Below are 57671 nucleotides of genomic sequence, written 5' to 3'. Positions count from 1 at the left end.
ATTCGTTAGGAAATGGCGCTATGCCTGCATAGCAGGCAAACTTTTTTGGAGAAGTAATATCCTTATATTCATTGGTACAAATGATGATGTTAACGGCTGTGATGAATCCGATAAAAGGAACTGATGTGATGACTTCCAATAACCTTTGTAAATAGGGATCCAGGCTGATCAGTAATTTCATCTGCTCTTCGATAGCTAAAAAATCCTTTGTGATAGCCGCTATACTGTCTTTGCAAATATTTGCAAGTTTCTTGTGCGCCGTCTTGCTGATAAAAGCCATTTTCTCCTTTTGCGGGGTTTTCAGCATTTGAGAGATCGTGGATAGCCGGTTTCTGGATGCCATTAGATCAGCAAGCTCAATGATAATTGGTCTTTTCGGAGTCCATAGTTTTAACTCTGTCCTGTTTTTCCAGGCGTAATCAGCGATCCGCATGGCATCCAGTTTATCGTCTTTCCCGTGAGATACTCCCATGGATCTCTTAATTCTTAAAGGATGCTCCTGGATAATGTTTGCTTTTAGCTTTGCGAGGGTATTTAACAAATGATTCCCATAAATGCCCGTGTTTTCCATGCAAAAGACCGCTTTAGACATTTTAAATGACGGGGCCTCTTTAAGGCGGCCGACGAATTCTAGAATTGCCGCTTTTTCGTTTGCAGTCACCGTATGGGATATAAACTTCTTTTCCAGATATACTGCGTAGTCAAGCTTGTTCTTAGAAATATCTATTCCAATAAAATAGGTAAAATGTTTTGTCTTTTTTGGAGCTGGGGGTATCTTGATTACCATCTATATCATTTGTTAAATAAGTCATTTCAAAAGGCTTCTTCCGGGTTCGCAGCGTTTGGTGCCGGTCGGATTTACAGGTCTGCCGGAACTATATTCCGAATGTCCGGGCGACGCCTTACGCCGCTATGCCGGGGTCTGGACGATAAGCAGGTACGGACATACGTTCGTTCATGGGAAGTTTTGCTGTTAAGCTGTTCCTTATTGAGCAGCAGGACAAAAGTAGAAGTCAAAAAGGTGCTAAACTATTCTGTAACGTTCTATCGGAGACTATAAGATGCCTATTTAATCCGATCGATAGTTCTATATAAGACAAATCGGGTATTTAATATATGATCGATCTTAAACGCATTAATTGTATTTACTTATGATATGTGTGTTAGACAGAAAAATTATCAGGCAGGCAATATTAAGCTTTCTTGAAATGCAGGAGGGTTCCGGGTATCGTGCATGATGGGCGCTTGGAATCAGAAAAAGCATCTCCATGCTTGAACAAAAGGGGGGATCGAAGATGATACTTTAAACCAGGTCGCGGAGTGTTAAAAGTATTCATGGAAGCGATTAAGAATTTCGTTGAGGGGCCTGTAGTAATTTCATCGAATATACATGCCATGATTCAAGCGCTGTTCAATATCAATACACCGTTAATCGACAGGCAGGATTGTTTGAGGAGATTAAAAAGTTATATCAGGAATTGTTTCAATTGAGCGGGAGGGGAAAAGATCCTGGAAGCTGCCAATCCGGGTAGGCAGGTTTGACTTACGTTCATATCCTGGATAATGGATGATGCAGAGATTGATAACATGACCGGCGCCGGAAACCTTGAAATGATGAAACGCTCCGGGCCGCCGACTATATCGGAACATGTGGTTTGAATCCCCAAAGAATGGGAATTGCAGCAGGTGTCTAATAAACCTGTAAAGTTTCGGAACTGCTATTGAAAAGAAACGCTGCTGTTTTTATACGTTGTTAATGTCAACTCAATGTCGCGAGTTATGAATGTTAAATGAACCGGTATCCCGTAAAGAAGTTTCAATGTGCTATTTAAATTTTAACGGAGATAATCATTGATATAGCTTCTTCCGACGCTTTAATCCAGGCCTTGACATGAATGTTATTTAGCCTCCCACAAAATATAGTCATTACTAAGCATCGTCATTTTAAAGCCGCTATAGCCAGGAAAGCATTTGCGCATGATAGTTGATTTTGGACCGATGTAATCTGCGGGCAAAACTATAAACAGCGGCCCGGCGTGGCCTTTGTATACATAATCATCGTAATCAATAGACACTTCAGCGCCAATGGTCTCAACGGTTATAGTACGGTTGCGTTCAATTTCCAGGCTCAGATCAGGGCTGTTAAATACAAAAATGGCATTGGTATTTTGCTTATCCAGGTTACGGATATAGTTTAACGATTGCTGATCGATAAATAACTGTGCTATCCCCGAATATCCCCTTGCGCTTATATTTTTATTTTGAAAGTAACTTGGCACAAAGTATTTGTAGCTTGAGTAGGCTATTACAAAACATATAAAATAAAAGAGGTATTTATAACCAGTTTGCAGTCTGCTTACCAGGTAAATGATGCCGGGAGCGGCGATGAGCCCGATAAGCCTCAAATGCCTTGCTTCATAAGAAATGTTGGCCTGCCTTAAAAATGATTGCCCGAAAAACAGCACCGATACCACATAAAAAACCACCAGTAGCAGCGCATAATTTTTATGAGGTACCTTTTTTACAATAAACCAAATCAGTAAAATACTTAATACAGCACAGATCAGCACAATTATCACCCCCCCCAAATAAGTAAACATGGGAGGGTCATCATGAAATAAAAGGCCGTTTGTAAGGTCATCTATCGAAAAAGCGGTTAATATTGGCGAGGCCAAAGGAAAGCCAAAAGTTTCCCAAGCCAGCTTTATGCTTCCGGTTATCGATGACGGGTTAGCGCCTTTTGAGAGATAAAAATGATAGATCATAAATAAGGATAATACCGCAGGGATCCCTATCCATATGCCATTTTTTATCCAGCCAATGATGTCTTTTGTCCCCATTGAAAACCTAAGCCATAAAAAACAGCAGGTGGCGGCATACATCCATAAAAATGACGATTTGCAAATGAAGCCTAATATTCCACCTATAAAGAGAAATACGGCCAGTTTCCAGTTAGTTTTTTCAATGGCTATGCATCCGTATAAAAACCAGCCGGTGTATCCAAAAAGCAGCACCTCGCCGCCATTGTAAAATACATAAGGCGTAAAAAAGGACAACTGAATTACGATGAACAGTACGCTTAAAGCCGAGATCATTGGTGTAAACCCTGCTCTTTTAAAGAAATAGTAAAAGCCGAAAATGCCTGATAACGAAAATAGCAGGGTTGCTATTGAAGAAGCGCGACCGGTGTTAACGCCGAAGATAAGCTTAAAAAAATAAGGTACCAGGTATTGCCCCGGTGACCACCAGGCCAGAAATTCTGACGTGTTTTTGCTGATATCATTTTGATCTGGTTTAACCATGACATTAAATGCCGAACCCACTTCCATTGAGCGCATTACCTGGAAGCCCTTGCTGGGGTCGGGGTAAATGGCGGCTGGGGCTATGATCAGCATAATGCCCATAATGAAAACAATCCCGCTGATAACCAATAAAATGATTTGGTGGGTTTGTAGTTTCTGTTTCAGCATAGATTTATTTTAAGCAAATGATGTATAAGTATTAACCGATTTCCCGTTCCCGGATCTTTACCGCGGGGTTTCCCTGGTAAATGCCGTAGGCTTCCAGGTTTTTTGTGGCGATGGAGCCGCTGGTTAATACAGCGTGCGAGGCGGCCGTTATGCCCGGGGTTACCATAGCCCCGGCACAGATCCACACGCCATCTTCCAAAATTATGCCTTTGGTTATCAAATCAAAGGATGTTTTTTTGTAATCGTGATTTCCGGTTAACAACACAGCTCCCTGCGACAGGCACACATGGGCACCAATATGGATAAGCACCAAACTATCTACCCATACATTTTCGCCTATCCAGCTTTCATCGCCTATATGTAGGTTCCAGGGATATTTGATATTTACACAGGGTTTGATAGTTACGTTTTTACCTATCCTGGCACCAAATAGCTTCAGGAAAAATACTTTGAACCCACTTGACGGTATAATGCTTGTTTTAAAGAATACAGTATTAAAGTAGTACCATAAAATACGTTTTAAAGCACTGCCGCCAGGATGATAAGGATGATTATTATAAGTTGAAAGATCAGTTCTGGACATCAGTGCCGGTAAGCTTATCATTACGTTTAATCCAAATATACAGGCTAACCGCTATAATAATGTAAAGAAGTATATTAAAAATGGTATGATGATCAACTATCCTGTTTGCCTTTTTCGACCAGAAGATGGCCAGCAAAACAAAACGCATCACATTTAAAAATTCGATAACTAAAATGCCAGAGATCAGGAATACCAATTTTGACCGCAACGGGGACGGGTAGGCCAGCACAAAAGCCGAAAAGAAGCTGATCAATCCCAAACCAAGGCAACTATATACAATAGCCAGTGTTCCTTTACCTGCAACCAATAACTCAAAATTATTATCGATGGCAGCATAGCCAAGCCACTTCAGGATCATGACACTGCAATCCAATAAAACTTGTCTCAAAGCCGCAATATAATTTAGGTGTTCGGCTAAAAAAGCGTTATAATTTCCGCCGGGACTGGTAATGCCAAAAAAGAAGATATTAAAGCTGTAAAAAATAGCAAACAGCGGTACAAACAGCAGCATGAACCGTATTGCCGGGTTATTTAAAAAAGCAGGCTGTTTCATTATTTTTTGCTCTCCTTTCGTAACTCATAAATTTTAGCATCAATCAGAAACCTGAACCAAAAACCTTGTAAAAAATGGAATACCAGCCCGGTTTTTCCATCTAAAAATCCCAATTTTATAAAGTATCTTATGATAAAGTAAATTACGGGCCTTACGAATAAAGGAAACGACTCGTATCGCTTTTTCATATACCGGCGGCGTTCCATCGGGTTACCAAATAATCGCGGATGTACCAGCTTGCTGTTATTATCAACAATCGGAGCATTTTGCTGCTCAACCAGGTATTGCGCTTCCAGGGTTGCCCAGTGGTTATGCCGGGCAATGAAGCTGGTAAGCGAATCGGTTATCACATCAATAATGTCGGTTTTAAGCACCTGTGTTTTGCCGGTAACCTTAAAATGTTGATCGTAGAGCTTTTCCTCGCAGCGCCCGAAACCCTGCCTAAACAAGTTGGCGTGATAGGCAGGATAGTGACCGCCATGCTTAATCCATTCACCCATAAATATAGTACGCCTGCTGATCAGGAAGCCGTTAGTTTCGGTATTGACCGGTGTGCTGAAAATATCATTGAGCTGCGCTGCAAGCTCTGGTGTTACCCGGTGATCGGCGTCAAGGTTAAGTACCCAGGTACCTGTTAAAGGCAGGTTATCCAAAGCCCAGTTACGCTGGGCTGCATAATTTTCAAACGGATGACTGAAGATGTTTTGCGTGTACCTTTGGCAAATGTCCAGGGTGTTATCTGTTGAACCTGAATCAACAATATAGATATTGCCCTTAAGCGCCGCCGCGTTTTGCAGACAGTCGCCGATGTTCTTTTCCTCGTTAAAAGTTAAGATAATAATATCCAGGCTTTCGCTCACTTGAGTTTTGCTTTAATGATCATGGTCATCCAAAAATAAGAAAACCTGCCACAGCCCCTGAATGCGGTTACCTCAAACCCGTGTTCGTTGAGGATTTGCGTAAGCGTTTTAACCGACCAGAATTTGATATGCCCGCCCTGCCATAAAGGGCTGATATGGTTATCCCATTTATTTAAAATACTCAAAAACAGATTTTTTAAATAACCATGATATGGCGTTGAGATGATGAGCTCTCCTTTTGATTCACTTAAAACATCGCGGCAAAGGCGTATAAACGCGTAGGGGTCGTACAAGTGCTCAATAACCTCAGTTGATATAATGGTATTAAACTGCATAGCTCTTAATGGCTCCGGTAACCCTTCAATCGAAAGATCATGAACGAAAAACCTGCCGGGATTTATTTTATCGGCAATGGCAATGCCTGGTTTGGATGCATCGATACCGTAAGCGTTAAATCCCCTGGCCAATAAATAATTTACCAGGTGACCGTTGCCGCAGCCAAGATCAAGGATACTGCTGTTGATATCTTTATTTAATAACGACATAAGCGGTTTCTCGAGCTCCTTAAATACATGGCAGGGACTTGCATCAGGATAATCGTAATCTTTATAAGCGCTCATGTGGTGGTCATTTGCAGGTACATATTTTATGTTTTTTCATTAACGCAACTCTCTCATAATCGGATTAATCAGTTGCGGAATTTCAAACCTCTTTTAAAATTTTGGAGCTTATCAATACCTTATGAATAACCAGCATACTGATATAGCTCCAGAAAACGGTGTTGAACAAAAACTCAAAGCTGATGCCCCGCCACATGATCTGGAACAGGCCCGAAAATATAAGTGCGGTGCCTAAGATATATCCTCCAAAAAGTTTTTCGGCTTTGACGGCTATGAGCTGCGCGAGGGCGCCGTAAGCAAAAAGGAAGATGAAAATCCCGAAATCGCCTCCTGAAAGATAGGCATCCACAATATAAGCGGGTTTGGCTGATACGGTTGAATTGCGGTTAACCACCCCGGCATCATAAACGCGTTGCATGACCAGGTCTTCGGTAATCGGTTTAGAAGGCCATATTGCTCTTGGTACCAAAGCGATAGCCGATTGTTTAACAAGATCCAGACCATAAAAACCAACATTTTTAGGTGTCGACTGCACAAAGCGGGTAAACATATCGATCTCGCTTAAGCGGTATACCAGGAAATCCCAGTTGGTATCCTGAACATCACTGTTATCGCCATTCAGCGCTGCATCGAGTGCCAGTTGCGAAGCTTCGTCGCTGTTGGTCTCTCCATTCCAGGCGTTGGCCCTAAAAATATGGTTATAGGTTGGCAACACAGTAAACAACAAGAGGATAATAGGAACGAAGGTAAGGGTTACCAGTGTTTTATAAGTAGGATACAGAAAGATGCCCAAAACCAGTACGCTGATAATGATCGGTTCTTTAAACCCTGACGTAAGGGCCTGGTAGAAGTTAAAGGCATACAGTAAAAAACAGATGAGTGTATTGCCTGCTTTTTTTAAAGGTATGGCAAACGCCAGGGCCAAAGTGCCGGCAATAAAGCTTAGCGAGCTAAACTGGTAATAAAATTGCGACAGGCCCGGAATTGTGATAAACAGCAGCGATAACGGAAAGCTGATAATTGCTGCCATCATGAGCAGATTGGCCAGCTTTTCGGTTTCTATATAATATTTTTTTGCCACCGGATAGTTCATGAAAATGAGTAAGCCCGCGACAAAGGAAGCATGTGCCAGGCAGTAATAACGCTGACACCGAGCAATCAGGCTTAAGGTGTCCTTGTCATTCAGTGTATGAATAAATACGTGCCTGAAATTTTCATAGCCGATGGTATTCATAAAATAAAAGATCGATGTGCAGCACATGTATCCCGCAAAAATGATCTGGATGATAAATAAAGGCCTCATCAGTTGCTCGGCCATGGGACGATCATTGGGGATCGGGCGCACCCAGCCGGTAAGCGTAATCAGGAATATAAAAAATGAACCGCCCCACGCCACAAAATAGGATAATATGTTATCACTTTTACAGGTCAGTGCCAACAACCATGGTATAAACAATACAATATACCGCTCTATCGATTTGCTTTGCTGCATTTAGTAGTTAATATCAAGCTATTAATCAATTGCCTTTGTTTTTAGTTATAAGTTCCAAGTAAAAAGGTCAGAAACCTGACTTTTGACCTCGGGCTATTGACTCAGCACCAGTTGTTCTATCGCTTCAACCTGCTTGCCAAAGCTCCACCCTTTGATAATTTCCCCGGACTGCTGTCCCATTGTAAATAAAGCGGTTTTATTATACAGAAGCAATGTTTTTAGCTTGCTTTTTAGATCGGTAAGGTCGCCGGCATTAAAGATCAGGCCGTTTTTGTAATCCTTTACCAGATCGGTGCCCGCGCCGACCTTATTTGATATCAGTATGGTTTTGCTGCAGGCCATAGCTTCATTTACAGCCAGCCCCCAGGTTTCACCCGGGCCTTTTGAGGGCAGGCAAAAAATATCGCATGCCTGGTAAACTACTGGCATATGATGCTGGTTTTGGAAATCAATAAAGTGCACGCTTTTGTGCCGGCTGGCCTTGGTTTTTAGTTCTGTCTCTAAAATACCATTTCCTGCAAGCAGCAGGTGAGTACCAGGCTGCTTTACATCAATAAATGCCTCAAGCAGTAACAATGGGTCTTTTTTACTTTCAAACTTGCCTGCGAAAAGGAGGAGCTTTTCATCTTCAGCTACGCCTAATTGATAGCGCAGAGCAGCGGCTTCGTTGGTCCTGTCAGCAGCGAAGCGGTCATTATCTATGGCATGCGGTGCAAAAAATAATTGCGTTTCGTTTAAGCCGCATTTTTTAAAATAGGCCTTATTGTTTGAACCGGTGTACAGCGCATAATCAATATTTGCGTAAACCCGCCTTAAAAACAGGCTTCGCAATAATGATTTAACCCCGCCGGTATCGTCAAGTAACGTTGAATCGCCCCGGAAAATGACGGATACTTTGCCTTTAAAATATTTAAGGATTTTGAGGTGGCTTTTATAAAACCAGCCATACACCAATATAGTGTCAGGCTGCCAGGTATTTATCCGGCTGATAAGATCAGGGTTATCAATCCCTTTTGAATGATGCGAGCCCGGATCGGCCGAAATATTTTTCACCCATTCATATGGATAGCCCTCAAGCAAGGGAATATCCCAGCGGATGTTTTTGCCAAAACCGGGATCAAACTTTTCTGCTCCCCCCTCGCCCCAGGTGTAAAATACCCGGACAGCAATTTGCCGCCGTTCATGCAGCAGCTTAAATACCGGGGCATAGTACTGTATGGGGTGGGTGATTACAACGGCCAGTTTCTTCATTTAAATACTTTCGCCCATAATTTTGAAAGCTCCTGCGTTTTCAACCCGGTCCCTGACAAAAGAAAGATCGCGGCAATAAATCGTATTGTGCGTGCCATAGGAAGGGGCGCTTTTTAGTTGCCTTTTAAACGGATCGTAATAGTATGCATTAAAGCTTTTGGATAGCAGTAGGTTATGGATGTCAATATCTTTGAATCCATAACGTGCACCGCTGCCATTTAACTCGATAATGATGGCTTTCAATGCCGGCGAATCCAATATGGTGGTCATGCCCTTCAATACTTCAGTTTCGAAGCCTTCAACGTCTATTTTGATAAGCATGGGTTGGTATTCGTCCGGTAACGAATCAATGGTGATCAGGGGCACCTCAACAGTTTTTTTGCCTGTTTCATCCTCAGAAACGACATGGTTCCCGGTATCTTCATCTGCCGAAAATTTGATCATGCCTGCTGCCGCACCTGCGCCTGCGTTAATGAGTTTTACTTTATCCTGCAAGTTATTAAGCATGATATTACGGCTTAAAATATCGAAAGTTGCTTTGACGGGCTCCAATGTAACACTGTTGGCTTTGGTGATACCGGAGGCCAGTAAGGTGTATGAACCAACATTTGCGCCGATATCAAAAAAGGTATCGCCCGGCTTTAAAAAATGAAGCAGAAAGGCCATGTCATGAAATTCATGCAAACCGGTGTATATATTACCGGTAATGCCGCTTAGTCTCTTTGCTGCATAAAATCTGACATCTCCAATAAAAGGCTTTACAATAAATTTAGATTTTGAAAGCCTGGACTGGACCTGCCACCATACAAACCGCCATATTGCTTTTACAGGGTGTTTTTTTCCTAAAGGATGGCTCAAAATAAAACCGAGTGTTCGTTTAATGGCATTCATAAATAACTCTATCAAATAAGTGGCACTGCGCCAGCGTCATTTCCCGTGCTGAGTAGTTTTTTAGGGCATCAGGATTATATTCAACCGGTTTTAGACCGCCTTGTGTCAATTGCTCAAAAAATGTAAATACGTTTTCAGAAGTAATATTATCGTAGCTATAAACGTGGTGTACACCATATTGCTGCATAATGGGTATTGCAGAGCTGGCAGCATTAAATATGGCCAACACCGGTTTTTTTGCGAGCAGGTAGGGAAATATTTTTGATGCCGTATATTTTGGATCGTCAGATCCCGGGATAAATAGTGCATCGGCTTGTTGCAGTGTGAGCAATGTTTGGTAGTAGCTGATCCTGTCGGTTATTTCAACGACATGGTCCGCAATGCCATATTGTTCGGCCAAAGGCAGTATCGTTGCTTTTCCCTGCCCGGCAGGGGCGTAGCTGGTACCGATGAAGCAGAGTTTTATTTTAGTGCATTGCCCGCTGTTTTTCTTTAACCCGGTTTGCAATGCTTCAAACACCGGGCTGATGGCCTTGTGCATATCCTTACCACCCCGGCCGATATATACGACATTGATTGAGTGCTCGTCAAGCAAACTGGGAAAAAGCTTTTGATTGTTGTTCGCTATTTGCAAATCCGGCTCGAAAGCACCGAAAGTTATGGTTGCTGCCGGGATATGCTGAATTACAGGATATCGGGATTTGAGATCATCGATATAGGCAGATGATACACTGATCAGTCCGTCTGCATTTTTTATGGCGATGGGTTCCAGGTATTTGTTTAAGCGATAGGCGAACCAATATTTCGGGGGCTGTTCGCTTTTGGGCTTGTTGATGTAATAATCGGAATGCCAGGGGTCCTGCATATCGATAACATAGGGAACCCCGAAACGTTTTTTCCAGTAGGCGCCCAAGGTACAAACCGGGAACTGGGTCGTTGAAAAATAGATGAGATCGAATTTGTTGTTCGTCAGCAAGCGGTTAACTGTTTTGCGGTAATACCATAGCGAGCGGATAGCGATACTACCCAACCCGATTTTTGAAGTGAGCGTTTTGCTCAATGCTTTTACTTTATGAACTTTAAGATCCGGAGATATGCTTTGCAGCAATAATTTATCCTTCGCCAGGTCGGCATGTTGCTCATCAATGGTAACTACCTCGGCATCCCAGCCACAAGATGCAAAATAGGGGAGGCTCATCCTCACGCGCTGCATATCCGCCGCATTTACCGGTGGGAAGTAGGGCGAAATGACAAGCAGCTTTTTATTCAATGCTTAGAGGTTTTCAACAAGATTTAAAAACTGATGGCGTTCTGTTTCCCAGTTTAATTCAACTTGGCCTAACTGGTGATTTTGCAATCGGGTTCGGTATAAAGCATCGGGGTTTTGGAGGTAAAAGCCGATGCAATCCATTAATGACTGCAGGTTGTTTTTCTGATACAATTTTCCGGTGTTCGGATATTGTTCCATAAACAAAGTTTGCGCTTGCGTATCGCTCACTATCATAGCCAAACCGCATTGTATGTAAGTAAAGATCTTATTGGTAAGGCAGATGTCCCTGTTTAAAGGTACGCCGGTTTCGGTAGCCATCCCTATATCAAACCGGCTTGCGAAGGCAAAAATCTCACCAGCACCGATAGGCTCATGAAACCAAAGTTGATCCGGGTTCAAATTAAGTGTACCGGCAAGGTTTAATAATGCTGCTTTGTGACCTTCATGGCAACTGCCTAACAGGTGTAGCTGTATATTGCCTTTAACTGCGGACATTGCTTTGATCACATCTTCCAATCCTCTTTCGGGGCCTATAGTCTGCGAAAACCAAAACAGTTTTAACGGGTCATTGGCTTTATAATTTTGCCTGACGTTTAGCGCCGTTTTAGGAAACACGTTATTTATCACAACAGGTTTCAGATAGCTGTACTCGCCTTTGTAAAACTTGGCTATGAGCGGGCTTGCAGCGGTAAAGTAATTGACCCGGCTAAAATATTTTTCTTCGATGTATTTATTAAGTCGATAATTTTCATCATCGGTGGAAGTAAACTGGCCCGAATGCATATCCTCTGCATCGTAACCAACTTTGGCGCCATTGTGTTTTGCCGCTAATACTGCAGCTGGCAGCGCGCCGAGATTATGGGCTATGTAGAGATCGGTTTTTATTTTTCTTGCAATAGTCAGGGCTTCCGTATGGCTGCGGCTAATGGCGTTTTCCGGTATTCCGAAATTCCTGATATATTTAAATAATAGCGCACTTAGCTTTTGGCGGAGGCGGGTTTTAAGGTAAGCTCCTCTTTGTACTATAGGGTCACCTCCGCAATAAATATACATGCCAGGATACCTGTCGATTAAAACCACATCAGCTTTTTGGGCCCATTGCTGGTAAAAGCAGCAGATCACTTTAACGTTGTATCCAAGTTTTTGCAGGGTTTCAGCCTCTTTAACCAGGCGCGGGTTGGTAGTCGGCTGGCCGGTAGTTATAAAAGTAACGTTCTTCAATTTTTGCCTGTTGCCAGTCTGTATAATTCCTCGTATTGTTTGGCCAACACCCCGGCACTGAATTTTTGTTCGGCAACCTGCCGGCACGTTGCCCTGCTGATGCCATCAATGTTATTGATTGCTGTTTGCATGTCAGCTTCGGTAGCGCAGACAAAACCGTTTGATCCATTGGTTACCACTTCCGGCACGGCGCCGCGATTAAAACCGATAACGGGTGTACCGCAGGCCAGGGCTTCGGCCATTACAATGCCGAAGGGCTCATCCCAGGTTACCGGCATCAGGAAAGCTTTGGAGTTACGGAGCAAGTGATTTTTCTGGCTGTTATTAACCGGGCCTATGTACTTGATCTGCTCTCCGTCGATGTATGGTTTTACCTGCTCGTTAAAGTATTGCTGGTGTTTTGGCTCATTAGGCACATTGCCAGCTATCACCAGCTTTTGGTTTGTTTTTTTTGCTGCATTTATGGCAATAGCTGTCCCTTTTTCCTGTTGAATGCGTCCTAGAAAAGTAAGAGGGGCGCCCTCTGCAACATCGGCATTGAAATCATAGTCTTTAATGTCAACCCCGTTGTAAATGGTAGTTACATCAGCAAAAGCAGTGATCTGGTTAGCGATGTACTTGCTGCATGCCGTAAATCTCAATGAATTTTCATGAGCGATACTGACCGCCTTTTTTACCTGCGATATGGTTGGCGGTAATTGATAGGATACAATCTTGGGGATTCGGCTGAACATCAGCAATGCGATATTGCTCATTCGGCCGAAGGTATGTACAAGATCAAAATGCTGAAAAGCAATTTTTGACGTGAGCCGGTTGATCTTTACCAGATCTTTAGCGCCGTAATGAGCCGATTCCCGGTAACCGATGAGTTTACAGCCGGGTTGCGAATATTCATTGGCGTATAAGGTGACATCATGTCCGCTTTTTTTAAGCTCCCGGATCAGCATAAAAACAATGCGCTCAATACCACCGTATTGCTCAGGTGGTACAGCGATCAGCGGGTTTACGATAAGGGCTATTTTCAATTTCGTGTGTTTTGTTCAGCCTCCCGGTATCGCAGCCCGGTTTGTTTAAGAAGGAAGCGGTAGGTATCTGATTGCGATGCGATATATCGTTTAATGTAATTTAATTGACGGCCATTGCCAAGCAACCATTTGCCAAAATGTAACCAGTCGGTAATCGTAAAGCATTTATACAGCCCCTTGTTCTTCAGGATAAGCATATTGGCAAGAAAAAAGGAGGCTGTGGGGACGGGTCTTTGTGCCCGATGGTATGCAAGGCTTTCCTTCATGGTTTTCTTTTTGTCAGGCGATGCCGCCATGAAGCTTGCTACCAGCATGGTCTGCGTAGCAATCCAGCTATAAGGATCGCTGTTGCGGGCTGTAGCCAGTGTAATGGCAAAATTAGCCAGTGGTTTCCCATGCAGATAAATAGGATGCTCAAACGAACGCTCCCTGATTAGCTCGACGGCGTTGAATAATATACCAGGTGGCACGAGGTACTTTGATGCATGCTGCCCGCGGTATAACATAGCTCCGTTCGAGTGCAAAGCACCCAAGGTTTGCCTGACTTGCGGCCATTCAAAAAGTTGCGATTGCTTATCCGGCCAGATAGTCTGACGCGTATCTGTCCAAAGGTTGCCCTGTTCTTCGCGCCATAGCGCCATGTTGCTCCAGGAAACTTTTATCTTTGGGTCGTTATCCATAACTGCTGTCATCTCTTTCAAAAAGTGCGGCTCCCACCAGTTGTCGTCTTCTAAGATACTGGCGTATGGCTCATTGCAACCGGCAAACGCGAGGTTAAAGCTGGCGACAGCACCAAGGTTTTCGGTGTGGGTTTTCATGATAAAACGCTGGTCGTTTAAGGACGATATAAACTCCCCCGGAAATGGATCGTCGGGACAATCATTATGTACTTCGCAAATCCAGCTGGTGAATGTTTGGTCAAGCAAGCTTTTTACAGCGCGTTGGAAAAGTTCGTTTCTTTTATAAGTAAACAGGTAAACACGGCAATGCGCCATTATTTTAAATCTCCTGGTAGCAACAGTTTTATTTTTTTTACGTTTTTCCAGCCGATAATTTTTTGAAGTAACCGGGTATAACCGCCCGACGGAAATGCTGATGTTGTGCCGCCGAGTTCTTTTATTTTATGTTCTGCTAATTTGATAAGCGTTTTATGAAAGGGATAAAAAGAGTATACAAAATTTTGAAAGCAGGCAGCACATACCTTTTTTACGCGGTCGCTGGGTTCAAAGTCCAGCATGTACGAAGTACCCATATTGATGGAATCAAAGGCAGATTGAGCGCCTTTTTGTGATTTTAAGGAGGACAAGGAATTTTGGAGGCCGCTTCTGTAGTATAGCACTGAATTTTCGGCAAAACGTATTTCGCGGGCATTCAATACTACTCTGATGATAAATTCAAAATCATTAATGAGACTCAAACGCTCGTTCCATAGTCCCGATTTTTGAAGTATTGCCCTCGGGATAAGCCAAATGGCGCACTGCATCATCGCTTGTTTGCCGTCCATCGAGGATACCAGCCAGTCGATGGGTTGGCAATCCTCTCTGATGACCTCTTCATTCAGTTTAAAGGTGTTGATATCGTCGTTATAAAAACGGCCCCAGGCAGCTGAAGCTACTGTATCTTCACGATCACCAATGCAGTTTACCTGCGCTGCAAGATAACCGGGTGAGATCATATCATCAGCGTCCATAAATTTAACGAGCCTGCCTTTTGAAAGGCTAAAGGCCTTGTTTGCAGCAGCGCATTGTCCGCAGTTTTCCTGCTGATGAACGCTGATGCGCGGGTCGGTAAATTGTTTAAGTATGAGGGACGTATCATCGGTAGAGCCGTCATTAACAATAATGAGCTCCCAGTAAGAATAGGTTTGCTTGAGTATTGAACGAACGGCGTCGGCAATATATTTACCTGCGTCATAGGCAGGCATGCAAACAGAAACTAAAGGACCGCTTTTTTCCATTCCGTTGTAAAATAAGGCAGCTTGGCCTTGAAAATATAATGTCTTACAATCTGCAGACTGCCCGGATCAGGTTTGTCGTCGTAAAAGATGGTATATGTTTTTTCATCGAGCGCCATTGCCGTTTGTCGGTAAAGCACATAGCTCATCAATGTTTGTTCCACCTGTGCCGGGCCGGCGAGAGGATAATGCTGCAACAGCAGTTTGGCTTTCTCTTCAAGATCGGCATAATCAATTCTGTCGTTATCGTAAGCTATGATACCACCGTTAACGCTTTTTATACAATTGATATCATATTTATCCCTCAATACGTCCTCGCTATCAACAAAGTAGGAGTTTTCCAGTTGTTCTTTCATGTAAACAGCTGTTTTGTGTTGATACGCCTCCAGAATTTGGCGGGGTTGACCGAAAAAGATCATGTCGCTATCCAAATGAATGGTCCATGAAGGGGCGGTATGAATATCTATCAACCGGCGAAAAAACGGGTGCCAGTTACGCAAATGCCTTAATGTTGGAAATTGATGTTGTGGTAAAACACTATCAAGGTGCTTTAGCACCTGCTTTTCGGATATAGCTTTAATACCCGGCAATACCTTGTTTATAAACCCAATATGTTCATCGGTCAGTGTTCCGTCCGAATATAGTTTAATTCCCAACCGGCCATCCAGGCAGCGGGACAGCGTATATGCGCAAAAGATGGTTTGATGCCAGTATTTTGCCCCCGTCAGGAAGCTAACTTCCAGTATTTTATCTGTGGGTAAATTAACAGGGGGCAATTTTGAGGCCGCTTTTTTCATTTGCTCCTCACCCCGCTGCATGCGCAGCCAGCCCGTCAGCCCGAAGTGACGGATATGGTATCTCACCGAAAAAGTAGGTTTGAAAAAATACTTGTATGCCACTTTACCTAATGCCATGGACTATAAAAAGTGTTTCCATGCTTGTTTAAAGTAGCCTTCTTTGGAGAGGTCGACATAGTGATGAAGAATGCCTGTTTTATCTTTGATCTGGTACTGACTGGGATTTACAATATAATCTTCTGCTTTCAAAACAAGGGAATCAGTATTCTCTATCAGCATGGCCGAGAGCGCCTGCTCTAAATAATAAGAAGTACCTTCCTGCTCTTCAAGTGTTTTAACCCAGTTTTCAAGTTTGTCCCAAACGATAGCTTCGCTTTTTAAGCCGATAGCTCCAACATTAAGCAATGCTTTTACTGGTGAACCCGCCAATTGTTCCATCAATTGCCGCGAATAGCCGTAAGCTTCTGTGCAATCAATCATGTGGAGGGGCTGTTGCGGGTCGTTAAGCCAGTTGATCATCTTCGCAGGCTCATGCCAAAAAAGCATGTCTGAATCCAGTACCAGTTTCCAGGCATGACTGGGAATGGTGTGCACGTCAGTCAGTTTTTTGATGTGAGGATAAACCGCTCTTTTTTTATGCAAATACGGATATCGGGCCTCGGGCAACGCATTTTGCAGGTTTTTGCTGATCTGCTCGGCCGTAATTACCTGCGCGCCGGGCAACTGTTTTGCTACCCTTTCCATCAGCATGGTATTAAAGCTGCCGTCATCAACTAATATAAATTTAAACTGTACAGCGGATATTTTAATTAATGATTGGATGCAATAAAGTGTTTGGTACAGGTAGTTTTTGCCTGTTAAAAAGTAAAGCGGTAACCCGTTGGCATGTGAAACTACCGGAGGCAAGTCAACCGAGCGCTTTTCCATTTCCTTGCGCCCGTTCATCATGCTCCGGTAGTTAAGATACCCACCAAAATGCCTGAACTTTTGCAGTTGTGAACGCGGGTTGCGATATAAAAAATTGATGAGCGATTGCATCTGGTTATTTATGGGGCAAGGATGCCAGGCCGTCAAACGTGCCGCACGCTCCCTGCCATTTGATATAATCTGGTTTGCTTTTCCACGCCTTGTAGCGAAACCAGGCTTTTGCTTTCCGCAATAAAGCGCCTGCTTTTGTCACCTGTTGCCTGGGATTTATACCATGGCTTTGTAATAACTGTACCCATGATTTATTGGTATTATTAAGCAGGCGGGCAAGATAATCTGCCTTCATCCGTTGAGCGGTAATAATATGCTGTAACGTAAGCTCCGGAAAATAGCCAACCTGCCAGCCGCTTTTGAGGATTTCGATTATCATGTCATTGTCGCCGCCCGAACTTAGGGAATTACCAGTCCGGTCGCTGATATTACTGTTGCCCGATGTTATTTTTTCGATATAGGATGTGAGGGCTTTGCGTTGTATGGCCATCCCTGCACCGATGGGAGCACAGGCAGGATATTGATTATTCCATGTGGCCAGTAAGGGCTCATCGCCCAGATCGCGCAGGGCCAGACTGCCATAAAATTCGCCCAGCCATTCGGGCGGAGTAGTTTCAAACAGCGGGATTGATTTACCACCTATAGCTCCTATTTGAGGATTTTGACGAAATATATTCAATGCTTTTTCAAGATAACCCGCATTAAGGATATTATCGTCATCAACCAAGACAATGATATCGCTTGTTAATTCATTAAAACCTTTAAGCCGTGCAAAAGTGAGGCCTTGTTTTGTTTCCTTTACAATTTTGGAAGCAGGGTGCCAGCCTAGGTTAAGCTGCTGCCAGAAATTATTAGATGAGTTATTGTCGATGACAATTAATTCCCACTGATTAACCGGCAGCGATTGGCTCTTTAAACCCGTAAGCGTTTGTTCCAGCCTTGTGACGTCGGGATTGTAAGTCGGGATAATTACCGAAAGCTGCATTAGTTGAAATCAGTAATGATCTTGTTGTAATATGTTAATGAGTTATCAGCTAACTGATCACTGTTAAATTTTTCTTCAATTGTTTTGCGGGCATTTAGGCCCATTTGCTTTCTTAAATCACCATTGTCGGCCAGTCGAAGAATCTTATCTGCGAGGCTTTGCACATCGCCGGTTTCGGCAAAGAAGCCGTTGTAATTGTCGGTGATAATTTCGGGTACGCCACCAACGTTGCAGCTAATAACGGGTTTGCCATAGCTCATAGCCTCGATAAATATCAGCCCGAACGATTCATATCTTGATGGTGCAACAAAAATATCGCATGCCTGGTAGGCCCGGCATAAGGTTTCATGATCAACTTTCCCGCTGAAAATCACCCTTTGCAAAACCTCTTCGGGATTATCGGTCTTGAACCTGTTCTGATAATCATTACTGGTGTCATTACCAATCAATTCAAACAAAATATCGGGCTTTTGCTGTAATACCAGCGGGATTGCCTCAAGCAAAACATCGGTGCCTTTGCGGTATTCCAACCTACCAGTGTATAATACTTTAATGACCAGGCCTGTAGTTGGATACTCAGTCATAACAGGCAGGTTAATGCCGTGCGGAATAATTTCGAACCTTTCAGTTGCAATGTCATAAAGGCGTTCCAGTTCCAGGGCGTGGCTGTGCGCATGGGTAATAACGTACTCACTCCTTTTAACAAAGGCTATCTCCATTTTGGCTATCATATCCATTACCCTCGATTTAAAAGGATAGTGCTCGTTCATGATCTGCGAAAAGGTAGTACTCACCCTCACAGCTACGGGAGCCTTGTTTTTTTTGTAAAGCGAAAAATAGCACAGCGAAAAATAACTGCTTGTTTCGATTACCTCAATGCCATATTGTTGTATGATTTTATTCAAAACCTGCGATGTAACACGCATGGATCTGATCTTCAACACAAAATCAATGATTGCCCATTGATGTTTAAAAAACTTGTCGATAATAACAGGTGCTTTAACCTTATAGGTAAGTACGGTAATGCCTTCTGCAAGGATCTGTTTACTAAAGATACCATGCTCATCATTACGGAGCGGCCGGACGTGGACCACGACAACCTTATTCCCTTTGGCTCCTAAACTTTGTGCCAGCAGCAGATAGTGATTAGCTATACCACTGTCGATAGTGTGCTCATCAGGGAAGTAAGGTGTTATCAGCCCTATCGTCATGGTTTGGGTTTCAGGCTCCAGTATACCATCCTTAAAAAAGTTTTAAACCTGAATGAGATGCCGAGCGCTTCCGCTCCGGTTATGTAATAGAAGATGTTCGCCCAGGCAAAAGTCATGTTTTGCTTTTCTTTTACCAACCACAGGCAGCAGTATATGGATTGCTGCAAGAGGGTTGTTCTGTCCGCAATTTTATCTAAAGCTTTATTTACAGATAAGAATTTATAATGATAGCTGTAAAAACGGTAGTCGTAGACTGTAGAACTTAAACCTGCCTCCCCAAAGCGTGCAATATCCAAGTCGATATACCGGGTTTTAAAAGCCCGGTTGCAAAATATTTTGAGTGTTAAATGATAGTCGGCAGCAACCCTGAACTTCAGGTTGTACTTGCCGGTGTAGTTAAACACTTCTCGTTTATAGAAAATACTTTGGTGATGGATGCCGTGCGATAATGCTTTGTTAATAGTATCATAGGCGTATTTTGTATTTGATATAGCCCCTGTTACATTGCCATATATGAGATGGACAGGCTCGTTTTGAATGGCGTTATAAATCTGATCTAATATTGCAGGACTGCTTAAAATGTCATCGCCTCCCATAAAATAAAGCCATTGCCCGGTTGCCATGTCAATGCCCTTGTTCATGGCGTCGTAAATGCCCCCATCTGGTTCAGAGCTGAACTGGATATGGCAATTGCCGGTTTTTTTAAAGTTGCTGATAATAAACTGTGTATTATCGTTTGAGCCGCCATCAATCAAAATTAATTCATAGGTTTTAAAAGCCTGGTTGTTAATGCTGTCTAATGCCCGCTGTAAGGTACCTTCACAGTTATACAACGGCATAATGATGGAAAAAAAAGTATTCACTTAACGCTTGATGTTAACGTTTTATTAACCTCATTGACCCAGATGTCCAGTCCCTGCGGATTCCAATGCGAATCGCTGCGGTAGAATAGATTGCGCTTGTCGGCTTTGAAAATATGATATAATGACACTACTGTGAGATCGGTGTTTTGTTCCACTCTTTCCAGCAGGTGATTATAAGGCATCCTTTTGTCATCGTAAACAGAAACCGGATTGGGGATCACCGAAAGGAAAACTTTTTTAAAGCCGATACTCAGATAGTATCTTTTTGCGATGTCCAGATTGTTCACGATAGAATCTATGCCAGATTCTGTCTTTGGCCTGAAGGCCGATTGTGCACTGGCAGTATCGACAGTAATATTAAAAAGCAGTCTTTTTTTATCAGAGCTTACAACCACCTCGTTAGCTACGCGATCGAAAAGTTTATAGTTCAGCGAAGCTTTTACCTCTTTGAAAGGGCTTACCAGTCTGTTATCAAAAAGAATCAATTCGAGGTTCCTGCTTAGATCCTTATTAAAAATGATCTTATTCAGACGTTCAAAAAGCGATAGGGGACTTGGTTGACTTGTTTGCGGGGTAGAGGAATTGCTGATTTTGATCCCGCTTTTGATCTCACCTGTTGCCCAGCGAATTTCATCGGTTTTGACAATGTCATAACCATTAAGGTTACGTTCGGCAAATTCCATCATCAGGTAATTCTGTCGCGTAGTGTCCAGTTTAATCGGGCCGAAGGCGAACCGGCGATCAAGGAAAATTACATGATCAAAGGCCTCAAAAGCACCGGAAAGCGTTTTGTCGGCTAAAAAGCTATCGCCTATGATGTATAATACTTTGTTGGTGTTTAGCCTTCCGGGCTTGTACGGGTATTGTTTAAAAGGTTCGAGTTCAAATTTGTACTGGGGAAGAAAGCAGACACCATACAAGTCGCCGTAACGCCACCTGTCCGAATGTACGAATGCTGCTTTGTAGAGGATGTTTTCCTGTATGATATATGGATTCAGGTGGTCGAAATATTTTTCAAATTTTATTTTATTAACAAACGACCTGTTCATGGCACTGCCTAGCAACATAATACATATAGCCAATAGGAACAGACCGGCGATCTTACGCATCAAAACTGGAAATAAATGAACTGTGCTTCATTAAAGATCCCTAAAAAGTAGCAGGCAAGCATTAAGCCGCCTATCAGGAACAACTTGCCTGTGTTTGAACAATCTTTCGCTTTTCGTACATAGCGTTCGCCTAGGAACAGGGCTGTAATAATGAAGGCGCAATACGAAAGCTCAGGTACCGACATGAGGCTGCCTGCTGTATAGGTTAAATTATTGCCCCTGCATATTTTATTTAAGATGAAAAATGCATCGGCCACCGTACCGGCTCTGAAAAATACCCAAGCAAGGCAAACCAGGTTAAAGGTGATGAACCATTTAAAAAAGGTAAAGCCTTTAATGCGGATGTTGAGCTTATGTAATAACTGGTAAGCAACAAGTAACAGGCCGTGGATTAATCCCCAAATCAGGTATTTCCAGTTGGCGCCATGCCATAAGCCGCTTATCATAAACACGATGAGCAGGTTTGCGCCGGTTTTTAAAAAATTAACCCGGCTGCCCCCCAGGGGGATATACAGATAGTCACGAAACCAGGTGGAAAGGGAAATATGCCAGCGCTTCCAAAAATCAGAAACATTGGATGCCAGGTATGGGAAGTTAAAGTTCTGCATCAGTTCGATACCCAACACCAGGGCCGCGCCAATGGCAATATCTGAGTAACCGCTAAAATCACAATAGATCTGGAAAGCAAAAAAATAGGTGGCAATCAGGAGTTCAAGTGCTGAATGGCCATGCGGGTTTGTAAAAACCGGATCGACATACAAACCCAGCCTGTCGGCAATCACGACTTTTTTAAAAATGCCCATCGCCATGAAAAGTAACCCTGTTATGAAAGTATTGCTTTGGAAATAATTAACCCGGTGCAACTGGGGCAAAATATGCTGTGGCCGTTCAATTGGACCTGCCACCATTTGCGGGTAAAACATTACATATAAAGCATACAGGCCAAAATGCCGCTCGGCAGGCTGGTTGCCCCGGTAAACCTCGATGGTATAACTCATGGCCTGGAAGGTATGGAATGACAGGCCGATAGGCAAGATAAAATCAAGCAGTGGCATTTGCGGACCATGAAATATGCCGGATAACAAATTCAGGTTAACTCCAAAAAAATTAAAATATTTATAAAACGCAAGTACGCCAATATTGGTAACCAAGCTTAAAACGAGATAAAACCTGCGGGTTTTGCCTGCTGCTTTTTCTATCAGAATGCCGGCACAGTAATCAACAATAATGGTAAAAAGAATGATAAGGATATATACCGGCTTAAAGTACATGTAAAAATAGCTGCTTGCGGCTAAAAGCCATATCCACCTTAATTTATGCGGCAGCAGGTAATAGGTAATGGTAACTATTACAAAAAATATAAGGAACAGCAGGGAGTTAAAAAGCATTTATGGGCTTGATATTATTTTTTTTTGGCAGAGCGTTGATAATTGTAGTTTTTTATTTGCGCGGTACATTCATACCATGCCCAAAATGCAGAAAGGAACAGGCCCGTAAAACCATCTTTATATCCTTGCCTGGATTTATAACTGTATTTAAAAGAGCGGTAAGGTTCGGTTATGATCCCCTTAATGGTTGCCCGCCTTCCTGTTTTATAACGCGCCTCGCCCTCGTTCCTTAAATATCTCAGGTGCTTTTCGAATAACTTTTTATAGCCCGACATCCAATAATGATGAATGAAATTTTTGCCGGTATATTCAATATGAAAAGTCGAATAACCCGGCAGAACTTTGCGGCCAACATGTATCAGCGTTTTGAATTCAAAACGTTTATGATGTACCAGTAAAGTCCTCCGGCTAATGCCTCCCCAATGGGTGCCGGTCAGCTTTCTGTTTTTAAAGTAAAATATCCAGGGGGCGGTAATTTCACCCACTTCCTTAAGCTGATCAGGCTCGTTAAACAACATCGAGATCTCATCAATCAATTCCTGACTTAATAGCTCGTCCGGATCAGTAATCAGCAGCCATTCATGTTGGATACTGTTGGCAAACTTTGCGTGAATCCACTCACAGCTGTCCACCTTTTCGTGAAGGATAACGCTTGCGCCAAAACTTGCTGCAACTTCTCTTGAATCGTCTTCAGAGCCTAGGTCAAAGTAAAGGATCTCGCTGCAAAAGGCCAGCATAGGCAACGAGTTCTTTAACAGCCGGGCTTCATTATAACCAACAACAATAGCTGATACGGGGAGTTTCAAATGGCTAGTGGCTTACAGTGTTAAATTTGGAACCGAGTTTAGTGAATTTTATCCTGCACCTGATTATAAATGCGCTTAAGTAACCATAATATCTGGGGTGCAGATAAATTTCATCGGTTGATAAATAGGCCACCCTGAAATAGCCTTTGCTGCTCATGAAGTGAAAAATGTCGGGGGTAGAATAATTGTTTTCTACCACAACCGCCTTGATTTTAAACGCGTCAAAGTCGATTGCATGCAAAATATTTAATTCACCGCCTTCGGTATCAATACTTACAAAATCAATTTTTTTGATACCGTTTTCTTCCAATATATCATTAACATCAAAACATTGCACTTTCGTTTCGGTAATATGGCCACCGTATTCCTTAATGGTTTTGTTAATTCTTTCTATATGTCTTTCATCATATTTAGATTTTAAGCCGCTTAACATTTCACCATAACCGTGTACATTGTAAAATATATCCAGGTGATTTCTATCAGAAGCACAACCATTGATATTAACTGAACTTCGGTTTTTTTCAAGTTTATTAAATGCTTCGATAAGCGGTTCAAAGCAGATCCCGGTCCAGTATAAGTTTTTTTCAAAAAAGTAAGAATTACTTATTGTAACCCCATCGTTTGCGCCGATATCTACAAATACGCCGTTTTTTTTACTTCTAAATAGTACCTCATTCAAAAACTTATCTTGCTGGTACTGGCTGTAATATTTATTCATCCCATGGTTTAGGTGATCAGTGGAACCAGCTATAAAGCTTTATCCTGATCCGGTTTAAAAAAAATATTTTTTTCCATTCATGCACGGTGCCGTGTGCATCGGCTGCCCATATTTTTTGATGATCGGCCTCCCACAATGCCTTCGTTTTGGGCGAATGGGTTTTGGCCTGGTCGTGCACGTGGGCCACGGAAAGCGGTTCTTTGATCAAGGCCCTGCTGTGGCCTTTTACCAGCCGGAGCCACAATTCAAAATCAAGGGAACAATGAAGCTCTTCCCAGACCGGTTCATGGATAGCCGCACTCCAAAAAGTAGAAGGTTGAACAAGGCTGGGGATCTTGATAAAATAGTCAATGAAAGGCAATACCACGGTTGTGTTTGTTTTGCCGGACAGCACATTATGGTCGTTGCCATAGCCATATATAAAATCGACTTTGGTATGCATAAATTTACTTATCACTTTATGGAAAACGTCTTTGAGGTAATAATCGTCGCTGTTGATCCATGCATGGTACCTGCCGGATGAAAGGCTGAACCCCATATTGATGGCCTGGCTTTGCCCCTTATCTTTTTCGCTTTGGTAATAGCTGAGCCAGGAAGCATATTTTTTAATGAGCTGTTCGGATTGATCATTGCTGCCGCCATCGATGATGATATACTCCAGGTTGGGATAATTTTGTAAAAGCACCGCCCTTATGGTCTCTTCTAAAAAACCGGCCTGGTTATAAGAGGGGGTTACGATGGTAAGCTTTGGCCAGTTTACTTTCGGGTCATAAATTGCAGGATCGGTTTCCTGGTCCCAGGGCCATCCCGTTTTGCCGGCAGCAGGGGCGGGGAGTTCCCTGAGCAAACCTGTAACATCGGCCGGCACGGCTCTAAGAGGTAGCTTTACACCTCGGTCAAGAAAGTTATTCCGGTATTGGTTCAGATCGGGCAGGTCCATTTTCTGTATCTTTCGTAAAGCAGTGACGGATATATTTTTTCAGGCTTATACGGTCAATTAATCGAAGTAATTGAGGATGTGCTGTTTTTAATAGTTTATATTCAAACGGCTTAAGTAAACGGTTACCGGTAACATGATAAAGCAGCCGGATGTTACCAATATGTTTTTTCAGATAATTATCAAGCCACGCAAATTTATCGGGGTTCAACGACCGTTCAATGTTTATCAGTTCAATAAACCGGGACACGTTGTTGTCATTGGATTTTTGGTCGCCATGTAGCCTGTATACCGAGTAATATTTTGCCGAAGGGATAAAGTTTACGCCTTTTGCAAGGGCGCGGGCATACCATTCCCAGTCGAAACCAAAATGCAGGTCTTCTCTTAAGGGACCTATGCACTCAAAAGCTTGTTTTGTCCAAAAACTGCTGGGCTGTATAATATAATCGCCGTGGGTAATGTCCCAGTTTTTTAACGGATCAAAGGGGCTGCCGTATGCCTGGTTGTCCTTTTCATTTAAATGGATGCAGTTCCCGTACAGCAGGTCCGTCCGGTTAACCGAAATTTTACTGCTGATATCGAGCAACGCGCCCGGGAGGTAGTAATCATCGGAGTTCAGCCAGCACAGGATATCTCCGGTGGCTAATGCAAAGCCTTTGTTGATGGCCTGGCTTTGTCCGCTGTCTGGCTCACTAACCCAATATGTTATGTGATCCTCATGTTTTTTAATCACCTCCAGGGTACTGTCGGTACTACCGCCATCGATAATGATATATTCCAGGTTAGGGTATTGCTGTCCTATTACCGATAATATCGTTTGTTCGATAAAAGCGCCCTGGTTGTATGACGGGGTTATAACAGATATTTTAGGAAAAGACATTTGTTGGGTTTAATTGCCGGAATAATCCTCGGATCAGTTTTTTTATCTTCCTGATCAAAATATTCAAAGGTTTTTTATCTGCATAAAATGCCCTGACGGCCTTCCAGTCATCGCCTGCAGGTTTTTCGTCAGTATCAATTCTTTCGCCTACAAACCGGTACCCTTTCCGTTTTTGGGGAAAGGGCAGGCCGGAGAAAAATTCGTCATGGATGGTTGCCGAATCCCTGAACAGGTCGTAGATCTGGTTCAGAAATACCTGGTCGCTGCCGTAACTGAGCTCTTTTTTTGCAGCATAATGATCAATGAGCGTTGTCATATTAACAAGGCCGCCTTTGATCCCCCACATGCCTCCCAAAATATAATGGGGGCTGTGATCTACAGGGTCAAGATGATAGGGATGATCGCGCATGATATGAATCGCATGATCGTTTGCTATCCATTCGTTCACCGCCAAGCGCTCTCGCTCGGATAACCGCGAATCACTGTCACGAAAGATAACACGGTTGCAATGGGGCAGATCGGTGGCCAAAAAACGCCAGAACATGCCGTAAATGCCTCCGGTCATATCAATGGGATGGGCTCCTGCCGCTCGGATTTGTTCCAGAGACTGACTGGGAACAGTATTGTCATAATAAACTACAACCTGCCAGCCGGGATAGATCGTATTGGCCTGTGCTATGTTGCGCAACATACCGGTATTGTAAATGGCTTTGTCTCCCCAAAGACTGTAAGCGATATAATTTTTTTTTTGGGCGTCCTCCATTACCGGTTAAGATTATTTCTGCTTTTTCTTTAATGCAAACAGCACCGGAAAAGCAATAGATATCATCCTGAACAGAAGGCTGATAAGATCGCTGCTGAAACCTGTTTTGAGGATCCTTTTTGAAATAAAGGGGATTTTTTCCAACAGTTCTGTTTGATGATAAAGACGGTCGGAAGGGCTTAATAAGACCTTTTTATAATTTTTACAGATCACATAGCAGCCTGCCGTTATCATTGTGGCTCGTTTGGCCGACATAGCGCTGTTGTGAACCCGGTATTTGAACAGCCTTTGCTTTAACCCTAAAAACCTGCCTCCTGCCCGGCTTGCCCTCAGCCAGTAGTCCCAATCTTCATTGCCATAAACGATTGGTTCGGTATCCTGCCAGCCTATCTGCCTCAAAAATGTTCGCCTTATCATTACCGAAAGCACGGGAATATAATTATGTTTCATTAACACAGGATACAGCTCTTGTCCGGTATAAAACCCGCTTAAACTATCGTAAGGTTTTAATTCGGCACCACGCCCGGTTAGATAGTACCCTGCTGTAAAAATTATGTCAACGGGTATATGATGGCTGGTTGCTGCCTCCATTTGGATTTCCAGCTTATCGCACATCCACAGATCGTCAGCATCTAAAAATGCTATCCATGTGCCGGCGGCGAGCCTAAAACCGGTATTCCTGGCGGGCCCCAGCCTCCGGTTTTCCTGGCGGTGATAAATTATCCTGTCGTCCCGATCACGGAGTTCCCTGACTATTGTTGGCGTATCATCCGTAGAGCCATCGTCAATAACAATGAGTTCCCAGTTGCGGTAGGTTTGCTGAAGTACAGTTTCAATTGAATCCTTAATAAATGCCGAAGCGTTGTAAGCCGGCATAATAATACTGATCTGGTCCTGTTGCTTGGTCAAATTTTTATCCAGTTGTTGGGCACTATATTTTCCGCCTGATTGATGGCGCTGCTATCCGCAAACCACTTTTTGGGTGCGATAACAATTTTTTCGCAGGAAGGGTTTAGCCACGCCGCCCACCAGCTGAAGGAACTATTGGCTATAACCTGGTGACTGCAGCTGCTCATGAGCGCCATATCTATCCAATCCTGTTCGCCGGCATCTGTAAAAGTTACGCTATCCTTTAAAAAGGCAAAGCATCCCCGGCACCATGGCATATTATCGGAGAAAATGAAATAATGTGCATCAGTTGTAAGCTTGCCCATGTATGCGATGGCGTTGGTATAATATGAAAGCGGCAAAACGCCGTGATAACTAACTATCCCCGGTTTCAAATAGTCGCCTTGCCTTACGTGAATTGCTACCGATGTTTTATGTGCTTTTATGTTGTTCATCATCAGTGCAAGTTTTTCAGGCAATTCAGGAAAGCTAAACTCATGCAGCAGCAATGGCCTGATGTGGTTAAAGTAAGCCTCGTTTTGAAAATATCCGTCCAGGTAAATAGCACTTTTACCTTTTAAATTAAGATGAACAGCAGGCGATGTGTTATGGTCGCCGATGGTTTTAAGGCCGTTCCACATCAGTTTTTTTAAAAGCCGGTACCCCAAGCCGCTGTCCGTGATTATTTTTCGCCGAAAGGGCTTAAGCACATTAACGCTTATATGCTCAAAAACATCGAGCCTGTATTTTCGGCTGGTAAAAGCATCTGTTGAGGTTGTATTATTTTCTAAGAAAGAAAGATCAACGGTAATAATTTCATTAGGCGAGCAGCCACGCGCCGTTGCGTATTGAAACATCTGGTTGCCTAAGCCGCCCTGCAGTTTGGTAATGGTCATTAAAAGGGGGGAGTTTCCCAGGCGTCTTTCCTCACAAAAATTGTATTGATATAGGTATCGGCGTAAATGATATAGCCACATGCGACGATAAAATCAATAAGCACTTTATTCTTAACACCCTTACGCGAGGTTGAGAATGAAATGGTTTCAACGCACATTACTATCGGGTATTTTTTTGAGTAGTTTATCGATTTAATAATCAACTCGTCAATCCCTTCGGCATCTAAATTTAAAAACTGGGGAAACATGCCATGATTTATTTCTTCAATGATATGATGAAGCGAGTTTATTTTAGTTTTAATTACCGCTGTAATCCTGTAATCGCCCTCATGTATATAATTTTCGGCCTCCTGCTTTGAAAAAGTATTTAATGTTGGTGATGAAATAAGATAAAAATCGGCTTCGCCTTCAGTTTCACCAACGCCGATATTTAAATTGATGTCTTTTTTTCGGTATTTGGTGAATTTTTTAAAAAGGAGGGGATCAGGTTCGATATTGATACCCGTGCTGCCCGATTGATAAAACAATGCGGTGTTGCTCAGGTAACATGGATGGTGTGCGCCGATATCGATATATGAAGGATTTTTGATTTGTAATTCATCAAAGATGAATCTCACGATCAAATCTTCCCCTGATTGCGAAAACGAGGATTTTTTCCACTGTTTTATTTTAGAAAACAACATTTTTAAATTTAAAGCCTATTGCGTTTATACTTGGTTAAGCCTAAAAAAGCGTGTTCGGTAAAGTAATGTGTATTCATATAAAGCTGATCGCCCACACCGTTTTCAAGCTGTGTTTTTAATAGTTTAAATGAATGTGCACTCATGAAATCCTCGATATCCTTTCGCAAGGGTTGGTTCCTATAAAGCGAGGTTTCGGCAACTTCAAGCCATATCAGTTTTATATTTTGAATGCAGTCTCCGGCCCCGATAAGAACGTCAAGCTCAGCACCCTGTACATCCATATGAACAAAGTCAATTGTATTTACTTGGTTGCCGGTTATTATATTTTGCAAAGTATTGGTGTAAACCTCAATTTTGTTATCAAATTTTAGCCACTTAACAGCATCTAAAACTTCTTGTGGTGCAAGCAGCGAACTTGATTTATTTCCAAAATCCCAGTTATCAGGTGGATTTGTATCAGATGGATGGCCCGATGATACATGAAAATCCTGCATCCCTTCGGTTTTGGAAAGTGCCATTTCAAAAAGCCGGACATTGGAAGCATGGTATTGACTGATGTTATCAAGGATGAGTTGCTGGTTTTTAGGCAGGGGTTCGAACGCAAAAATCCGGGCGTTAGGGAAAAGCCTCGAGTATCTGATTGCATCTTCGCCCTCACAACTGCCGATATCAAATATCAGCAGCTTTTCCTGTTTTCTAAAAAAACGGAGCAGGTCTTTTTTTATGGGCAGATCAATATCGAGTATTTTATGACGGTCAAACATAGCGCATCAGTCAGTTTTAGTTAATTGAACAGACATTTGATTCAGTATGATACCTGCATCGTTTGTGCGTATTATTTTTTTATCGAGACTTTTGTGGGCCACCTGCGTGATGGTAAATGAGGCTGCGTTATCAATATACTGAAAGGTTTTTTCATAGGCCGATAACCCCAGGATAAGGGAATAAGTGCCGGCAGCAAATGTCAGGGTATCTTCTGTAAAAACTGCCTCATAAATTCCCGGTTGTATCGTAGCCGCCTCGCTCCAGGTTGATCTTAGGTTTACATCCATCGAGTTTGTTAATCCTAAACCGATAATAAAATGATCGATCTCTTTGTTTATTTTGAAAAAAACACGTAGCTGCCATTGTTGTCCTACAGTTATTTCGTTTATGATATTTGATTCGGTATCTTCTATTTGGAGCCTGTATGCGTAGCCCGGCAAATCGGCGGTTTCTTCATGACCGGATAGTTCAAAAACCGATTTATTAAATGATGAACTGGTTAAGTATGAACTGATAATATCGGCGCTACGGCCTATTGAATTAATGGTGCCATTATGGAGCAATATTGCATTGTTGCATAGCTTTTGAACTGCGGCCATGTTATGGCTAACGAACAAAACCGTACGGCCTTCGCCGCTGCTTACCTCGCCTATTTTGCCCAGGCATTTTTTTTGAAATTCGGCATCTCCAACGGCCAACACCTCATCAACTATCAGGATCTCACTTTCGAGGTGGGCTGCCACAGCAAAGGCCAGGCGTACGTACATACCCGATGAGTAGCGTTTAACTGGTGTGTCGATATATCTTTCAACGCCCGAAAAATTGACGATCTCGTCAAATTTTCGTTTGATCTCGGCTTTGCGCATACCCAGGATGGCTCCATTGAGGTAAATATTTTCCCGGCCGCTCAGCTCCGGGTGAAAACCGGTGCCTACCTCAAGTAAACTGGCTATTCTGCCCCGTAATTTTACCGAGCCGGTAGTGGGGGAGGTCACACGGCTTAATATTTTGAGCAGGGTGCTTTTGCCTGCGCCATTGCGGCCAATAATGCCAACCGCATCGCCTTGTTCAATCTCAAAATTAATATCGTTTAAACTCCATACCACATCACTTTCGCCTTTAGTAGTACGGTCATTGATTTCGCCTATTTTTAAAAAAGGGTCCTCCTTGCCACGCAGACGCGCCCAGAAGCGTTCAAGGTCACGGGAGATGGTGCCTGTGCCAAAATCCCCTAACTGGTAGGCTTTTGAGAGGTTTTCAACTTTGATCGCCTTGCCCATTATACGGTATCAACAAAAGTTTTTTCAACCTTATTAAATATCACTATACCCGCCAGCAGTATTAAAACGGTGCTGACAATACTGTAGCTCAATAGCTCCCAACTAAAACTACCCTTACCCAATAAGCCGTATCTGAAAGTTTCAATAACAGCGGTAATTGGATTAAATTTAATGAGCCAGCTATATTGAGGGTATTTGGTTTGTGCTACCGATAAGGGGTATATTACCGTTGTTGCATACATTAAAAGCGGTACGCCAAAAGTTACTATAAAGGCAAGGTCCCGGTATTTGGTAGTAACTGCTGATATGATCATGCCCAGCCCCAAGCCCAAAGATGCTATCATAATTATAAGCAGCGGCAACAGCAGGGCTGCCAAATTAGGAACAATATATTGGCCTTTTAAAACAAATATGATATACAAGATAATAAAGAGCAGGAATTGAACACCAAACCGGATCAGGTTGGACAGTACGATACTTAAGGGCATAATAAGCCTTGGAAAATATACTTTGCCCAGCATGCCGGCATTGTCTTTAAAAACAGTTGAAGTTTTGTTCAGGCAATCGGCAAAATAGTTCCAAATGATAGTACCGGCAAGATAAAAAAGCGGTTTGGGCAAGCCGTCAACGGGAATACCTGCCAGGTTACCAAATATCAGGGTATAAAACAGAATGGTAACAACAGGTTGAACAAAAAACCACACCGGCCCTAAAATGGTCTGTTTGTAAAAGGAAACAAAATCGCGCCGAACCAGTAGCACAAGCAGGTCGCGGTAGTGCCACACCTCTTTCAGCTTAAGGTCAAGCAGGCTGCTTTTGGCGTTTATTTCAATGTCCCAATGTTCCGTTTGCTGATCACTCATTTATTAGCAGCTGAAGTTTTGTCATATAATCGTGTTCGTTAAAATGTCTTATACATTTCTCCTGTAAGCTTTTGCGGGTATCAGCAGCTATGTGTTTTTGCAAATGCCTTGTTATCGCATTGTGAAGTTCCGCAAGATTATCGGGATCAATGGCTTCGCCCAGTTCACCGTTCCGGATGGCATCAATACTACCATCGGCATTACCGCAAATAACCGGTAAACCGCAGGCAAGGGCTTCTATAAACGCTATGCCGAAACCTTCTTTTTTGCTCGGTAAAACAAAGAGGTCGGCAAGCAGGAAATGTTCGGTAAGTTCAGCTTCATCAATGAAGCCGGTTAAAATTACATGTTCGCCTACGTCATGCGCGGCAATTAATTTTTTTATGCGGATGTGTTCCTGGTCATCATATTTGCCCGAAAGCACATATTTTAATTGCGGGAATTTTGATTTTAGACTGCCAAGCACGCTGATAACCTGGTCATACCCTTTATATTGCTCGGTAGATGCCAGTCGTGTTAGCGAAAATAGGATAAAATCATCGTTGTTTAAACCATAACGCCGCAACAGTTTTTGGGGCTTCGTGAAGATATCGGGCAGACGCATAAAAGGGTCAATGGCATTATTCAGCACAATACATTTCTCTGCATTGAGGTTATGCCGTTTTATCATTTGCTGTTTGGTATAATTGCTTACACAAATTACGCTGTCGCAGTGTTTAAGCATCCGGCGCTTTAAAAATGAAAGCGGACGCCAAACCTCAATGCCGTGTGCTACAAGCCATAACCGGCATTTAGGATTAATCAGTTTAATTAACAGTCCAATGATGGCCAGGTTAATATGGCTTAATATGGCAACATGAGGCTTTGTGGAATGGCCGATGGTTTCCAAAACAAAACCGGCCCGATTTATGCCAAACCCTTTGAAATTGGCTGCAGGTAAATATTGTTCCATCAGGTCGTTTTGCTTGTCATAGGCCGACCAAAGCTCAAAGTCCCATTTATTTATTGCTGCCGCACGGTGCAAAGAATGCCCAAGTGTGCGTGTCATTTTCTGAATGCCGCCGGTGGAACTAAATGTTTGTAAAGTAAAAAGTATTACTTTTTTAGCCATTATTTTGAACATGGTACAAAGCAAATGCCTTTGACCAATGGACTCTGTTGTTTTTGAATTGCCTTATGATATCTTGTGCCGCTTTGCCTTTATAACTATCAGTATTGCTTATTTGTTTATGCCTGTTCATCCAGTTTTGTAAAGGGAAGGTAAACCCCATTTTAGGCCTGTTCCAGATTTCGGAAGGAATAAGGTTGTTGAAACTGTCAATAAGGAGTTTTTTTGGCTGCTTCTTATTAAACCTGATACCCGGTGCTATGCTTCTGGCAGCCAGGATGAAATCTTCATCCAAAAACGGTACCCTCACTTCAAGGCCATGGTGCATACTCATGATGTCGGTATCCCGGAGCAGTTGATTTTGCATATAAAAATGTGTCTCAAACCATTCGGCATGCTCATAATTATAACTGCATGGTGCCTGGGCTGGCGCTGCGCCGAACAATACGTCTTTGATGTAACCTTCACTGGTATCCAGTACAGCGGAGATATCTGCCAGGGAAAACAACCCTCGTAAAGCAAGATAATCGGCGGCAGGATGCTCCACTGTAAGGAGTGTTAACCTCTTATAATGATCGGGCAAAAAATGACCGGATACATTAAATATCGATGAAGGTAACCTGCGCAGGTAACCGAGATATTTTATCCTGTTGAATGAGGGGTAGCCCCCGAACAACTCGTCGGCGCCGACACCCGATAATACGGACTTCAAGCCATCGTCATGGGCATATTTGCTGATAAACCAACTATTGATCCCGTCGGTGGTGGGCATGTCCATGGCACTGATGATCTGCGGCAGAAATGCCTGGAAATCCGGCTCTTTTACCAAGTGCGAAAAATTTTGACCGTTTATTTTATTATTGATGATGCTTTGAAAGCGGCGTTCGTCATAACTTTTTTCATCAAAAAATATAGAAATGGTTTTAAGCTGCTCTTTTTTTTGCTGGTGGGCCAGCAATGTAAGCAGGCTTGAATCAATTCCTCCGCTTAAAAAGACACCAATAGGAGCATCGGCAATTAATTGCCTGTTTACACTTTGGCGAAGTGCATGATGGATCGATTCTCGCGCGTTGTTGTCACTGGTTACTGCATCTGGGAAGCTGTCTGCCTCATATTTGTTTAAAACATAACCGGCGTTCCGGTGGTTCCAACATAAAAAATGTCCCTTGGGCAGGCTGAATACGTTTTTTAATGTAGTATCTGGTTCGGGTATATGGCCAAATGCCAGTAACCTCACCTGCCAGTTTGGATCATTTTCTGTAGCCAGGCCAGCCTGCTTAAACGACCGTACTTCAGATGCAAAACAAAGTTCACCGTTGACAGCCGAATAATACAGCGGCTTTATACCCGCGGTATCGCGTACCAGGTAGGTAAGAGCCTTGCTGACATCATATAGGGCAAAAGCGAACATGCCCCTGAACCTTGCAAAGGCCGCAGCACCCCAGCTCAGGTAGGCCTGGAGAATAACTTCGGTGTCCGTACCCGACCTAAATTGTACTCCTGATCTTAGCAATTCCTGTTTTAATTCAGGGTAGTTGTAAATTTCGCCATTGAAAGTGATCCATGCGTTTTTCCCAACATCCGCCATAGGCTGATGCCCGTTGCTGCTGAGGTCAATAATTGATAACCTGCGGTGGCCGAAGGCGAGATGAAGCTCTTCATCCTCAAATATGCCTTCATCATCGGGGCCGCCGTGCTGTAATGCACTGCACATCAATTTTACTTTGTCTCTGATCTCGTTTGAGGATCGTTTTTCAGAAACGATTCCTGCTATACGGCACATGGTTCATCAAATTTCATAGCTTCGCCCCCTAAGTTACATTGATTTATTGTAACTTATTAGTTATTAATAGCTTATATTGCAGGGCACAAGCTGTATATTAATTGGATTTTTGGGCGATAGTAATAAAATATTAGCTATTGCCCAAAAAATATCTTTTATTTTAAAACCGCTGAATAAGCGATGCCGCAACATTAACAATAATAGAGTAGCCAATACTTTCCAGGCGCAATATCAGTTGTTTTTGCGATCTGAGCGACACCACTTCTCCGGTCATTCCCTTTAAAGCGCCCGCCCTGATCCTGATCTTTTCGCCCGGCTGCAGGTCCTCCTCGGTTATTTCCAATTCATACGGACTCGCCATGAGTAATTTAAGTTCATCGATCTGCTTATCGGGCATAACAGCGGGCTTGCCCGAAAAATAAAGGAACCGCGCGATACCTTTCGTCATTAATACTTCGGCCTGTTCTTGTTCTGTAATATGTACAAACAGGTATGATTTTAAAAACGGTTCTTCCACCCATTTCCTGCGGTCGCTCCATTGTTTAAGCTGGCGGTGCAGGGGCAGGTAAACATTAATGCCTTTGCCCATTAATGCTTCATAAGCTTTTTTTTCGGCCCGTGGGTTGGTGTAAACCGGGTACCATCTGTTTACTGCCATATTAATATTTGTAACAGTTTTTTAAATAAACAAGCTTATTTAAACCATCGTTTTAAATTCCACCATTTTTTCTTTTCATCGTCGAGATAATAGCCCGAACCTTCATAGCCACTGTAATCTGAATAATAGTAATAGCGTGAGCCTGTATTTTCGCCGGTAAACTTGGTGGTGTAATATCTTGAGTGTAACAAATCTTCTTCAAAGGCATTTAAAACAATTACTGTATTATCCAGATGATACTCCTGTGCTATGCGTTGCGGCACAGTTGCAGCATAATATTTTGATTTACCGGAGCGGATTACAAAAACATTGATATCACTTGCCCTGATCAGCGGTATGGCGTCTGATACCAGACCGATAGGAGCAGTATCAATCATGACCACGTCATATTTCGTTTTAAGGGTTTCAATCAAAAGGCTCATCCTTTGGCTGTGTAACAGCTCAGATGGATTCGGCGGTACCGGCCCCGAAACTATAAAATCAAGATTGTCCTGTTCTGAATGATGAATGATATTGTCAATTTCTGTTTGGTGAGCCAGGTAATTGGTTAAGCCAATATCATTGGAAACATGAAAAGTTTTATGAATTCTCGAACGCCGTAAATCGGCTCCTATTAATATCACCTTCTTGTCTATAAGTGATAGTGTACTTGATAGATTTACTGCCACGAATGATTTGCCTTCACCGGCCACCTCGGAGGTTATGCAGATGACCTTGCTGGCTTTTTCTGAAGAAAGAAAGCTGAGGTTGGTACGCACGGACCGGACCGATTCTGCAAAAATGGATTTGGGTTTGCTGATGGCCAGGATCTGCTCGCTGCCTTCATCAAGATCTTCAGGAAACTTCCTGATAACGCCCAGGATAGGTATAGTCGTGAGGCTTTCAATAGTTTCCTTGTCATAGATATAGGGGTTTAATACCCTGATGAGGATGATAAGGCCAAGGCCTATAGCCAACCCTAAAATAATTGCCGTACGGTGGATACTATGTTCATTGGGCGAAACCGGGTTAAAGTTTGGCTGGGCCAGCTCGATGATAGTGGCGCCCGGCAGGATCCCGGCACGGCTGATCTGGGCTTCCAGTTTCTTTTCAGACAGGAAGGAATACACTTTATCATTAATGTCAAAGTCACGCTGCAGGCTCACCATATCGCGCTGGGCTGCAGGAAGGGCAGCTATAGTTGAGTTAACTTGTCCAAGCTGGCTATCAAGATATTGGATGTTTTTTTCAATTCCCGACCGGATCTGTTTGATATTGTTTAAAGCAGTGGTTTTAATTTGGATAATGCTTTGGTTAATGTTTTGAATGGGCTGCGAATCGGGATTATACGTTGTCAATAAACTTGCCCGTTCGGTGATCAGGTTATCCAAACGAACCACCATAGCCTCTAGGGAAGGAAGATTATCACTGCCAACATTAAAGTTTAAGGTTACATTGTTCTTTTCTTTTGTTATTTGACTGCTAAGCTGGTCAAGTGCTATTAATTGTATTTTTAATAATGATTTTTTTGATTCAAACTCCGCTGCCTTATTTGCTGACATAGTTGATGCGGATGTAACATCAAGTATCTTGGATTTTTTCTTGTATTTTTCTATCGAGTTTTCGGAGCCTTTTACTTCGGTCGACAGGTAATCCAGCTGGCTGTCAATAAAATCGATCATTTGTGAGGCTGACTGGGCTTTTTGGTTCCTGTCAAAAATCACATATTCATTCATGATGGCATTAAGCGCGTCTGCGGCAAACTGCGGATTTGAATCTGTTTGCTGAATGGCAATTATATTTGAGTTTTTTGCTGTTTCACCTGCATATAAACTACCCTGGACACGGCCAACAAAATCTTCGGGGGTATTGAACTTAAACAAATAAATGGTTTTGGAGGGAATTACGCCAGGGTATCTTATCCGGAAACTGGTATTGCCTATGGTTACAAGGCCTCCGTAATTGCAGTTGCTTTGGATCTCCTTACCATTGACGGTATAGCTAAGGTTAAAAGTTTGCGGGTTGACCGGTTTAAAACTTATCAGGCTACGGAAAAAGTTTAGGCTATCAAACTTTACAAGGCCAATATCAAGAGGTTTTTGTGGGTAGGTCTCGGAGGTACGTACCCTGCCCGAGATATAAAAGCTGATACGATAGTCGAGGTCTTTTATTGCCGTAAGAATGAGGGTACGGCTGGTTAATACCGAAGTTATACTTTGAATTTTTGATGGCCCGCGTTCGGGCGTGGTCATTACACTGATAATGTCAGAGATCTCTGACTTTTTTTCTTCCACCTTAAGCGTGCCCCCGGTGGCATATGTTTTAGGGGTATACCACAGGTAGGTATAGGAAATAGCAGATGTAATAACGACGGATGCTAATATCCAGTACCAGCGGCTGAATAGTATTTTACCGATCTTAAAATAATCAATTTCCTGGTTGGGCAGCTTTCTTTGTACTTTTTCTAACTCTTCCATTTACCGATGAGAAAGCGTAAAAATAATCAGTGCGGTATTAAGCAGCAGTAAAACCGGCTGCGTTATTACCGACAGGTTTTGCAATTTATCATTGCGTACGGCGCGCTTGTTTTGTGCTATATAAATAACATCACCGCTTTGAAGTATGGCACGGGGATCATTTATTGATTGGATATCCCGGAGGTTAATTTCAGTAATCTGCGGGTTTCTTTGATCACCTCTTATTATTTTTACATTTGCTTCATTAGCCTTATCTGTCAGGCCTCCTGCTTCTCCAATCATTTCAACCAAAGTGGTCCTGTCTTTTGTTAACGGATAGTTTCCCTGCCCTTTTATCTCGCCAAGTATGGTTACCTTAAGATTAACTATCTTTAGTTCAATTATGGGGTCTTTCAGCAGGTTTTTACGGTAAAGTTCCTCAATTTGTTTTGCAGCTTCGGGCCGGGTAAGGCCTGCTACTTTTACGTGGCCGATAACAGGCAGTGCAACAGTACCGTCGTCTTCAACCTGAAACGTTTGCCCGGTAGTGCCTCCCCCTCCGCCCGCATTAGAGGAGGGCGCTTCATCTACTATATACTTTATGTTTTGCAGGTTCCTGATCTGCAATATATCCTGTGCTTTAATGCGGTATGGGCCTGTAGCAGCATCGCTTCCTTTTGATGCGGTATCAGTAACATTATACTTTTGTTCAAAAAGATATTGATATTGTTTGCTTGAGCAAGAGGTGAATAAAAAAAGCACCCCGATAATCAGGCAGGGAAGTATATAATTGCGCATGTTCAGCTATAAAGTTCCACGTTATATTTAATATAATTAGGCTTCAAAGTCAAAATTACATAATTTCGGGGTATTAATACGTTGTATTTTTCCCAAAGTTGCAAGGTTGAAGATCTCGGTTATCACTATTATCTATAATGCACAGGATACTATAAAAAAATGTATCGAATCAGTCATCGGTCAGGATTACAATAACATTGAGTATATTATAATTGACGGAGGCTCAACCGATGGATCCTTGCAAATTATTAGCCAATATAAATCGCATATCAATATTTTGGTATCCGAGCCAGATCATGGTATTTATGATGCGATGAATAAGGGGATCCGTTTAGCAACAGGCACAATAGTGGGTACTCTCAACGCTGATGATTTTTTTGCTGATCAGGAAGTTATATCTGCGATAGCCACCGGCTTTTCGGAGAATGCGGTTGATGTTATTTACGGGAATCTTGACTATATCAATTCATCAGGCAAAATCATCCGTAGATGGAAAAGCCACAAGTGTGGAAGAAGTTCCTTTAACCGGGGTTTTATGCCCCCCCATCCTACCTTTTATTGTAAGCGCGATCTGTTTGAAAAATATGGTTTTTACAGCCTGGAATACGGTTCTGCGGCTGACTACGAATTGATGGTAAGATTTGTGCATAGGTTTCGCGCGAGTATTTTTTATTTGAATAGGGTGATGGTGAAAATGCATTTGGGAGGGGTAAGCAACGGTAGTTTCAAAGGCAGGGTGAAAGCCTGGAGTTCGGACTTGCGGGCAATGCGTAAAAATGGTATCAGATTTCCATTGGTCGCGCTGTTATTGAAGCCGGCCAGGAAATTGGGGCAGTATTTACATTTTTTTTGAAAACCTGACGTCGATTTTACGTTGATAATTAAGATGCAATAGTTTTTACGCTAATCAAATACGGTTTATGCTTGAATTTTTACGACCGTATCATTTTTTTTACAATTTACTCGTTGTGGTTTATCAACCTTGGTCACCCGGATGTGTATTCCATCTGTTTTGCACGTAGCGCGGGCCTGGCATTTGTGCGACGATGTCGGGCATTTCCGGAAGGAGCATGATCATGGGATACCACGTCTTGGCGGCGTGGCGATTTTTGTCAGCTTCAATATCACATTGCTTATAGTTGGAATAATTGATAAATCACTGCTGGTTAATTATATGTTGGCAGCATGTATTATTTTGTTTGCCATGGGATTAAAAGATGATCTTTACGGAGTAAATTCGAGCACAAAATTTATGATTCAGGCTTTTGCCGCAGGGGGCGTCGTTTTGCCTGCCGATATCCGCGTTACCAGTATGTACGGTATCTTCGGTATTTATAATTTGCCTTATATCCCAAGTGCCTTATTATCAATTTTGCTGATTATGTTGATTGTCAATTCCTTTAATCTGATTGATGGTATAGACGGCTTAGTTGCCACAACAGGTATTATTGTGAATTGTACTTTCGCATTTTTGTTTATATACCTCCGGCAATACGAACTTGCTGCAATTGGTCTGACTATGTCGGGTGCAATACTTGGCTTTTTGTGTTTTAACCTGGCACCTGCCAAGATTTTCATGGGAGATACCGGAGCCCTGATGATCGGTTTGATTTCCGCGGTAATGGCACTGAAATTTATTTCGTTAAGCACGGTGCCAAGTAATGGATTGCCTCTATGGTTATCGCGATCCTGGCTGGACCTGTGTTTGATACGTTAAGGGTTTTTTATTAAGGCTGTCGAAAGGAAAATCTCCTTTTAAAGCAGACCGGAACCATATTCATCGCTGGTTATTAAAATTTGGCTTAAGCCACGGTCAGACCACTTTATTTCTTTCGGTAATAAGTTTATTATTGATAGGGGAGCGTCTTTTTGTTAAGGGACTCGGCAATTCGTTGTTGATCAGTCTTATATTTTTTACATCTGCAGGCGCTGATTGGGGCATTAGCATATTGTTACGCAGGAAGAAACGCCGGGATGCCGTTTTTCGTCGTGTAACTGGAAATGAATAAGTAAATTCGTTTTTACATCCTTTAAACATTGGAATAATATAATGGCGTTATATGATAGCATGTTTGTTTGGTTTAACGACAGCATATCAGGGGAACTCGGACGTTTAGCTTATTCCGACGATTTGATTACAAGCAATTGATCGCTTTTAAAACAATTGCCTCTAAACTATTTAGCACACTCTTTTTCAGCACTACGGTTTGCCTGTCTATATGGACGAATCAATAGCACTAACCCCCTTTTTACCAATTATTTTCTCACCGTAGGGATTTAAATACAAGTACTGAAGGTGGTCATTTTTAAGATTGGCAAGTAGGTCGATCAAGTGCGGTTTATCCCGCCTAACATTAAAATAGAAAAAAAATGATGTTAGGCATAGATAGGCGTACCTGTTTAAAGGGCATAATGTAGACTAACATTAAAATTTAAATACTTTAATGTTAGCCCTATTGATTATATGTATATTTGATGTCATAAAACCACTCTAACATTAAAATTATTGATTTTTAATGTATAAAAACAATAGCATGCCCTACCAAGTTAATCCTGATCGTAATATCCCTTGGAACGGTTTACCCGAATTACCTATAGATAAAACCCTTTACGAAACCGTAGAAGTATATGCGCAATTAGGCAATGCAAAGGCCGCGTTGGGGAGGTTACAAGGGCGAAGCATTGCAATTCCTAATCAGGGATTACTCATTAATTCCATTAGTTTGCAGGAGGCCAAAGCGTCAAGTGCTATTGAAAATATTTTTACAACTGATGATGAATTGTATAAAGCTTTTAGCGAACAGCGTATAGAGCAGCTGCATGGGGCATCAAAAGAAGTCCTGAAGTACCGGGAAGCACTTTGGAAAGGATACGATTATCTGAAAAGGAACGATACATTCGACGAAGCATATTTTATATCCATATATAGAGAAATCAAAGAATTAAACGATGGCATACGCCTGCCCTCATCCGGAATATATATTAAACAAGGAGGATCAGGCTCCAATGCCGGTAAAGCATTTTATACTCCTCCGAGGGGGCCGGGTATTGTCGAAGCGAAGCTAGCTAACCTGATAGAATTTGTAAACGATGATAAACAATTTCCGGTAGACCCGCTTCTGAAAATGGGTATCGGACACTTGCAATTCGAGGCAATCCACCCTTTCACAGATGGGAATGGCCGGGCTGGCCGGATATTTAATATTCATTACCTCACACAAAAGGGCTTATTGGACTATCCTATCCTATTCTTAAGTAAATATATCATGGATCATAAAGATGATTACTACAGCGGGCTGGCCGGAGTAACTCAAAGAGGGGATTGGAAAACTTGGCTAATTTATATATTGAAAGCCATTGAAGCGACAGCGAACCTTACCTACGACAAAATCAATGATATTATTAATGCAAAGGATTCGATTTTACAGGCAGTGGTCGCCGACTCAAATATAGCACGGCCCGAATCATTGGTAAACGCACTATTTACCCAACCTTATACCAAGGTGAAACACTTGACAACGTCGGGGATTTATGCGGAAAATACGGCGAGGAAATATCTAGATGAATTAGCCAAAATGCGTATTCTTGAAAAGAGGAGCATGGAGGGGAATAACTATTATTTAAATCTTGAACTATATCGCATATTAGGTGAGTAGGGTAGTCATTACCTACCGGAAGTGTTAACTACCAACGCTATAAATGAGAAATAAGCGACCTCAATGGATCAAAAAAAGCTACCGGTAATTGGTGAATATGCCGCTCATATCTTTACGTAGAATAAATCAAATTGGCAAGAGGGTGCGTTTTTTTAATTTATTCCGGGTTACTATTTTTAGTGAGAGAAATTGAGATGATTATTGCGGGGCTAAAAACTGCATAGTGTTAAAAAAAATCGTTAATTTTGAATTAAGAAACATGTTCTTTCCAAGAATCGTCAAAATAGAACCAAAGTTATAGGGTAACTTTTCGGGTAACAAGGGCGGTAGTTGATTTTATAATCACTTCTCAATGAGGTATATAGTTGTGAGTAGGCTAGCCAAAACCGGTTCCGTCCATTCCGCTAAAAGATGTCAAAATTGCCTAAAAGCCTGTAAATTATCGATTTACAGGCTTTTTTATTTGCAAAAGAACAATAAATTATCCTTGTTTTGACGCCTCGGTTTGATTTTTGTAACTTTGTTACATGTCGAAAGCAGAAACACTTCAAGATTTTTATCAAAGAAAGGTTAACTGGCTGCCCGGTAACCTTCAGCAAAGCATCGGTCACTTTAATGTATTCAGGATAGAGGATTGTATTGGCCCTAACGCCAAGCAGGTAACCTACAGCCGCCGTACCTTTTATAAGATCAGCCTGATGCGCGGCGATAACATCATTCACTATGCCGATAAAAGTATCAAGCTTTCGGGCTCAACGCTGATGTTCTTCAGCGCCATGGTACCTTATACATTTGAGCACATGTCTGATGATCGAACAGGTTTCTTCTGCATATTTACCGAGGAGTTTTTTCTGGAGAAATTCAGGACAGGGTTAAGCGAGTTCCCGATGTTTGGCCTTAATGCCAAGCCGGTTTACGCCTTAAATGATGAACAGGATGCCTATGTAACCGCTCTTTTTCAGAAAATGCTGTCTGAGATCAATACCGAGTATGCCTTTAAATATGATCTGCTCCGCAATTATGTTACGGAGGTAATTTATTATGCGCTTAAAACGGAACCATCCGAAAATGTTTATAAACATGTAGATGCCAAATCGCGCATAACATCGGTATTTACCGAGTTGCTGGAACGGCAGTTTCCTATTGAAACCCCTTCGCAACGGTTTGCATTGCGATCGGCAAATGATTTTGCACAACGGCTTTCGGTGCATGTAAACCACCTCAACAGGGCCATTCGCGACACCACAGGCAAGACCACTACCGATCATATTGCCGACAGGCTGCTGAGCGAAGCCAAATCATTATTAAGGCATACCGACTGGAATATTTCTGAAATTGGCTACTGCCTGGGCTTTGAGGAGCCTACACATTTTAATAACTTTTTCAAGAAACAAACCCAACAAACGCCAAGTTCATTTCGAAATGTTTGAATTTTGTAACCTTTGGTTTGATTAATGTAATGCGCCCCCTTTGTTGCTGCTGTAACTTTGTTTTATCTCAAATAAACAAAGCAAACAATTTTTATGGACAACAACAAAGTATGGTTTATTACCGGGGCTTCGAAAGGTTTTGGCCTCAGCTTAGTAAAACAACTACTGGGTGCAGGACAGCTTGTTGCCGCTACTTCCAGAAATTTACAGGAATTAACCGCTGCGGTTAATACAACAAGCAATAGTTTTTTACCCCTACAGGTCGATCTGGTAAACGATAGCAGCGTATCGCTCGCATTACAACACACTTATGAAGCTTTTGGCCGTATCGATGTAGTTATCAACAATGCCGGTTATGGCATAGGTGGCGCTATTGAAGAACTTAGTGATGCCGAAACACGCATGGCATTTGATGTAAACGTATTTGGAACGCTGAACGTGGTCCGTGCGGTAATGCCTTACCTGCGTAGGCAGCGCTCAGGCCATATCATCAACATTTCATCTATTGCCGGTATTACAGCCAACACAGGCTGGGCAATTTATGCCGGAGCTAAATACGCGGTGATCGGTATTTCGGAAGTACTTGCTGCGGATGTTAAAGAATTTGGCATTAAGGTAACCGTAGTTGCTCCGGGCGCTTTTCGCACGAGTTTTCTTACTGCAGGGTCACTTTCAATTACTGACAATCAAATTGATGATTATACAGAAGTACGTGCCACTCATAACAAATATCTCAAAATGGACGGCAAGCAAGCCGGTGACCCGGAAAAAGCGGCGACTGCTATTATCAACACAGTTTATGAAGAAAACCCACCATTATACCTGTTATTAGGCGGCGATGCATACAATCGCGCTTTGGCAAAGCTTGATACTTTACACAGTGAAATAAGGCAGTGGGAGGATGTAACCTGCTCAACTGATTTCTAAATTTAATTCCGTTTACCCTATATCTACCTATATAAACAATAAATGGAAAGTATCAAGGATAAAGTGATTGTAATAACCGGTGCCAGCAGTGGCATCGGTGCATCTGCTGCCCGCAAGCTGGCACAACTTGGAGCCAAAGTGGTTTTGGCTGCCCGCCGCGAAAGTCAGTTGAAAGACCTGGTACAGGAAATTGGCGAAAATGCCATTTATGTATTAACTGATGTTGCCAGGCGAACCGACCTGGATAACGTCATCCAACAAGCCATAGCCAAATTTGGCCGCGTTGATGTAATGTGGAACAATGCCGGCATCATGCCCATATCTTTTTTTGAAGAAGGTCATGTTGATGAGTGGGACAAAATGATCGACATTAATATTAAGGGTGTATTGTACGGGATTAATGCTGTACTGCCCCACATGCTTGAACGCGGCCAGGGGCATATCCTCTCCACATCATCGGTTGGCGGTTTAAAAACCTCGCCGGGCATCGGGGTTTACAGCGGCACCAAATTCGCGGTTAAGGCTATTATGGAAACCCTGCGCGAGGAAGTGGCCCAAACCATTAAGGTAACAACCATTTACCCCGGTGCTACAAAATCCGAGTTAGGGTATGACATTACCAGTCCGAAGATTAGGCGCTTGTACGGCAACCTTGCCAACATGCCAAAACTTGATGAGGAGGCTATAGCCAACGCGGTGATTTACGCTATAAGCCAGCCGGGTAATATCTCTGTTAACGAGGTGGTGGTACGGCCGCTTGGGCAAACACGCTAATATCAGTCATCCTGTCAAAATAGGTGAAAATCATAAACAATCACTAAAATCGTAACAAGTAAAATCAAAATCTATCAAAATACAACATATGGAAAACAACAAAGTATGGTTTGTAACTGGTGCCTCAAAAGGACTGGGACTTGCCTTAATAAAAAAGCTATTGAATGAAGGCTATAAAGTAGCCGCTACATCGCGCAATTTAAGCGATCTGACCAAAGCAGTTGACACGCAAAACGAGCAGTTTTTGCCACTCGCCGTTAACTTAACCAGCGAAGATAGTGTACAGGAAGCGGTTGAGCATACTGTAAAAACCTTCGGAAAAATTGACGTTATTGTCAACAACGCCGGTTACGGCTTATTGGGCGGTATTGAAGAATTGACCGACCGCGAGGCCCGTGATAACTTTGAGGTTAACGTATTTGGATCATTGAATGTGATCCGCAAAGTGCTGCCTTATTTGCGTGCTCAAAAATCAGGTCATATTTTAAATGTATCATCGATAGGCGGATTCACAGGGGCGTTCGCGGGTGCAGGTATTTATTGTGCTACCAAATTTGCCGTTAATGGTTTCTCCGAAACATTATCGGCCGAAGTGGCGCCCTTTGGCATTAAGGTTACTATTGTACAGCCAGGTTATTTCAGGACTAACTTCCTTTCAACCGGTTCATTGGCAGTGCCTCAAAACCAGATAGCCGACTATCAGAATGTACGCGATGCAATTAATTTTCACCAGAACGACATGGACCAGCAACAGGCCGGCGACCCTGAAAAGGCAGCCGCAGCCATGATCAGCATAACCACAGAAGCCAAGCCGCCGCTTAATTTGTTTTTGGGCGAGGATGCGTATGGCCTGGCAGAACAAAAGCTGGCATTCGTTCAAAACGAATTAGAAACATGGAAAGAACTAACGCTTTCAACAGCAATACAACAATAAATGCTCACCATTATATAGGTGTGTGGATTACCCGCGACGGGTTTATCCGTCACGAATTTTTGCCTAACGGTCGCTACACTGAGGCCCGGGGCGACAAACAAAATGCCTACACAGGTTATTACAGCGTATTAGGGAACCACGTTGAATATCTTGATGATACCGGCTTTACCGCCGAAGGCGATTTCAGGGATGGCGTGTTTTACCACGCCGGCATGGTATTGTACAAGGAAACAGCGTAACGAATATATCAAATATCCGGTTGTCATTTCTACAAACCCAGCCCGGAAATGTATGTGAGCGGAAATCTTCTGCACCATGCCTTATTAACTATGCATGGTGTAGACGATTTCTTTTTCGTGCCGCTCACCGGCCATTCATGCGCTGTCAAATTATTAAAGATATGTGGCCTGATAACCTGCCTACTCCTTCAAATCAACCAGCTTCTCGGCCATTACCTCGCTGATCTTCCGGTATGAATCAAATGTCCAGCCGGCAACGTGAGGGCTTAACAGTACTTTGCCGCTTTGTTTTAATTCCTCAAACCATTGTTGTTCGGCAAGGGCAGGGAATTTTTCAACTTCCAGTACATCTAAACCTGCTCCTAAAATTTTGCCTTCGCGCAGGGCGTTCAGTACGGCACTTACTTTAGCAGTTTTGCCGCGCGACGTATTTAAGAAAAATATAGGTTTTTTAAAATGGAACAGGTATTCATCATCAACCAGTCCATTGGTTTCGGTTGTTAACGGAATGTGCAGGCTTAACACATCGCTGTGCTTTACAATTTCTTCCATGCTTACCTCGCGCGCATATTTATCGCTGAAGCCGGTTTTATATTTGTCATAAGCAATCACATTTACCTGGAAGCCCGAAAGCTTACGGGCAAAGCTGCTGCCCATGTGGCCATAGCCAATAATACCAACGGTTTTGCCTTTAAGTTCGTAACCCCGGTTAGCTTCGCGCTGCCATTTGCCCCCGCGAATTTCGGCATCGCCGCGGTTCAGGTTGTTCATTAATGACAGCAGTAAACCTATGGCATGTTCACCAACGGCGTCCGAGTTGCCTTCGGGTGCGTTAATGAGGGTTATGCCTTTTTGAGCAGCATAATCTTCATCAATATTATCCATACCGGCGCCCGCGCGGGCTATGAATTGTAAGTTAGTGGCAGCATCAAGCACAGCTTGATCCACCCTGAATTTTGAGCGGATCACCAGGCCTGCATAGTCGCCTATGATCTGCATAGCTTCGTCAGCCTTAATCAGGGGGCGGTAATCGCAGGTATAACCTTTGGCCTCGGCCTGCTCCATAAATATGGCGTGCACATCATCAACAATAAGAATATTATTTTTCAACGTTGTATCGATTTTTTATAAAAGGCCAAATTTACAAAATGCAAGGGTATTAGCCGACAGGGTTTTATAATGACAGACAATTTTTACAGAGTGAATATAAAAGCGTCATTGCGAGGTACGAAGCAATCCCCGATTAGTAGAGCCGTTTTGAAAGTCTCTCTGTAAAGTTTGGGATTGCTTCGTACCTCGCAATGACGGGTTAGAGTGTAATTAGGTAAATAAAAGCGCCCGGCATCTTTCAATACCGGGCGCTGCATATTATCTAAATTAGCTTAGTTAACCGGCTGTGAGCCAACACTTGTATACTTGTTATCAAGGCTGATATAATCGGTCATGATTTGGCCGGCTTCGCGTTTTACAAAGTCAAGGTCTTCGTTTTTAGGTTTGGTTTGTCCTTTTTTAAGGGCTGGCAAGCCTAATGCTACGCGGCGCAGGTTATTACGCTCAAATGTTTTTGTTTCATCATCGTCACGCTGTTTCTTCAAATCCGACTCTTTTAAGGACACGCTGTCATCAGCATCGTGCTTTTTAAAATCAGCAATATCTTCAAGCAAATATTTGTAACTATCGCTGCCGGTCATACGCTGATCGTGCAATTTTTTCAATTGCGGCAGCACACCGGTAAAATCGCCTGTTTTGGTATAATCTGTTTTGGCAATGACATCAAATGGCATCGCTGAAGGCTCAGTATCTTCGCCATATTTATCCAAAGGAATAACCGATGGAAAAGAGATATCTGGTGTTACACCCTTGTGCTGGGTTGAGTTACCGCTGATGCGATAGAACTTAGCTATAGTAAGGTTAAGCTGGCCATAAGTGCTTTGGCTGCCGGTAGAGGTTGTTTTTTTAGCACCGCCAACTACACCTGCAATTTTATCGCGGAGCGAAGATCCTATCACCCTGTCAAGATCGATAGCGCTTTGTACCGAGCCTTTACCATAGGTTTGGGTACCCAGGATCAACCCGCGGCCATAATCCTGGATAGCACCTGAGAAAATTTCAGAAGCTGAGGCGCTGAAACGGTCAACCAGTACAGCCATAGGGCCGCTGTAGGTAATATCCGCATCTTCGTCTTTATCAATTTCAACCTGGTCTTTAGTGTCGCGTACCTGTACTACCGGGCCGGTTTTAATGAACAAACCTGTAAGCTCAATAGCTTCCATCAATGAACCACCGCCATTTTCACGCAGGTCGATCACCAGGCCGTCTACGTTTTCTTTCTTTAATGAGTCAAGGATCGCCTTAACATCATGCGTGGTACTTTTATAGTTAGGGTTACCCGCTTTATAATCATTAAAATCAATGTAGAAGGCAGGGATAGATATTACGCCTATCTTAACTGTTTTACCATTGCTGTTATAAGTACGGATCTCCTTCTTGGCCGATTGATCTTTCAGGATGATCTTCTCACGTACCATTTCAACCACTTTGGGTTTGCTTGATGCGTTTGCACCGGCAGGCAATATTTCAAGCCTTACCGTGGTGCCTTTAGTACCGCGGATGATGGCGATAGCATTATCAACACGCCATCCCACCACGTTCTGGAATTCGCCGGTTTTACCCTGGGCTACTGCAACAATGCGGTCGTCAACGCTTATCTGGTGGCTTTTATCGGCCGGGCCGCCCGGTACAATCGTTTTAATAGTTACGTATTCGTTTTCCACCAGTAATGAAGCACCGATCCCTTCAACCTGGCGCGACATTTCGATATTGAAATTAGCAGCGTTTGACGGGTTAAAGTAATTGGTATGCGGATCGATAGCCTCGGTAAAGGCATCCATAAAATACTGGAAAACATCCTGGTTTGATAGCTTGTTGCTTTGTGTTAACAGGTTTTCATATCGTTTTTTAAGGGTTTCCTTGTTTTTGGCCATATCTGCATTGGCCAGTTTCAGGTTCAGCAAATCGTATTTAACACGCTTGGTCCACATGGCATCCATATCGCTTTGTGTAGCGATCCATGGCAGTTTGTCCCGATCATAAACAAATGTTTCAGTTTTATTGAAATCAAAGTTTTTGCTGATTTGCTCAATTGAATATTTTATATGCTCGATATACCTTTTCTGAAAAACGTTGAAAATATAAAAAGCATCGGCCAGGTTGCCGGCTTTAATATCATCATCAAGCACGGTTTTATATTTTTCAAAATCCTTGATATCAGATGCTAAAAAATAGCTGTGGTTTTCGTCAAGCGATTTGATATACCGGTCATAAATGATAGCAGATACTGAATCGTTTAACGGAACTTTTTTATAGTTATAGTTGGAGATTAATGATGCTACCTGCTTACAAACAAGGCTTTGCTGTTCATCGGGCTGTAAATCATTTGAACCTGCTACTTTAACAGGTTTGGATGGTGATGCTTTACAGGCGAGGGCTGCGCCCAGCACCAATAACAAATATACTTTCTTAAACATATCTTTTACTGTAGTTAAATCGGGGTTGGTGTAAAACATCAATACTTGTGCCTATTATTAATTTGCTAATGTAAAATAAAAAAGAGACAGTCAATATGCTGTCTCTTAATTACTAATAACAATAATACGATTATGTTTTACTAATAGTATGCAGGCAGCACCATTTTACGCTTTTGTTACAAATAAATATTATTTGTTAACTGTTTTCGTGCCTGCATCGGCGGTTTCGGCAAAGTGGGTTTCGGTGCGCAGCGTGTTAAATTTATTGTCCTGTAAATAGCGCGTTTTTTTCTCTACAGTAGCCAGGTCAAAAGTTAAACCGCGGGCAACAGCAAGTTGGCGGGCTTCGGCCAGATCCTGTTTGGCCTGTGCGTAATCGCCGTAATCAGCTTTTACAGTTGCAAGGTCAAGCAGGTTGGCTATGGTATGCCTGTCGTCGTTTTGCTGGCGCGATATAGAAATGCTTTGCAGCAGGAACCATTTGGCCTCGGCCAGGCGGTTCTGCTTCATATACATCTGGGCCAGGTCGCTAAAGTTGTAGCTGGCGGCATTGTACACATGAAAACGCATATTGTGCTGCGCGGTTTTCATCACCGATTCCTCGATCATGGCCAGCACATATGGGGTATGTTCAATGGTAAACGGGCGGATCTTTACTTTAGCCATTGCAGGAACGGGCAGCCTTTTGATAGAATGGCTTTGTGCATAAGCCATTTGCGGAGACCGGGTACGCTTATTGAACGGCTTGTAATACCATTGCGCTGATGCATCGAACCCAACAGCGCATAAAATAATAAGTAGGAAATATCTCATTTAATCTTTTTCCTGGGTTTAAACTGTGTAATTTTAAATTAATCAGCTTAACAAATGTAAATATTTGTTAACGGGAAAACAATACCTGTAAAAAGCAGTAAATACGTAAACGCCTAAATGCCACCGTTATTTTACAGATGCTGAACTTATGCCTTTCTACGGGAAAAATAAATTTAGGTTTTAGTTAAAGATCTCAATATCGCCGTCGTGCAGGGCCCAAACCATATAAGGGTGGGTATCGGAGTGATAGATCTGTCCGTCTGTAGTAATCCCTATCACACCGGCAAAGCCATCGTAAGGCTTCATTTCATCGAGAGTTTTTTCGGTAGCGGCCATAAGGGTCATGCCATCGGTTACGCGTGTAACAATTTTAACAGCTACCGAGCCGCTTACAATATCTTCACCTACGCCGGTACATGAAACGCCGGCAAACTCATTGGCATAATTTCCTGCAGTAGTGGCCGAATCACTAACACGGCCGGGGATTTCAAAACCTTTGCCGCCGGTACTCGTTGCGGCAGCCAGGTTGCCATGTACATCCAATGCAACGCAGCCCACGGTGCCAAGCCTGATGGAATCGCTGAGCTTTTGTTCGTATTCGTGACGGCGCTGCGGGATTTCGGGGTTATAATATTTATGACCGTTTTCTATAGCAAAATCGCATGCTCCTTTGCCGCTCAATACACGGTCATCATAGGCTTGTAGTTTTTCAGCTACGCAGATAGGGTTTTTAACGTCCTCAATATTAATAACGCCCGAAAAACGCTGGGTTTTACCATCCATTAGCGCAGCACTCAAACGGATCTTGCCATCGCTTTGGATCTGTGAGCCGGTGCCTGCGTTAAAAAGCTCGCAGTCTTCAAGCAGCCTCACAGCATAAACCACTGTTTCTGCAGCGGTATGATGTTGCAGGTAGTTATATCCTAACTGCACTATGCCGTTCAGGGCCTCCTGTTTGGCCAGCTTTACTTCCTGGTTGGTATGCGATTCGCTAAAAAAACCGCCGTGAATAATTATTTTCATAATTATAAATTAAGTAGATGTACCTGCATAAATAAGGCCAGGGTGTTTATAAGAACTTTATGCAGTTTAAATTATTGTAAAAGATTGCTGCCCGGTGCATGTATAAAAACACCTTCTTCAACTTTCACGCTCTTTTTTATGATTAAACGGTGCTGGATCAGGTCGTACTTATCAAATATCGACATGACATGCACCCTCAGGTTTTCGATAGATATTGGCGAGCCGAGCTCCACATCATAAATATTGGTTGATACGATGTTGCGGCCATCAACCAAAATGATGAGGCCCGAGCCGATAGCTTCCATCATATAACCTTCGGTAATAAGCAAGCCTGTATCCTCGCCCAAACCTATTCCTAAAATACCCGGGTTGGTTGCTACAGCATACATTAACCGGCCTATGCGGCCGCGCTGTACAAAGTGTGTATCAACAATAACCGAGTCGATAAAGCCAAGGCCGGCGGTTATCTGTACCTCGCCTTTTACAAGGGCTTCGTTGCTTTGCCCGCGGTAAATCATGTGTGTTGAAGCTGCCGCAGCACCTGCCGAAGTACCGGCGATAACGAAATCTTCTTTTTGATAACGCTGTTTAAGGATCTGTAAAAATTCGGTACCGCCAAAAATAGCTGTAAGCCGGAGCTGGTCGCCGCCGCTGAACATCACCACATCGGCTTTGCGAATACGGTCGAGATAAACTTTATTGCCCGCATCCTCGCGGCTTTTGATGTGCAGTACATTAACATTAGTAACGTTGAGCTGGCCGAAGGCTTTAATATACTCCGCACCTACAAGCTCCGGAATTTGTGAAGCAGTGGTGATTACTTCAATTTGTGAGCCTTCATGCTTTGCCGATTCGTTAATTATCCGCCTTAATATGCCCTGTTCAAAAAATTTGATATAATCCGGTTGCAAAATGTGCTCCTGAAGAGTAACATTACTCCCCATATCAACCGCGCCACCTATAATTATTAGTTTACCTTTCGGGACAATCATGATTATTTCACAATATCTTAATACAACTATATACAAATTACGACAAAAACATGCACAAACACAGGAACTAATAATAAATAATGGCTTTTTGCCATCAAAAATTTTATTCCCGTGTTATGTTTTATAGTTTTAAGGGGAAAATTAGACTGACAAAAAAATAGCATTCTACATAATGAAGATCGAGAATATCCAGGTACTACGCGGACCCAACATTTGGAGCATCAGGCGCAAAAAATTAATACAAATGCGGCTTGATCTGCAGGAGATGGAACACCGCCCCTCCAACGAAATAGAAGGCTTTTATGAGCGGCTTGAAAAGCTGCTGCCATCGTTATACAGCCACCGCTGCTCGCCCGGTGTACCCGGCGGTTTTTTTCAGCGGGTGATTGCCGGCACCTGGATGGGCCATGTTATTGAGCACATCGCCTTAGAGATCCAAACCCTTGCCGGTATGGATACCGGTTTCGGCCGTACCCGCGAAACCAAAACAAGGGGCGTGTACAATGTAGTGTTTGCTTACCTGGAAGAGAAAGTTGGCGTTTTTGCAGCCGAATCTGCCGTACGCATAACCGAAGCGCTGATAAAAGGCGAGGATTACAACCTGGACGCTGATATTCAGCAAATGCGCGAGATCAGGGAAAATACCCGCCTGGGGCCAAGTACCGGGTCAATTGTGGAAGAAGCTATTGCAAGGGATATCCCATGGATCAGGCTTAACAATCAATCGTTGGTGCAGCTGGGTTACGGCAAAAACCAGGTACGTTTCCGCGCTACCATGACCGAAAAAACCAGCAGTATAGCCGTTGATATTGCCAGTAATAAGGAAGAAACCAAGCGTTTATTACAGGAGCAGGCTATCCCTGTAGCTAAAGGCGTAACCATATCATCAGCATCGGCTGTGCCTGATGCCATCCGCAAAGTGGGCTTCCCGCTGGTATTTAAACCGCTTGATGGCAACCATGGCCGTGGCATTTCTATCAACATAAAAACTGAAGAGGAGGCTATTGAAGCCTATGAGCACGCCGCCAAAATTTCGCGCCGTGTAATTGTGGAGCGTTATGTTACCGGCTTTGACTTCAGGGTGTTGGTGATCGATAATAAAATGGTTGCCGCCGCCCTCCGCAAACCGGCCCATATTACCGGCGACGGAAGGTCGAATATCCAGGAATTGATCGACCTGGAAAATACCGACCCGCGCCGTGGTTATGGTCATGAAAATGTGCTTACCGAAATTTCTATCGACCGTGATACGCTCGACCTGCTGGAAAAGAAAGGTTACACACTGGAAACCATACCAGCGAAGGATGAGGTGGTTTACGTAAAATCGACAGCTAACCTTAGCACCGGCGGTACTTCGGTTGATGTTACCGATCATATACACCCGCAAAATATTTTTATTTGCGAACGCATCTCCAAAATCATCGGCCTGGATATTTGCGGAATCGACATTATGGCGCAAAACCTTACCGAGCCGCTTACCGATACCGGTGGCGTGATACTGGAAGTTAATGCCGCGCCGGGCTTCAGGATGCACATCGCGCCAAGTGAGGGCCTGCCACGTAACGTAGCCGGGCACGTGATTGATATGCTTTACCCGGCCGGTAAATCGGCCCGGATCCCTATCATCGCCATTACGGGCACCAACGGTAAAACCACTACCACCCGCTTAATAGCGCACATTGTTAAAAACAACGGGCACAGGGTAGGTTTTACTACATCAGATGGGATCTACGTACAAAACAACATGATGCTGAAGGGCGATACCACCGGTCCGGTAAGTTCCGAGTTTATTTTAAAAGACCCGACAGTTGATTTCGCGGTATTGGAAACCGCCCGCGGAGGCATCCTGCGCTCGGGCCTCGGTTTTGGATTTTGCGATATAGGTGTAGTTACCAATATCCAGGAAGATCACCTTGGCTTATCGGATATCCACTCATTGGAAGACCTTTCCCGCGTGAAAAGCGTGGTGCTTAACTCGGTTAAGAAGGATGGCTGGGGAGTTTTAAATGCCGACAATGAATATTGCGTACGCATCGGCAAAAAGGCCGAATGTAACATCGCCTACTTTAGCCGCAATGAAAATAACCCGATCATTAAATCGCATTGCAAAAAAGGGGGCATTGCTGCCATTTGTGAAAACGGCTTTATCACCATTTTAAAAGGCGACTGGAAGATCCGCGTACAGCGTACTATCCTGATCCCGCTTACATTTGGTGGTACTGTGCCCTTCATGATTGAGAATGTGCTTGCAGCAACGCTGGCTACTTTTTTATGGGGATTTAAAACTGAAGACATCAAGATCTCGCTCGAAACCTTTATCCCATCGGCATCACAAACGCCGGGCCGTATGAACATCTTTGAGTTTAAGGATTTTCGTTTCATGATAGATTTTGCCCACAACCCGGATGGCTATACCGGCATCAAGGAATTTTTAAAGCATATCGATTCGCCGCTTAAAATTGGTATCATAGCCGGCACCGGCGACAGGCGCGACGACGACATCCGCGAGTTGGGCAAGCTATCGGCCGAGATGTTTGATTATATTATCCTGCGCCAGGAGAAACACCTGCGCGGCCGCACTGCCGAAAATATTATCGGTTTACTTAAGGAAGGAATTTACTCGGTTGATCCTGATAAAAAGGTTGAGGTAGTACCAAAAGAAGTTGATGCCATTAAGCACGCCATGAGCCTGGCCCAGCCCGGTACTTTCATAACCGCTTTGAGTGATGTGATTGATAATGCCATTGAAACTGTACAGGATTACCAGGAGCAGGAAAGAAACGGGTTGTTTAATGTATGACAGCCCTGCCACCTAAAGGGGGAGCTTTGCTAAATACATGCAAACGCATTGGCAAAGCCAATGCGTTTTTTGCTTATTAACCTTTCTTTTTAACTCCCCCTTTAGGGGGCCGGGGGGCTAAATAATAATGCCATAACAACATCGCCGCTACCGTGCGGTAAGGTTTCCATTGTTCGGTCACCGCTAACAACTCTTCCTTTGTAATATCTTTTGGCAGATTTTTTACCCGTTTAAGCGCATTCACCGCGGCCAGATCCCCGATAGGAAAAACATCGGCATGCTGCAGTACAAACATTAGGTACACATCTGTAGTCCAGTTACCGATGCCTTTGAGGGCAGTTAGTTTAGCGCGGATAACGTCATCAGGCATTTGTTCCATAGCTTCAAGATCGATTTGCCCGCTGATAATGGCTTCTGCAAGGTATTTGATATAGGCTGTTTTTTGGCGGCTGCAATAGCAGGCTTTAAATTCTTCGTCGGTAAGTAACAAAACCCTGACCGGGGTAATTTCCTGTACCCGCTCCCTCAGCTTATTTAAAGCCGACAATGCCGAGGCCAGGGACACCTGCTGCTCCAGAATGATGTGCACCAATGTTTCAAAAGTATTAGGCCGTGACCATAGGGGCGGATAGCCATGATTTTGGATAATCAGGGCCAAATCCGGGTCGCCGGCTGCGAGTTGATCACAAATGGAATGATAATTTGAATGTGAAAATTGCTCAAACATAGGTTGATAATATGTTTGCAAGATGCGTGATTAGGATGAAACCGCAAAAGATTTATGTCCTGTAATAAATACCTCACGGCCCCTGCTATGGTTAAGGAGGCACCTACGGAGCCAATATTTCTGTTCTCTTTGGCTACAAACACGGATACTCCTATGGAGTGCGAAAGCAAAGTGTCTTGTCCTGAAATGAGTTTACACAAAAATAAACTACATGGAAAAGATCATTATTGATGGAAAAGGACATTATTCACTTGAATTTAAGCATTCAGTTATCAAAGAGTATTTGGCTGGCAGTGTTAGTCAAAAGGCGTTGTTGAGGAAATATGATATCAAGATACATAGTGGCATAACGCGTTGGATGCAGAAGTTAGGTTATGCAGAAGTTTCGGAAAAAGACAGATATTTGTCATCAGTAAAACCACTATCCTTGCCCGCAAAGAAGCCCCATAAAGATCCGCCTACAGGTGCCTTGTCGCAAGAACAACAACGCATCAAAGAACTCGAACGTCAGCTTGAAGATGAGCAGCTTCGCAGTGAAATGTACAAGCGTATGATCGAGATTGCTGAACGTGATCTTAATATTCCTATCCGAAAAAAGTCGGATACCAAGTGATCCATGAGATGAAAGACATGTATACAAGGATCAGCCTTGTACGATTATGTCGGTTACTTGGTATTACCCGTCAGGCCTATTATCAGCACTTTTGGCAACAAGAAGCATCTGGAATAGAGGATACACTTATATTGCAGGAGGTTGTCAGCATTCGCCAAGACCACCGGGCAATGGGTGGCAGGAAGCTTTATGAAAAGCTGCACCCTTTTTTGCTTGATCATGGCATTAAAATGGGACGGGATGCACTGTTCGACCTGTTGTCAGCTAATGGACTGTTAGTAAAGAAACGCCGCAGGCGGCATGTGACGACCTGGTCGGGTCACCGGTTCAACAGATGGCCGAATATCATACGCAGCCTGGAGGTCGTCAGGCCTAACCAACTGTGGGTAAGCGATATCACCTACTGGAAAGTAAAAGAAGAACATTTGTACATC

The 57671-nt window shown here is 43.1% G+C and carries 54 protein-coding genes (2 of these 54 running past the window's edge); 11 read left to right on the top strand and 43 right to left on the bottom strand.

The window, feature by feature from the left end:
• The 37 genes from SNE26_RS20290 to SNE26_RS20110 form a co-directional block, all read right to left on the bottom strand.
• A protein-coding gene (locus SNE26_RS20290) for a transposase (protein ID WP_321555722.1) crosses the window boundary here: on the bottom strand, nucleotides 1-787 show its 5' portion. It extends 314 nt beyond the left edge of the window; 787 of the gene's 1101 nt are visible here — the first part of the coding sequence; the start codon lies at nucleotides 785-787; its stop codon lies off the left edge, out of view.
• Between the two features lie 1111 nt (nucleotides 788-1898).
• The gene (locus tag SNE26_RS20285; protein WP_321555721.1) at nucleotides 1899-3470 is read right to left on the bottom strand and encodes a hypothetical protein; all 1572 of its coding nucleotides are present in this window, start codon (nucleotides 3468-3470) and stop codon (nucleotides 1899-1901) included.
• Nucleotides 3471-3501: 31 nt separating this feature from the next.
• Nucleotides 3502-4053: a WcaF family extracellular polysaccharide biosynthesis acetyltransferase gene (locus SNE26_RS20280; RefSeq protein WP_321555720.1), complete on the bottom strand. Its 552-nt coding sequence runs from the start codon at nucleotides 4051-4053 to the stop codon at nucleotides 3502-3504.
• Nucleotides 4040-4606 (bottom strand): exosortase Y, encoded by a 567-nt coding sequence (xrtY, locus tag SNE26_RS20275; protein ID WP_321555719.1) that lies wholly within the window; start codon nucleotides 4604-4606, stop codon nucleotides 4040-4042. Before xrtY ends, SNE26_RS20280 begins: the two co-directional genes overlap by 14 nt.
• Nucleotides 4606-5466, bottom strand: a complete 861-nt coding sequence (locus SNE26_RS20270; protein ID WP_321555718.1) for a glycosyltransferase family 2 protein — start codon at nucleotides 5464-5466, stop codon at nucleotides 4606-4608. Before SNE26_RS20270 ends, xrtY begins: the two co-directional genes overlap by 1 nt.
• Nucleotides 5463-6086 carry a class I SAM-dependent methyltransferase gene (locus SNE26_RS20265; protein ID WP_321555717.1) on the bottom strand — a complete coding sequence of 208 codons (624 nt, stop codon included), beginning with the start codon at nucleotides 6084-6086 and terminating at the stop codon, nucleotides 5463-5465. The genes SNE26_RS20270 and SNE26_RS20265 overlap by 4 nt, the downstream gene beginning before the upstream one ends.
• An 82-nt stretch (nucleotides 6087-6168) precedes the next feature.
• Nucleotides 6169-7578 (bottom strand): exosortase Y-associated Wzy-like protein, encoded by a 1410-nt coding sequence (locus tag SNE26_RS20260; RefSeq protein WP_321555716.1) that lies wholly within the window; start codon nucleotides 7576-7578, stop codon nucleotides 6169-6171.
• Between the two features lie 93 nt (nucleotides 7579-7671).
• Nucleotides 7672-8829, bottom strand: a complete 1158-nt coding sequence (locus SNE26_RS20255; RefSeq protein WP_321555715.1) for a glycosyltransferase family 4 protein — start codon at nucleotides 8827-8829, stop codon at nucleotides 7672-7674.
• Complete coding sequence (locus tag SNE26_RS20250; protein WP_321555714.1) at nucleotides 8830-9720, bottom strand: FkbM family methyltransferase; 891 nt, start codon at nucleotides 9718-9720, stop codon at nucleotides 8830-8832.
• Complete coding sequence (locus SNE26_RS20245; protein WP_321555713.1) at nucleotides 9707-10990, bottom strand: glycosyltransferase; 1284 nt, start codon at nucleotides 10988-10990, stop codon at nucleotides 9707-9709. Before SNE26_RS20245 ends, SNE26_RS20250 begins: the two co-directional genes overlap by 14 nt.
• 3 nt (nucleotides 10991-10993) lie before the next feature.
• Complete coding sequence (locus SNE26_RS20240; protein WP_321555712.1) at nucleotides 10994-12211, bottom strand: hypothetical protein; 1218 nt, start codon at nucleotides 12209-12211, stop codon at nucleotides 10994-10996.
• Complete coding sequence (locus tag SNE26_RS20235; protein WP_321555711.1) at nucleotides 12208-13236, bottom strand: glycosyltransferase family 4 protein; 1029 nt, start codon at nucleotides 13234-13236, stop codon at nucleotides 12208-12210. The genes SNE26_RS20240 and SNE26_RS20235 overlap by 4 nt, the downstream gene beginning before the upstream one ends.
• Nucleotides 13233-14231: a glycosyltransferase gene (locus tag SNE26_RS20230; RefSeq protein WP_321555710.1), complete on the bottom strand. Its 999-nt coding sequence runs from the start codon at nucleotides 14229-14231 to the stop codon at nucleotides 13233-13235. Before SNE26_RS20230 ends, SNE26_RS20235 begins: the two co-directional genes overlap by 4 nt.
• On the bottom strand, nucleotides 14231-15193 hold the full coding sequence (locus SNE26_RS20225; RefSeq protein WP_321555709.1) for a glycosyltransferase family A protein: 963 nt from the start codon (nucleotides 15191-15193) through the stop codon (nucleotides 14231-14233). Before SNE26_RS20225 ends, SNE26_RS20230 begins: the two co-directional genes overlap by 1 nt.
• Nucleotides 15172-16104, bottom strand: coding sequence for a hypothetical protein (locus tag SNE26_RS20220; protein ID WP_321555708.1), 933 nt, complete (start codon nucleotides 16102-16104; stop codon nucleotides 15172-15174). Before SNE26_RS20220 ends, SNE26_RS20225 begins: the two co-directional genes overlap by 22 nt.
• Nucleotides 16105-16107: 3 nt before the next feature.
• A complete protein-coding gene (locus tag SNE26_RS20215; RefSeq protein ID WP_321555707.1) occupies nucleotides 16108-17025 on the bottom strand; it encodes a hypothetical protein in 918 nt (305 codons plus the stop codon).
• Between the two features lie 4 nt (nucleotides 17026-17029).
• Nucleotides 17030-17950 (bottom strand): glycosyltransferase, encoded by a 921-nt coding sequence (locus SNE26_RS20210; RefSeq protein WP_321555706.1) that lies wholly within the window; start codon nucleotides 17948-17950, stop codon nucleotides 17030-17032.
• Nucleotides 17950-19161: a glycosyltransferase family 4 protein gene (locus tag SNE26_RS20205; protein WP_321555705.1), complete on the bottom strand. Its 1212-nt coding sequence runs from the start codon at nucleotides 19159-19161 to the stop codon at nucleotides 17950-17952. Before SNE26_RS20205 ends, SNE26_RS20210 begins: the two co-directional genes overlap by 1 nt.
• On the bottom strand, nucleotides 19158-20024 hold the full coding sequence (locus tag SNE26_RS20200) for a glycosyltransferase family 2 protein (protein ID WP_321555704.1): 867 nt from the start codon (nucleotides 20022-20024) through the stop codon (nucleotides 19158-19160). The genes SNE26_RS20205 and SNE26_RS20200 overlap by 4 nt, the downstream gene beginning before the upstream one ends.
• Nucleotides 20021-21091: a hypothetical protein gene (locus SNE26_RS20195; protein ID WP_321555703.1), complete on the bottom strand. Its 1071-nt coding sequence runs from the start codon at nucleotides 21089-21091 to the stop codon at nucleotides 20021-20023. The genes SNE26_RS20200 and SNE26_RS20195 overlap by 4 nt, the downstream gene beginning before the upstream one ends.
• Before the next feature lie 41 nt (nucleotides 21092-21132).
• Nucleotides 21133-22521, bottom strand: a complete 1389-nt coding sequence (locus tag SNE26_RS20190; RefSeq protein WP_321555702.1) for an MBOAT family O-acyltransferase — start codon at nucleotides 22519-22521, stop codon at nucleotides 21133-21135.
• Nucleotides 22522-22535: 14 nt separating this feature from the next.
• A complete protein-coding gene (locus SNE26_RS20185) occupies nucleotides 22536-23327 on the bottom strand; it encodes a hypothetical protein (RefSeq protein WP_321555701.1) in 792 nt (263 codons plus the stop codon).
• A gap of 4 nt (nucleotides 23328-23331) precedes the next feature.
• Nucleotides 23332-24045, bottom strand: a complete 714-nt coding sequence (locus SNE26_RS20180) for an FkbM family methyltransferase (protein WP_321555700.1) — start codon at nucleotides 24043-24045, stop codon at nucleotides 23332-23334.
• A 16-nt stretch (nucleotides 24046-24061) separates the two neighbouring features.
• Nucleotides 24062-24985, bottom strand: coding sequence for a glycosyltransferase family 2 protein (locus SNE26_RS20175; protein ID WP_321555699.1), 924 nt, complete (start codon nucleotides 24983-24985; stop codon nucleotides 24062-24064).
• Nucleotides 24951-25862: a glycosyltransferase family 2 protein gene (locus tag SNE26_RS20170; RefSeq protein WP_321555698.1), complete on the bottom strand. Its 912-nt coding sequence runs from the start codon at nucleotides 25860-25862 to the stop codon at nucleotides 24951-24953. Before SNE26_RS20170 ends, SNE26_RS20175 begins: the two co-directional genes overlap by 35 nt.
• Nucleotides 25849-26625 (bottom strand): hypothetical protein, encoded by a 777-nt coding sequence (locus SNE26_RS20165; protein WP_321555697.1) that lies wholly within the window; start codon nucleotides 26623-26625, stop codon nucleotides 25849-25851. Before SNE26_RS20165 ends, SNE26_RS20170 begins: the two co-directional genes overlap by 14 nt.
• Before the next feature lie 12 nt (nucleotides 26626-26637).
• A complete protein-coding gene (locus SNE26_RS20160; RefSeq protein ID WP_321555696.1) occupies nucleotides 26638-27534 on the bottom strand; it encodes a glycosyltransferase family A protein in 897 nt (298 codons plus the stop codon).
• Entirely contained in the window at nucleotides 27531-28490 is a 960-nt protein-coding gene (locus SNE26_RS20155) for an alpha-1,2-fucosyltransferase (RefSeq protein ID WP_321555695.1), read from the bottom strand. The genes SNE26_RS20160 and SNE26_RS20155 overlap by 4 nt, the downstream gene beginning before the upstream one ends.
• A complete protein-coding gene (locus SNE26_RS20150) occupies nucleotides 28409-29026 on the bottom strand; it encodes an FkbM family methyltransferase (protein ID WP_321555694.1) in 618 nt (205 codons plus the stop codon). The genes SNE26_RS20155 and SNE26_RS20150 overlap by 82 nt, the downstream gene beginning before the upstream one ends.
• Before the next feature lie 74 nt (nucleotides 29027-29100).
• On the bottom strand, nucleotides 29101-29856 hold the full coding sequence (locus SNE26_RS20145; RefSeq protein WP_321555693.1) for an FkbM family methyltransferase: 756 nt from the start codon (nucleotides 29854-29856) through the stop codon (nucleotides 29101-29103).
• A gap of 6 nt (nucleotides 29857-29862) precedes the next feature.
• Complete coding sequence (locus SNE26_RS20140) at nucleotides 29863-31137, bottom strand: ABC transporter ATP-binding protein (RefSeq protein ID WP_321555692.1); 1275 nt, start codon at nucleotides 31135-31137, stop codon at nucleotides 29863-29865.
• Complete coding sequence (locus SNE26_RS20135) at nucleotides 31137-32000, bottom strand: ABC transporter permease (RefSeq protein ID WP_321555691.1); 864 nt, start codon at nucleotides 31998-32000, stop codon at nucleotides 31137-31139. Before SNE26_RS20135 ends, SNE26_RS20140 begins: the two co-directional genes overlap by 1 nt.
• Nucleotides 31993-33111: a glycosyltransferase family 4 protein gene (locus SNE26_RS20130; RefSeq protein ID WP_321555690.1), complete on the bottom strand. Its 1119-nt coding sequence runs from the start codon at nucleotides 33109-33111 to the stop codon at nucleotides 31993-31995. Before SNE26_RS20130 ends, SNE26_RS20135 begins: the two co-directional genes overlap by 8 nt.
• Complete coding sequence (gene asnB / locus SNE26_RS20125; RefSeq protein WP_321555689.1) at nucleotides 33104-34891, bottom strand: asparagine synthase (glutamine-hydrolyzing); 1788 nt, start codon at nucleotides 34889-34891, stop codon at nucleotides 33104-33106. The genes SNE26_RS20130 and asnB overlap by 8 nt, the downstream gene beginning before the upstream one ends.
• Nucleotides 34892-35051: 160 nt before the next feature.
• The gene (locus SNE26_RS20120) at nucleotides 35052-35549 is read right to left on the bottom strand and encodes a UpxY family transcription antiterminator (protein ID WP_321555688.1); all 498 of its coding nucleotides are present in this window, start codon (nucleotides 35547-35549) and stop codon (nucleotides 35052-35054) included.
• Between the two features lie 35 nt (nucleotides 35550-35584).
• Complete coding sequence (locus SNE26_RS20115) at nucleotides 35585-38005, bottom strand: polysaccharide biosynthesis tyrosine autokinase (RefSeq protein WP_321555687.1); 2421 nt, start codon at nucleotides 38003-38005, stop codon at nucleotides 35585-35587.
• A complete protein-coding gene (locus tag SNE26_RS20110; RefSeq protein WP_321555686.1) occupies nucleotides 38006-38782 on the bottom strand; it encodes a polysaccharide biosynthesis/export family protein in 777 nt (258 codons plus the stop codon).
• Nucleotides 38783-38888: 106 nt separating this feature from the next.
• Here SNE26_RS20110 and SNE26_RS20105 point away from each other — a divergent pair, with 106 nt between their 5' ends.
• From SNE26_RS20105 to SNE26_RS20070, 8 genes are all read left to right on the top strand, one after another.
• Nucleotides 38889-39635, top strand: coding sequence for a glycosyltransferase family 2 protein (locus tag SNE26_RS20105; RefSeq protein ID WP_321555685.1), 747 nt, complete (start codon nucleotides 38889-38891; stop codon nucleotides 39633-39635).
• Between the two features lie 141 nt (nucleotides 39636-39776).
• Nucleotides 39777-40499, top strand: coding sequence for an MraY family glycosyltransferase (locus tag SNE26_RS20100; RefSeq protein ID WP_321555684.1), 723 nt, complete (start codon nucleotides 39777-39779; stop codon nucleotides 40497-40499).
• Between the two features lie 817 nt (nucleotides 40500-41316).
• A complete protein-coding gene (locus SNE26_RS20095; protein ID WP_321555683.1) occupies nucleotides 41317-42438 on the top strand; it encodes a Fic/DOC family N-terminal domain-containing protein in 1122 nt (373 codons plus the stop codon).
• Nucleotides 42439-42965: 527 nt separating this feature from the next.
• Nucleotides 42966-43868 carry a helix-turn-helix transcriptional regulator gene (locus SNE26_RS20090; RefSeq protein WP_321555682.1) on the top strand — a complete coding sequence of 301 codons (903 nt, stop codon included), beginning with the start codon at nucleotides 42966-42968 and terminating at the stop codon, nucleotides 43866-43868.
• A 93-nt stretch (nucleotides 43869-43961) separates the two neighbouring features.
• Nucleotides 43962-44795 (top strand): oxidoreductase, encoded by an 834-nt coding sequence (locus SNE26_RS20085; protein WP_321555681.1) that lies wholly within the window; start codon nucleotides 43962-43964, stop codon nucleotides 44793-44795.
• Between the two features lie 42 nt (nucleotides 44796-44837).
• Nucleotides 44838-45569, top strand: coding sequence for an SDR family oxidoreductase (locus SNE26_RS20080; protein WP_321555680.1), 732 nt, complete (start codon nucleotides 44838-44840; stop codon nucleotides 45567-45569).
• Between the two features lie 88 nt (nucleotides 45570-45657).
• Nucleotides 45658-46503, top strand: a complete 846-nt coding sequence (locus tag SNE26_RS20075; RefSeq protein ID WP_321555679.1) for an oxidoreductase — start codon at nucleotides 45658-45660, stop codon at nucleotides 46501-46503.
• The gene (locus tag SNE26_RS20070) at nucleotides 46464-46742 is read left to right on the top strand and encodes an Atu4866 domain-containing protein (protein WP_321555678.1); all 279 of its coding nucleotides are present in this window, start codon (nucleotides 46464-46466) and stop codon (nucleotides 46740-46742) included. The genes SNE26_RS20075 and SNE26_RS20070 overlap by 40 nt, the downstream gene beginning before the upstream one ends.
• A 180-nt stretch (nucleotides 46743-46922) precedes the next feature.
• On the opposite strand, the gene SNE26_RS20065 is transcribed toward SNE26_RS20070, so the two are convergent.
• From SNE26_RS20065 to SNE26_RS20045, 5 genes are all read right to left on the bottom strand, one after another.
• The gene (locus SNE26_RS20065) at nucleotides 46923-47852 is read right to left on the bottom strand and encodes an NAD(P)-dependent oxidoreductase (protein WP_321555677.1); all 930 of its coding nucleotides are present in this window, start codon (nucleotides 47850-47852) and stop codon (nucleotides 46923-46925) included.
• 272 nt (nucleotides 47853-48124) lie between these two features.
• Complete coding sequence (locus SNE26_RS20060) at nucleotides 48125-50269, bottom strand: carboxy terminal-processing peptidase (protein ID WP_321555676.1); 2145 nt, start codon at nucleotides 50267-50269, stop codon at nucleotides 48125-48127.
• Nucleotides 50270-50458: 189 nt separating this feature from the next.
• On the bottom strand, nucleotides 50459-51082 hold the full coding sequence (locus SNE26_RS20055; protein ID WP_321555675.1) for a tetratricopeptide repeat protein: 624 nt from the start codon (nucleotides 51080-51082) through the stop codon (nucleotides 50459-50461).
• A 180-nt stretch (nucleotides 51083-51262) separates the two neighbouring features.
• Complete coding sequence (locus SNE26_RS20050) at nucleotides 51263-52105, bottom strand: isoaspartyl peptidase/L-asparaginase (protein ID WP_321555674.1); 843 nt, start codon at nucleotides 52103-52105, stop codon at nucleotides 51263-51265.
• 71 nt (nucleotides 52106-52176) lie between these two features.
• A complete protein-coding gene (locus SNE26_RS20045; protein ID WP_321555673.1) occupies nucleotides 52177-53097 on the bottom strand; it encodes a cyanophycinase in 921 nt (306 codons plus the stop codon).
• Nucleotides 53098-53269: 172 nt separating this feature from the next.
• On the opposite strand from SNE26_RS20045, the gene cphA reads away from it, so the two are divergent.
• On the top strand, nucleotides 53270-55897 hold the full coding sequence (gene cphA, locus SNE26_RS20040; RefSeq protein WP_321555672.1) for a cyanophycin synthetase: 2628 nt from the start codon (nucleotides 53270-53272) through the stop codon (nucleotides 55895-55897).
• Between the two features lie 76 nt (nucleotides 55898-55973).
• On the opposite strand, the gene SNE26_RS20035 is transcribed toward cphA, so the two are convergent.
• Entirely contained in the window at nucleotides 55974-56624 is a 651-nt protein-coding gene (locus SNE26_RS20035) for a DNA-3-methyladenine glycosylase 2 family protein (protein WP_321555671.1), read from the bottom strand.
• Between the two features lie 211 nt (nucleotides 56625-56835).
• On the opposite strand from SNE26_RS20035, the gene SNE26_RS20030 reads away from it, so the two are divergent.
• The gene (locus SNE26_RS20030) at nucleotides 56836-57237 is read left to right on the top strand and encodes a hypothetical protein (protein ID WP_321555051.1); all 402 of its coding nucleotides are present in this window, start codon (nucleotides 56836-56838) and stop codon (nucleotides 57235-57237) included.
• Between the two features lie 8 nt (nucleotides 57238-57245).
• Nucleotides 57246-57671: the 5' end (the start) of an IS3 family transposase gene (locus tag SNE26_RS20025; protein WP_321554647.1), read on the top strand. The gene runs 510 nt beyond the window's last position; only the first 426 of its 936 coding nucleotides appear in the window; it begins with the start codon at nucleotides 57246-57248; the stop codon falls past the right edge of the window.

Origin of the sequence: Mucilaginibacter sp. cycad4, assembly GCF_034263275.1 — a bacterium.
Taxonomy (GTDB): Bacteria; Bacteroidota; Bacteroidia; order Sphingobacteriales; family Sphingobacteriaceae; genus Mucilaginibacter.
Note: the sequence above shows the minus strand (reverse complement) of the source record. Positions and strands in the feature narration are given on the sequence as shown.

Coding starts and splice junctions, on each gene's coding strand:
- SNE26_RS20090 (WP_321555682.1), top strand. CDS start 42,966: ATGTCGAAAGCAGAAACACTTCAAGATTTTTATCAAAGAAAGGTTAAC.
- xrtY (WP_321555719.1), bottom strand. CDS start 4,606: ATGAAACAGCCTGCTTTTTTAAATAACCCGGCAATACGGTTCATGCTG.
- SNE26_RS20045 (WP_321555673.1), bottom strand. CDS start 53,097: ATGATTGTCCCGAAAGGTAAACTAATAATTATAGGTGGCGCGGTTGAT.
- SNE26_RS20055 (WP_321555675.1), bottom strand. CDS start 51,082: ATGAGATATTTCCTACTTATTATTTTATGCGCTGTTGGGTTCGATGCA.
- SNE26_RS20170 (WP_321555698.1), bottom strand. CDS start 25,862: ATGTCTTTTCCTAAAATATCTGTTATAACCCCGTCATACAACCAGGGC.
- SNE26_RS20220 (WP_321555708.1), bottom strand. CDS start 16,104: ATGGCATTAGGTAAAGTGGCATACAAGTATTTTTTCAAACCTACTTTT.
- SNE26_RS20080 (WP_321555680.1), top strand. CDS start 44,838: ATGGAAAGTATCAAGGATAAAGTGATTGTAATAACCGGTGCCAGCAGT.
- SNE26_RS20190 (WP_321555702.1), bottom strand. CDS start 22,521: ATGCTTTTTAACTCCCTGCTGTTCCTTATATTTTTTGTAATAGTTACC.
- SNE26_RS20035 (WP_321555671.1), bottom strand. CDS start 56,624: ATGTTTGAGCAATTTTCACATTCAAATTATCATTCCATTTGTGATCAA.
- SNE26_RS20210 (WP_321555706.1), bottom strand. CDS start 17,950: ATGCAGCTTTCGGTAATTATCCCGACTTACAATCCCGACGTCACAAGG.
- SNE26_RS20030 (WP_321555051.1), top strand. CDS start 56,836: ATGGAAAAGATCATTATTGATGGAAAAGGACATTATTCACTTGAATTT.
- SNE26_RS20255 (WP_321555715.1), bottom strand. CDS start 8,829: ATGAAGAAACTGGCCGTTGTAATCACCCACCCCATACAGTACTATGCC.
- SNE26_RS20155 (WP_321555695.1), bottom strand. CDS start 28,490: ATGTGGCTATATCATTTACGCCGATACCTATATCAATACAATTTTTGT.
- SNE26_RS20050 (WP_321555674.1), bottom strand. CDS start 52,105: ATGAAAATAATTATTCACGGCGGTTTTTTTAGCGAATCGCATACCAAC.
- SNE26_RS20260 (WP_321555716.1), bottom strand. CDS start 7,578: ATGCAGCAAAGCAAATCGATAGAGCGGTATATTGTATTGTTTATACCA.
- SNE26_RS20285 (WP_321555721.1), bottom strand. CDS start 3,470: ATGCTGAAACAGAAACTACAAACCCACCAAATCATTTTATTGGTTATC.
- SNE26_RS20095 (WP_321555683.1), top strand. CDS start 41,317: ATGCCCTACCAAGTTAATCCTGATCGTAATATCCCTTGGAACGGTTTA.
- SNE26_RS20230 (WP_321555710.1), bottom strand. CDS start 14,231: ATGGCGCATTGCCGTGTTTACCTGTTTACTTATAAAAGAAACGAACTT.
- SNE26_RS20060 (WP_321555676.1), bottom strand. CDS start 50,269: ATGTTTAAGAAAGTATATTTGTTATTGGTGCTGGGCGCAGCCCTCGCC.
- SNE26_RS20085 (WP_321555681.1), top strand. CDS start 43,962: ATGGACAACAACAAAGTATGGTTTATTACCGGGGCTTCGAAAGGTTTT.
- SNE26_RS20175 (WP_321555699.1), bottom strand. CDS start 24,985: ATGGACCTGCCCGATCTGAACCAATACCGGAATAACTTTCTTGACCGA.
- SNE26_RS20135 (WP_321555691.1), bottom strand. CDS start 32,000: ATGAGTGATCAGCAAACGGAACATTGGGACATTGAAATAAACGCCAAA.
- SNE26_RS20075 (WP_321555679.1), top strand. CDS start 45,658: ATGGAAAACAACAAAGTATGGTTTGTAACTGGTGCCTCAAAAGGACTG.
- SNE26_RS20145 (WP_321555693.1), bottom strand. CDS start 29,856: ATGTTTGACCGTCATAAAATACTCGATATTGATCTGCCCATAAAAAAA.
- SNE26_RS20195 (WP_321555703.1), bottom strand. CDS start 21,091: ATGTTGCTAGGCAGTGCCATGAACAGGTCGTTTGTTAATAAAATAAAA.
- asnB (WP_321555689.1), bottom strand. CDS start 34,891: ATGTGCCGTATAGCAGGAATCGTTTCTGAAAAACGATCCTCAAACGAG.
- SNE26_RS20110 (WP_321555686.1), bottom strand. CDS start 38,782: ATGCGCAATTATATACTTCCCTGCCTGATTATCGGGGTGCTTTTTTTA.
- SNE26_RS20265 (WP_321555717.1), bottom strand. CDS start 6,086: ATGAGCGCTTATAAAGATTACGATTATCCTGATGCAAGTCCCTGCCAT.
- SNE26_RS20215 (WP_321555707.1), bottom strand. CDS start 17,025: ATGCAATCGCTCATCAATTTTTTATATCGCAACCCGCGTTCACAACTG.
- SNE26_RS20130 (WP_321555690.1), bottom strand. CDS start 33,111: ATGGCTAAAAAAGTAATACTTTTTACTTTACAAACATTTAGTTCCACC.
- SNE26_RS20115 (WP_321555687.1), bottom strand. CDS start 38,005: ATGGAAGAGTTAGAAAAAGTACAAAGAAAGCTGCCCAACCAGGAAATT.
- SNE26_RS20225 (WP_321555709.1), bottom strand. CDS start 15,193: ATGGAAAAAAGCGGTCCTTTAGTTTCTGTTTGCATGCCTGCCTATGAC.
- SNE26_RS20165 (WP_321555697.1), bottom strand. CDS start 26,625: ATGGAGGACGCCCAAAAAAAAAATTATATCGCTTACAGTCTTTGGGGA.
- SNE26_RS20120 (WP_321555688.1), bottom strand. CDS start 35,549: ATGGCAGTAAACAGATGGTACCCGGTTTACACCAACCCACGGGCCGAA.
- SNE26_RS20140 (WP_321555692.1), bottom strand. CDS start 31,137: ATGGGCAAGGCGATCAAAGTTGAAAACCTCTCAAAAGCCTACCAGTTA.
- SNE26_RS20100 (WP_321555684.1), top strand. CDS start 39,777: ATGTGTATTCCATCTGTTTTGCACGTAGCGCGGGCCTGGCATTTGTGC.
- SNE26_RS20280 (WP_321555720.1), bottom strand. CDS start 4,053: ATGTCCAGAACTGATCTTTCAACTTATAATAATCATCCTTATCATCCT.
- SNE26_RS20205 (WP_321555705.1), bottom strand. CDS start 19,161: ATGACGATAGGGCTGATAACACCTTACTTCCCTGATGAGCACACTATC.
- SNE26_RS20250 (WP_321555714.1), bottom strand. CDS start 9,720: ATGAATGCCATTAAACGAACACTCGGTTTTATTTTGAGCCATCCTTTA.
- SNE26_RS20070 (WP_321555678.1), top strand. CDS start 46,464: ATGGAAAGAACTAACGCTTTCAACAGCAATACAACAATAAATGCTCAC.
- SNE26_RS20180 (WP_321555700.1), bottom strand. CDS start 24,045: ATGAATAAATATTACAGCCAGTACCAGCAAGATAAGTTTTTGAATGAG.
- cphA (WP_321555672.1), top strand. CDS start 53,270: ATGAAGATCGAGAATATCCAGGTACTACGCGGACCCAACATTTGGAGC.